At 71.0% G+C, this 42,473-nt stretch carries 39 protein-coding genes and 4 tRNA genes (1 of these 43 running past the window's edge); 22 read left to right on the forward strand and 21 right to left on the reverse strand.

The window, feature by feature from the left end:
* Both QSK36_RS30550 and QSK36_RS30555 read left to right on the forward strand, forming a co-directional pair.
* Positions 1-82: the 3' portion of a hypothetical protein gene (locus QSK36_RS30550; protein WP_285784754.1), read on the forward strand. It extends 98 nt beyond the left edge of the window; 82 of the gene's 180 nt are visible here — the last part of the coding sequence; its start codon lies off the left edge, out of view; it ends in the stop codon at positions 80-82.
* Entirely contained in the window at positions 55-636 is a 582-nt protein-coding gene (locus tag QSK36_RS30555; RefSeq protein ID WP_285784755.1) for a site-specific integrase, read from the forward strand. Before QSK36_RS30550 ends, QSK36_RS30555 begins: the two co-directional genes overlap by 28 nt.
* A 93-nt stretch (positions 637-729) precedes the next feature.
* On the opposite strand, the gene QSK36_RS30560 is transcribed toward QSK36_RS30555, so the two are convergent.
* A tRNA-Val gene (locus QSK36_RS30560) sits at positions 730-801 on the reverse strand.
* Positions 802-1,266: 465 nt separating this feature from the next.
* Between QSK36_RS30560 and QSK36_RS30565 the strand changes: the two genes are divergently transcribed.
* Positions 1,267-1,683 carry an SsgA family sporulation/cell division regulator gene (locus QSK36_RS30565; protein WP_139575157.1) on the forward strand — a complete coding sequence of 139 codons (417 nt, stop codon included), beginning with the start codon at positions 1,267-1,269 and terminating at the stop codon, positions 1,681-1,683.
* Between the two features lie 3 nt (positions 1,684-1,686).
* Here the strand turns inward: QSK36_RS30565 and QSK36_RS30570 are convergent, their stop codons facing one another.
* Complete coding sequence (locus tag QSK36_RS30570; RefSeq protein ID WP_285784756.1) at positions 1,687-2,295, reverse strand: DUF305 domain-containing protein; 609 nt, start codon at positions 2,293-2,295, stop codon at positions 1,687-1,689.
* An 83-nt stretch (positions 2,296-2,378) separates the two neighbouring features.
* On the opposite strand from QSK36_RS30570, the gene QSK36_RS30575 reads away from it, so the two are divergent.
* On the forward strand, positions 2,379-3,758 hold the full coding sequence (locus QSK36_RS30575; RefSeq protein ID WP_285784757.1) for an LVIVD repeat-containing protein: 1,380 nt from the start codon (positions 2,379-2,381) through the stop codon (positions 3,756-3,758).
* A gap of 4 nt (positions 3,759-3,762) precedes the next feature.
* Here the strand turns inward: QSK36_RS30575 and QSK36_RS30580 are convergent, their stop codons facing one another.
* From QSK36_RS30580 to QSK36_RS30590, 3 genes are read right to left on the reverse strand one after another with little or no spacing between them, the layout of a single operon-like run.
* A complete protein-coding gene (locus QSK36_RS30580; protein ID WP_139575160.1) occupies positions 3,763-4,593 on the reverse strand; it encodes an aminotransferase class IV in 831 nt (276 codons plus the stop codon).
* A 15-nt stretch (positions 4,594-4,608) separates the two neighbouring features.
* Positions 4,609-5,649: a chorismate-binding protein gene (locus QSK36_RS30585; protein WP_285784758.1), complete on the reverse strand. Its 1,041-nt coding sequence runs from the start codon at positions 5,647-5,649 to the stop codon at positions 4,609-4,611.
* 28 nt (positions 5,650-5,677) lie between these two features.
* Positions 5,678-6,565 carry a LysR family transcriptional regulator gene (locus QSK36_RS30590; protein ID WP_183536917.1) on the reverse strand — a complete coding sequence of 296 codons (888 nt, stop codon included), beginning with the start codon at positions 6,563-6,565 and terminating at the stop codon, positions 5,678-5,680.
* An 84-nt stretch (positions 6,566-6,649) separates the two neighbouring features.
* On the opposite strand from QSK36_RS30590, the gene QSK36_RS30595 reads away from it, so the two are divergent.
* A complete protein-coding gene (locus QSK36_RS30595) occupies positions 6,650-7,870 on the forward strand; it encodes an NAD(P)-binding domain-containing protein (protein WP_183536915.1) in 1,221 nt (406 codons plus the stop codon).
* Positions 7,871-7,874: 4 nt separating this feature from the next.
* On the opposite strand, the gene hutH is transcribed toward QSK36_RS30595, so the two are convergent.
* A complete protein-coding gene (gene hutH / locus QSK36_RS30600) occupies positions 7,875-9,422 on the reverse strand; it encodes a histidine ammonia-lyase (protein WP_183536913.1) in 1,548 nt (515 codons plus the stop codon).
* A 62-nt stretch (positions 9,423-9,484) separates the two neighbouring features.
* Positions 9,485-10,291 (reverse strand): ArsR/SmtB family transcription factor, encoded by an 807-nt coding sequence (locus tag QSK36_RS30605; protein WP_183536911.1) that lies wholly within the window; start codon positions 10,289-10,291, stop codon positions 9,485-9,487.
* Positions 10,292-10,440: 149 nt separating this feature from the next.
* Here QSK36_RS30605 and QSK36_RS30610 point away from each other — a divergent pair.
* The 3 genes from QSK36_RS30610 (at position 10,441) to QSK36_RS30620 (ending at position 10,700) form a co-directional block, all read left to right on the forward strand.
* A tRNA-Gly gene (locus tag QSK36_RS30610) sits at positions 10,441-10,512 on the forward strand.
* 28 nt (positions 10,513-10,540) lie between these two features.
* A tRNA-Cys gene (locus QSK36_RS30615) sits at positions 10,541-10,611 on the forward strand.
* Positions 10,612-10,625: 14 nt separating this feature from the next.
* Positions 10,626-10,700 (forward strand) — tRNA-Val (locus QSK36_RS30620).
* Between the two features lie 75 nt (positions 10,701-10,775).
* Here the strand turns inward: QSK36_RS30620 and QSK36_RS30625 are convergent.
* Positions 10,776-11,366 carry a DUF488 domain-containing protein gene (locus tag QSK36_RS30625; protein WP_221263665.1) on the reverse strand — a complete coding sequence of 197 codons (591 nt, stop codon included), beginning with the start codon at positions 11,364-11,366 and terminating at the stop codon, positions 10,776-10,778.
* Between the two features lie 394 nt (positions 11,367-11,760).
* Between QSK36_RS30625 and QSK36_RS30630 the strand changes: the two genes are divergently transcribed.
* Positions 11,761-13,227, forward strand: coding sequence for an MFS transporter (locus tag QSK36_RS30630; RefSeq protein ID WP_285784759.1), 1,467 nt, complete (start codon positions 11,761-11,763; stop codon positions 13,225-13,227).
* A gap of 11 nt (positions 13,228-13,238) precedes the next feature.
* On the forward strand, positions 13,239-13,592 hold the full coding sequence (locus tag QSK36_RS30635; RefSeq protein ID WP_285784760.1) for a hypothetical protein: 354 nt from the start codon (positions 13,239-13,241) through the stop codon (positions 13,590-13,592).
* Here QSK36_RS30635 and QSK36_RS30640 read toward each other — a convergent pair.
* Positions 13,533-15,509, reverse strand: coding sequence for an ATP-binding protein (locus QSK36_RS30640; protein WP_285784761.1), 1,977 nt, complete (start codon positions 15,507-15,509; stop codon positions 13,533-13,535). The genes QSK36_RS30635 and QSK36_RS30640 overlap by 60 nt on opposite strands.
* Complete coding sequence (locus tag QSK36_RS30645; protein ID WP_183536903.1) at positions 15,496-15,708, reverse strand: FxSxx-COOH-like cyclophane-containing RiPP peptide; 213 nt, start codon at positions 15,706-15,708, stop codon at positions 15,496-15,498. The genes QSK36_RS30640 and QSK36_RS30645 overlap by 14 nt, the downstream gene beginning before the upstream one ends.
* 231 nt (positions 15,709-15,939) lie before the next feature.
* Between QSK36_RS30645 and fxsT the strand changes: the two genes are divergently transcribed.
* Positions 15,940-18,459, forward strand: coding sequence for an FxSxx-COOH system tetratricopeptide repeat protein (fxsT, locus tag QSK36_RS30650; protein ID WP_285784762.1), 2,520 nt, complete (start codon positions 15,940-15,942; stop codon positions 18,457-18,459).
* A 57-nt stretch (positions 18,460-18,516) separates the two neighbouring features.
* Here the strand turns inward: fxsT and QSK36_RS30655 are convergent, their stop codons facing one another.
* The 6 genes from QSK36_RS30655 to QSK36_RS30680 form a co-directional block, all read right to left on the reverse strand.
* Positions 18,517-19,791 (reverse strand): HEXXH motif domain-containing protein, encoded by a 1,275-nt coding sequence (locus QSK36_RS30655; protein ID WP_285784763.1) that lies wholly within the window; start codon positions 19,789-19,791, stop codon positions 18,517-18,519.
* A 35-nt stretch (positions 19,792-19,826) separates the two neighbouring features.
* Positions 19,827-21,029 (reverse strand): FxsB family cyclophane-forming radical SAM/SPASM peptide maturase, encoded by a 1,203-nt coding sequence (locus QSK36_RS30660; protein WP_352241179.1) that lies wholly within the window; start codon positions 21,027-21,029, stop codon positions 19,827-19,829.
* A gap of 190 nt (positions 21,030-21,219) precedes the next feature.
* Positions 21,220-21,453, reverse strand: a complete 234-nt coding sequence (locus QSK36_RS30665) for a hypothetical protein (protein WP_183536898.1) — start codon at positions 21,451-21,453, stop codon at positions 21,220-21,222.
* A gap of 104 nt (positions 21,454-21,557) precedes the next feature.
* A complete protein-coding gene (locus QSK36_RS30670; RefSeq protein WP_285784765.1) occupies positions 21,558-21,764 on the reverse strand; it encodes a hypothetical protein in 207 nt (68 codons plus the stop codon).
* Positions 21,765-21,792: 28 nt separating this feature from the next.
* A complete protein-coding gene (locus QSK36_RS30675; protein WP_285784766.1) occupies positions 21,793-21,975 on the reverse strand; it encodes a DNA polymerase beta superfamily protein in 183 nt (60 codons plus the stop codon).
* A 53-nt stretch (positions 21,976-22,028) separates the two neighbouring features.
* Entirely contained in the window at positions 22,029-22,706 is a 678-nt protein-coding gene (locus tag QSK36_RS30680; RefSeq protein WP_285784767.1) for a nucleotidyltransferase domain-containing protein, read from the reverse strand.
* Between the two features lie 61 nt (positions 22,707-22,767).
* Here QSK36_RS30680 and QSK36_RS30685 point away from each other — a divergent pair, with 61 nt between their 5' ends.
* Together QSK36_RS30685 and QSK36_RS30690 are read left to right on the forward strand one after the other, a co-directional pair.
* Entirely contained in the window at positions 22,768-24,261 is a 1,494-nt protein-coding gene (locus QSK36_RS30685; protein ID WP_183536896.1) for an LLM class flavin-dependent oxidoreductase, read from the forward strand.
* Between the two features lie 171 nt (positions 24,262-24,432).
* On the forward strand, positions 24,433-25,689 hold the full coding sequence (locus tag QSK36_RS30690) for a hypothetical protein (RefSeq protein ID WP_285784768.1): 1,257 nt from the start codon (positions 24,433-24,435) through the stop codon (positions 25,687-25,689).
* An 84-nt stretch (positions 25,690-25,773) separates the two neighbouring features.
* Here QSK36_RS30690 and QSK36_RS30695 read toward each other — a convergent pair whose 3' ends face one another.
* Positions 25,774-26,973, reverse strand: coding sequence for an MFS transporter (locus tag QSK36_RS30695; RefSeq protein WP_285784769.1), 1,200 nt, complete (start codon positions 26,971-26,973; stop codon positions 25,774-25,776).
* Between the two features lie 55 nt (positions 26,974-27,028).
* Positions 27,029-28,000: an ArsR/SmtB family transcription factor gene (locus tag QSK36_RS30700; RefSeq protein ID WP_285784770.1), complete on the reverse strand. Its 972-nt coding sequence runs from the start codon at positions 27,998-28,000 to the stop codon at positions 27,029-27,031.
* A gap of 141 nt (positions 28,001-28,141) precedes the next feature.
* Between QSK36_RS30700 and QSK36_RS30705 the strand changes: the two genes are divergently transcribed.
* From QSK36_RS30705 to QSK36_RS30715, 3 genes are all read left to right on the forward strand, one after another.
* On the forward strand, positions 28,142-28,672 hold the full coding sequence (locus QSK36_RS30705) for a dihydrofolate reductase family protein (RefSeq protein ID WP_285784771.1): 531 nt from the start codon (positions 28,142-28,144) through the stop codon (positions 28,670-28,672).
* 280 nt (positions 28,673-28,952) lie between these two features.
* Positions 28,953-29,456, forward strand: a complete 504-nt coding sequence (locus tag QSK36_RS30710; protein ID WP_183536890.1) for an ATP-binding protein — start codon at positions 28,953-28,955, stop codon at positions 29,454-29,456.
* Between the two features lie 189 nt (positions 29,457-29,645).
* Entirely contained in the window at positions 29,646-30,692 is a 1,047-nt protein-coding gene (locus QSK36_RS30715) for a sulfotransferase family protein (RefSeq protein WP_285784772.1), read from the forward strand.
* Positions 30,693-30,803: 111 nt separating this feature from the next.
* On the opposite strand, the gene QSK36_RS30720 is transcribed toward QSK36_RS30715, so the two are convergent.
* Positions 30,804-31,679 (reverse strand): glycoside hydrolase family 32 protein, encoded by an 876-nt coding sequence (locus QSK36_RS30720; protein ID WP_285784773.1) that lies wholly within the window; start codon positions 31,677-31,679, stop codon positions 30,804-30,806.
* A 290-nt stretch (positions 31,680-31,969) separates the two neighbouring features.
* Here QSK36_RS30720 and QSK36_RS30725 point away from each other — a divergent pair, with 290 nt between their 5' ends.
* Together QSK36_RS30725 and gnd are read left to right on the forward strand one after the other, a co-directional pair.
* A complete protein-coding gene (locus QSK36_RS30725; RefSeq protein ID WP_285784774.1) occupies positions 31,970-33,217 on the forward strand; it encodes a TIGR03118 family protein in 1,248 nt (415 codons plus the stop codon).
* Between the two features lie 94 nt (positions 33,218-33,311).
* Entirely contained in the window at positions 33,312-34,733 is a 1,422-nt protein-coding gene (gnd, locus tag QSK36_RS30730) for an NADP-dependent phosphogluconate dehydrogenase (protein WP_285784775.1), read from the forward strand.
* A 68-nt stretch (positions 34,734-34,801) separates the two neighbouring features.
* Here the strand turns inward: gnd and QSK36_RS30735 are convergent, their stop codons facing one another.
* Positions 34,802-36,400, reverse strand: a complete 1,599-nt coding sequence (locus QSK36_RS30735) for an MDR family MFS transporter (RefSeq protein WP_183536885.1) — start codon at positions 36,398-36,400, stop codon at positions 34,802-34,804.
* A 105-nt stretch (positions 36,401-36,505) separates the two neighbouring features.
* Here QSK36_RS30735 and QSK36_RS30740 point away from each other — a divergent pair, with 105 nt between their 5' ends.
* From QSK36_RS30740 to QSK36_RS30750, 3 genes are all read left to right on the forward strand, one after another.
* Complete coding sequence (locus QSK36_RS30740) at positions 36,506-37,066, forward strand: TetR/AcrR family transcriptional regulator (protein WP_183536883.1); 561 nt, start codon at positions 36,506-36,508, stop codon at positions 37,064-37,066.
* A 28-nt stretch (positions 37,067-37,094) separates the two neighbouring features.
* Complete coding sequence (locus QSK36_RS30745) at positions 37,095-37,496, forward strand: nitroreductase family deazaflavin-dependent oxidoreductase (RefSeq protein ID WP_285784776.1); 402 nt, start codon at positions 37,095-37,097, stop codon at positions 37,494-37,496.
* A gap of 175 nt (positions 37,497-37,671) precedes the next feature.
* Positions 37,672-38,370: a rhomboid family intramembrane serine protease gene (locus QSK36_RS30750; protein WP_285784777.1), complete on the forward strand. Its 699-nt coding sequence runs from the start codon at positions 37,672-37,674 to the stop codon at positions 38,368-38,370.
* Positions 38,371-38,559: 189 nt separating this feature from the next.
* On the opposite strand, the gene QSK36_RS30755 is transcribed toward QSK36_RS30750, so the two are convergent.
* Positions 38,560-39,708 (reverse strand): sensor histidine kinase, encoded by a 1,149-nt coding sequence (locus tag QSK36_RS30755; protein ID WP_285784778.1) that lies wholly within the window; start codon positions 39,706-39,708, stop codon positions 38,560-38,562.
* A 138-nt stretch (positions 39,709-39,846) separates the two neighbouring features.
* Between QSK36_RS30755 and QSK36_RS30760 the strand changes: the two genes are divergently transcribed.
* Positions 39,847-42,351: a DEAD/DEAH box helicase gene (locus tag QSK36_RS30760; protein WP_183537488.1), complete on the forward strand. Its 2,505-nt coding sequence runs from the start codon at positions 39,847-39,849 to the stop codon at positions 42,349-42,351.
* Positions 42,352-42,473 lie beyond the last annotated feature (122 nt).

Raw genomic sequence — 42,473 nt, forward strand, 5'->3', positions numbered from 1 at the left:
GGGCCTGCGCTGGGACGCCGTCGACCTCGACGCCGAACCGTACGGGTGGAGCGGGTGGCCGTCGAGGTGCCGGGCACGGTGACGCACAAGCCCTATCCCAAGTCCAAGGCCGGACGGCGAGAGGTGCCCCTTCCACCCTTCGTGGTCGAGCTGCTCGCCGCGCACCGCGAGCGCTACCCGGCCGGACCGGTCGGAGAGGTGTTCACCAACGCGGCGGGCGGTCCTCTCCGCCGCACGCTCTTCCGGGCTCGGGACTGGCGCCCGTCCCTCGTCCGGGCCGGGCTGCTGGGCAAGGTGGTGGAGGCCGGGCCGAATGCCTTCCTCGGCGTCTGGCAGGACAAGGAGGGCCTGGAGCACCGCCAGGAGTTCCCGACCCACCGGGAGGCCGTAGCGCACGTCGCCAAGCACGCGGCCGAGGGGCTGCGGTTCCATGATCTGCACCACTGCTCCGCCACGTGGCTCGTCTCCGATGGCGTCCCCGTGAACGACGTGGCGCGCCTCAGACACGAGCAGATGTCAACCACGCTCAACCGTTCCACGTACTCCTCACGCGACCGCTACGGCAGGGCGCGGGCGGTCTGCGCTGACTCCTGCTCCGGACCGGCCCCAGGAGCTGGACGCAGTCAGCGCCGCTGATCTCGACGGCGAGGAGGACCAGAGCCAGTGCCAAAGCTTTGAACAGCGGAAAAGGCCCGTTGGAGAGGCGGTCTCCAACGGGCCTTGATCGTGTGGGCGATACTGGGATCGAACCAGTGACCTCTTCGGTGTGAACGAAGCGCTCTCCCGCTGAGCTAATCGCCCGGGATCATCCGCGCCTTGCGGCGCCGACGGGGAAAACCATACCGCACTCGAGGGGGTGATGGCGAAAGCACGGGCCGGTCGGCTCGATCGTCCCGCCTTCGTCAACACCTTCGAAAGGTTCGCCAGACCCTCCCCGGCGTGGGGGTGTGGTGTCATAGCATCGTGATGCTCCATGCTCGACCTATACGCACGACCTGAGATCATTCGCCCGCAATGGCATCGCCGGCGCGGCCCCGCCGACACGCAAAGCAGAGGTAAGGACAAGCCTGTTGGTGATGTTTGAGCTGGTAGATGACCGAATGTCAAGCTGTGATGTGCGTTACAGAAGGGCCTGGAGGCGGAATCTTTCCTACGGGTCTCTTCGTTCGTCTCGTAGCACGAGCGCCCGGCGAGGCCCGACCGCACAGTGAAGACGCAGTGAAAGCCCCTGACAGGGGACCCGACGACGAAAAGGTTTGGCTGACGATGAACAGCACCACCGTCTCTGCCGAGCTAGGCCTTCGGCTTGTGGTCCCCGACCGTACGACCGTCCCCCTGCTCGCCGGCCTTAGTTACACGGCTGAGGATCCGTACGCCATCCGGATGGCCTTCCACGTGGGGAATGACGAGCCGGTCGAGTGGATCTTCGCCCGCGAGCTGCTGACCGTGGGCATCGTGCGGCGCGTGGGAGACGGAGACGTCCAGGTGTGGCCGGCCCGTTCCGACGGCGAGCGGACGCTCAACATCAGTCTCACCTCGCCCTTCGGCCAGGCCCTGTTCGAGGTGCCCCTGGCCCCCCTCACCGAGTTCCTGCATCGGACCTACGAGCTCGTCTCCGCCGGCCGTGAGACCGACTTCATGGACCTGGACGAGGAGCTCACCAACATGCTCTGGAGCTCTTAGGGACTAGCCCAGCCTCCGCTGGATACCCCGCATCCGCGCGATCTCGATCTGCTGGCCGGAGACGACGTCCTGGGCCATCGCCCGCATGGCCCGGTCCCGTCCCCGGCGCAGTTCCTGCGCCGCCATGCCCACCGCGCCCTCGTGGTGCCGGATCATCAGCGTGAGGAACAGCGTGTCGAAGGCGCGCCCCCTGGCCGTACGCAGCCGGGTGAGCTCCTCCTCGCTCGCCATGCCGTAGCCGCTCATCCCGTGATCACCCGTGCCGTGGTCGTGCGCGGGCGGCGGGGTGCGGCCCAGGCTCCGCAGCCACGACTCCATCACGGCGATCTCCGGGCGCTGCCCGTCCGCCACACGGTCCGCCACCGCCGTCACCAGCGGATCGCCGGTCCGCGCCGCGGCCAGCCCCGCCATCTCCAGCGCCTGCCGGTGATGCGGGATCATCGCCTCGGCGAACCGTACGTCCGCGGCCACGGGCCCCGCCTCCGCCGGTGAGCGGGCCGGCGCGGAACCGGACTGCCCGGGGGCGCCGGGGACGATCACCGGGGCGTCGGCGCGCGCCGGTGGAGCGGCTTCGGGCGAGCAGGCGGCCAGCGCCGGCGCAACTGCCAGCACAACCGTTACCAATCCGGTCCGCACCGGCCGCGGGCTCGACATAACTTCCATAGTGGGCGATGATCCGCGGACATGGGGGCGACGTGAGCAGACCGAGGCTGAAGGCCGCGCTGATGGCGTCCGTCCTCCTCCTGGCCCCGGCCTGCGCCTCCGACGAGCCCGCGCCATCCCCGGCGGCCGCCCCGACCGGCATCCCCGCCCAGGACGAGATCAGGCACAGCCCCAACATGACGCTGGTCGCCAACGTCCCCCTGGCGGCGCCGTTCGACGGTCCGGACAACTGGGGCACCGACATGGCCTTCCAGGGCCGCTACGCGTTCGTGGGCAACTACGGGGGCTTCACGGTGCACGACATCGGCGACCCCGAGCACCCCAAGGCCGTCGCCCGGGTCGAGTGCCCAGGCGGGCAGAACGACGTCTCGGTCTCCGGCGACCTGCTGTTCCTGTCGGTGGACGAGCCCCGCACCGACGACACCTGCGCGAGCGACGCCGGAGACCCGGCGGCCGCGGGAGCGTGGGAGGGCATCCGCGTCTTCGACATCTCCGACAAGGCCCACCCGCGCTACCTGAAGTCCGTACGCACGGAGTGCGGCTCTCACACGCACGCCATCGTGCCGGGCAGGGACGCCGGGACGGTCTACCTGTACGTCTCCTCCCCCGGCCCGGAGCCGGACACGACGAACTGCCGGCCGCCCCACCAGAACATCTCGATCGTGGAGGTTCCCGTCGCCGATCCCGGGAAGGCGCGGGTCGTGGCCAAGCCCGAGCTGTTCGCGGGCAGGCCGGCGGGCGAGGAGGAGACTGGCGGCTGCCACGACATCACCGTCTACCCGGAGAAACACCTGGCCGCGGGCGCCTGCTTCGGCGACGGCGTCCTGCTCGACATCTCCGACCCGGTGCATCCCACGCTGCTGCAGACCGTGCGCGACGAGAAGAACTTCTCCATCTGGCACTCGGCCACGTTCGACAACGAGGGCACCAAGGTCGTCTTCAGCGACGAGATGGGCGGCGGGATGGCCGCCACCTGCCTGCCATCGGTCAGCGCGACCAAGGGCGCGGACGCGATCTACACGCTGACGCCGGAGCGCAGGCTCGTCCGGCAGGGCTACTTCAAGATCCCCCGGGTCCAGAGCGCCGAGGAGAACTGCGTGGCCCACAACGGCGCGCTGGTGCCCGTCCCGGGCCGCGACGTGATGGTGCAGGGGTGGTACATGGGCGGAGTCTCGGTCTGGGACTTCACCGACTCCGCCCATCCCCAGGAGATCGCCTACTTCGAGCGCGGGCCGCTGCCGCCGGATCTTCATCTCGGCGGCTCCTGGTCGGCCTACTACTACAACGGCTACATCTACTCCAGCGACATCACCAAGGGCCTCGACGTGCTGCGCCTGGACGACCGCCGCACCGATCCCGCCAAGGCCGTGCGCCTGGAGGAGCTCAACGCCCAGAGCCAGCACGCCTACTGACGGATCACGGGTCGAGGTCGGCCGCCGAACGCTCGGCGAAGACCTTCATGGCCTCCAGCGTGACCGGCCCGGGCGCCTGCGGCAGCACCTTCCCGTCCACGGCCCTGATCGGCTGGATGTCGCGGGTCGTGGAGGTGAGGAACGCCTCCTCGGCCTCGTACAGCGCCGAGATCGGCACGTCGGCCTCCTCGCCGCCGCACCATTCGAGGGTGAGCGCGCGGGTGACGCCGGCCAGGCAGCCGGAGGAGAGCGTCGGAGTGATCAGGCGCCCGCCGGTGACGATGAAGATGTTGCTCCCGGTGCCCTCGCACAGGTTTCCCGCGAGGTTCTCGAAGATCGCCTCGGCGCCGCCGCGCTCCTTGGCGTACGCCAGGGCCTTGGCGTTGTCGCCGTAGGAGGTGCTCTTGACGCCGGACAGCGCGCCGCGCTCGTTGCGGGGCCAGGGCACCACGACGACGTCGGCGGTGGCGGGGAACGGCGCCTGCTCGCCCACGATGGCGATCGCGTTCGTGCCGGCCGACCCCCGGTCGGAGCCGAGCGGTCCGGGGCCGCTGGTGTAGGTGATCCTGATGCGCGCCAGCGGCCACTTCGGCGCGGCCGCCAGGCAGCGGCGCACGCCGTCGGCGATCGCGGCGAGGTCGGGCTCGGGCAGGTCCATCCGCTTGGCCGACAGCGCCAGCCGGTCGAGGTGGCGGGTCAGCGCGAAGGACTCCCCGTTCACCGCCTTGACCGTCTCGAACACGCCGTCGCCGACCATCAGCCCGTGGTCGTACACCGAGACCACGGCCTTGTCGGGCTCGTACAGCTCTCCGTTCACCCAGATGGGTACAGACATCTCCTGCTCCGTTCGTTACCGATGTCGCGGCCCGCCCGCGGACGCGAGGCCGATGAGCCGGGCGGCCTTGAGCTCGGTCTCGTGCCATTCCCTCCGGGGGTCGGACCCCCAGGTGATGCCCGCTCCCGTACCGAACCGGATCGTGTCGTGCTCGATCCAGAAGGTGCGGATGCCGACCGCCAGCGCCCCCTCGCGCCGGTCGGCGTCGACCCAGCCCACGGCCCCACAGTACGGCCCGCGGGGCTCCGGTTCGAGCTCGTTGATGATCCGCAGCGCCGAGGACTTCGGCGCTCCGGTCACCGAACCCGGAGGGAAGGTGGCGGCGAAGAGCTCCGGCCAGCCGGCGCCGCCGGCCAGTCGCGCCCGCACCGTGGACACCAGGTGCACGAGCCCGGGGTGCTCCTCGACCGCGAACAGCGAGGGCACGGTCACAGAGCCTACCTCCGCCACGCGGCCGAGGTCGTTGCGAACGAGGTCGACGATCATGAGGTTCTCGGCGTAGTCCTTGTCGAGGAGATCGTCCGCCGTCACGCCCGTGCCCTTGATCGGCCGCGACTCGACCACCGCGCCGCTCCTGGACAGGTACAGCTCCGGCGAGGCCGACACGACCGTCAGTCCCGGCACGCCCACGACGGCCGCGTACGGCGCGGGGTTGCCCTCGGCCAGCCGTACGGCGAGGGCGAGGGGGTCCACGTCCGGCGAGGGCAGCGGCGCGGACAGGACGCGGCAGAGGTTGGCCTGGTAGACCTCTCCACGCTCGATGTAGCCCCTGATCCGCTGGACGCCCCGCTCGTATCCCTCCCGGTCGAGGGACGTGGCCCAGGCGTCGCGGGCGGGTCCCCGCCACGGGCCGCGCGGCGGGGGCAGCGGAGCGGGCCGCACCGTGTCGAACCGCGCGCAGACGACCTTCCCCTCGTACGACACGACCACCGCCCACCAGCCGGAGCCGTCGAGGGCGGCCAGGTCGGTGGTCACCTCCCGCAGGCCGGTGGCCAGATGCCCCCCGATGTGGGCGAAGGCGTCGTACACGTGTCCATTCTCGCGCCCCTGGGCCATCCCGTGGCTCCCCGGCCGAAGCCGCGACTCAGGCGGCCCGGCGCGCCAGCAGGCCGAGCAGCGCGCGGGCGGCGGGGAGCGGAGCCGTACGCGGCATGGCGGCGTACACGGTGCGGCGCGGCGCGAACTCGCCGAGCGACCGCAGCGCCACGTCCCCGCGTACGGCGGGCGCGGCCATGGCGGGCACCAGCGTCACCCCAAGCCCGGCGGCCACGTAGCCGAGCTTGCCGGTCCACTCCCCGATCCGCAGGTCGACCCTGGGGGCGAAGCCGGCCCGGGCGCAGGCGGCGCCGAGCATGGTCACGGTGCCGGGAGGGGCGCCCTCGATCCAGCTCTCGTCGCGCAGATCGCGTAGGTCCACCTTCTCGCATCCGGCCAGCGGGTGGTCGGCGGGAAGGGCGACGAGCAGCTCGTCCTCCATCAGGCGGGTGACCTCGACCTCGGGACCCGCCCCCAGCCCGGAGGGGTAGTCGCTCACCACCGCGATGTCGATCTCCGCGCGGCCGAGCCCGTCCATGAGCACGGTGCTCAGGCCCTCCACCATGCTGACCGCCACCTCCGGGCGGGAGGCCCGCAGCTCGCGCAGGGCGGCGGGGACCAGCACGGCGTTGGCCGTGGCGAACGCGCCGACCCGCAGCCGCCCGCCGCTGCCCTGGTGGATGGCGGCCAGCTCCTCCCCCGCCCGGCCGAGCCGCTCCAGCACCTCGCGGGCGTAGCGGTGCAGCGTACGGCCCGCCGGTGTCAGCCGCACCCCCCGGGGCAGCCGCGCGAACAGCGGGCCGCCCGCCTGGGCCTCCAGGGACGCGATGCGCCGGGACACGGCTGACTGGGTGTAGTTGAGCTGCATCGCGGCGGCCGTGAACGACCCCGTACGGGCCACGACGTCGAGCAGCACAAGCGCGTCGGTGTCGAACATGCTCCGATCCATGAGCGAGGGGAATGGACGCCATGCAATCTAGTCGCTGGTGGAATGGTTTCTCTCTCCAATAACGTCCAGGACATGATTGCTTTTCTTGGTTTGGGGCGTATGGGCCTTCCGATGGCCGGCCGCCTCGTCGCCGCCGGTCACAAGGTGGCCGTGTGGAACCGTACGCCACGGGACGTGCCGGGCGCGGAGGCGGCCCCCTCCCCCGCCGCGGCCGTCGCCGGAGCGGACGTCGTGATCACCATGTTGAGCGATCCGGACGCCGTGTCCGAGGTGGTGCGGGCGGCGCTGCCGGGGCTGCGGCCGGGGTCGGTGCTGGTGGAGATGTCCACGATCGGCCCCGACGCGGTGCGGCGGCTGCTCGGCCTGCTCCCCGAGAGCGCGGGCCTGGTCGATGCCCCCGTGCTGGGCAGCGTGGGCCCGGCCGCCGAGGGAAAGCTGGTCGTGCTCGCCGGGGGCCGCCGAGAGGACCTCGACCGCGTGTCGGACGTGCTGCGGGTCTTCGGGACGGTCCACGAGGCGGGCGGGCCGGGAGCGGGCGCCGCGACCAAGCTCGCCGTGATGAGCGCGCTGGTGACCGCACAGGTGGGGCTGGCGGAGACGCTGGCCTACGCGGACGACCTCGGGGTCGGCCGCACCGCCCTCCTGGACGTCCTCGGGGCGACGCCGCTGGCCGGGCTCGCGGAGCGGCTGCGGCCGGTGGTCGAGTCGGGCCCGGTCGAGACGAGGTACGCCCTCGGCCTGGCCGCCAAGGACCTGCGGCTGGCCACGGAGGGGCCGGGGAGCCGCCAGACGGTGACCGCCGCCGCCCGTGACCTGCTCGCGGGGGCGGTCGCGGCCGGGCTGGCGGGGCACGACCTCACCGCCGTCGTCCCGTTCGCGGCATCCCGGACGGCACGAACCCCCACGCCGAAGGAGGTGCGGGCGGTCAACCCGCCCTCCGTTCCGGCGACCAACGGGTACTACTCCCACGCCGTACGCTTCGGGGACCTGCTGTTCGTGTCCGGGCAGGTGGCGCTGGACGAGGACGGGAAGGTCCTCGGCGAGGGCGACATGACCCGGCAGTCCGAGGTCGTGATGGAGAACCTGGGGCGGATCCTGGCCGACCAGGGCTCGTCGCTCGACCGGATCCTGCACATCAGGACGTTCCTGACCGACATGGACCGGCTGCACGAGTACGGCGCGGTCCGCAGCCGGTTCATCACCGGCGAGCCGCCCGCCAGCACCACCGTGGAGGTCGAACGGCTGTTCCGGCCCGGACTGATGATCGAGGTCGAGGTGGTCGCCGCCCTCTGAGGCCTCAACCCAGGGGGCCGACGGCGGACTCGGCGGCGGCGACCACGGCGCCGGTCTCGACGAGCCGGACGACCGCCTCGATCTCCGGTGCGAGGAAGCGGTCCGGCCCCGGCCCCGCCACCGGCTCGCGCAGCGCCTCGACCACCGCGCCCGTCCCCGGCGCGGGCGCGTGCGGCCTGCGCAGGTCGAGCGCCCTGGCGGCGGTCAGCAGCTCGATCGCGAGCACGCGGGTGAGCCCGTCGACGGCGCGGCGCAGCTTGCGGCCCGCCGACCAGCCCATCGAGACGTGGTCCTCCTGCATGGCGGAGCTCGGGATCGAGTCCACGCTCGCCGGCACCGCCAGCCGCTTGAGCTCGGACACGATCGCCGCCTGGGTGTACTGCGCGATCATGTGGCCGGAGTCGACGCCCGGGTCGTCTGCGAGGAACGCCGGGAGGCCGTGGCTGCGCGCCACGTCCAGCATGCGGTCGGTGCGCCGTTCCGCGATCGACGCGAGGTCGGCCGCCGCGATGGCCAGGAAGTCCAGGACGTACGCCACCGGGGCGCCGTGGAAGTTGCCGTTGGACTCCACCCGCCCGTCGGCGAGCACGACGGGGTTGTCGATGGCGCTGGCGATCTCGCGGGCCGCGACGGCGGACGCGTGGGCGAGGGTGTCCCTGGCGGCGCCGGCGACCTGGGGGGCGCAGCGCAGGGAGTAGGCGTCCTGGACGCGGGTGCAGGAGCCGTCGCGGTGGGAGGCCATCACGCCCGAGCCGGCGAGCAGCGTCCGCATGTTGGCCGCCGCCAGGGCCTGGCCGGGATGGGGCCGCAGGGCCTGCAGGTCGGCCGCGAACACGTAGTCGGTACCGAGCAGCGCCTCCACGCTCATCGCGGCGCTGATGTCGGCGGTGGTGAGGAGCCGGGACAGGTCGTGCAGCGCGAGCACCAGCATGCCGAGCATGCCGTCGGTGCCGTTGATCAGCGCGAGCCCCTCCTTCGCGGCCAGTTCGACGGGCTCGACGCCGTGTTCCTTGAGCGCCTCCGCGGCGGGCCGCAGGCGCCCCTCGGCGTCCCTCACGACGCCCTCACCCATGATCGTCAGGGCGACGTGGGAGAGCGGGGCGAGGTCTCCCGAGCAGCCGAGGCTGCCGTACTCGTGGACGACCGGGGTGAGCCGGGCGTTCAGCAGGGACTCCAGCACCCGGGCCGTGGCCGGGCGCACACCGGTGTGCCCGGTGGCGAGCGTGCGCAGGCGCAGCAGCATCAAGGCCCGCACGACCTCGGTCTCCACCTCGGGCCCGGAGCCGGCCGCGTGTGAGCGGATGAGGCTGCGCTGGAGCTGGGCGCGCAGCGAGGGGTCGATGTGCCGGGTGGCGAGGGCGCCGAAACCGGTGGAGACGCCGTAGGCCGGGGTGTCGGCCTCCGCGAGCTCCTCGACCCGCCCCCGCGAGGCGGCCATCTCGGCGATCGCGTCGTCCGTCAGGCGGACCTGTGCGCCGTACCTCGCGACCCGGACCACGTCGTCGAATGCGAGCGGTCCGGGGCCGACGGCCACGACCTCGTTGTCGTGCATCGTCCCACTCTTTCACGTCGTACTGCTCGCGCCGTGCGCGCGTGGCGAGTAACCAGCGTATCTCAGGTTAGGTCCTTACATCCAAAGATCCTTTCCAATCCCTCCCGCCCCGCGCCGGTCAGCCGCAGGGCGCGCGGCACGGTGCCGCGCACCAGCCACTCCCGCGCCAGGAGCCGGTCCAGGACCGCGGCGCCGAGCGCCCCGCCCAGGTGCGGGCGGCGCTCCAGCCAGTCGAGGCAGTCGGGGGCGAACCTGCGGCGGGCGCGGCGCACCCGCTCCACGTCCACGCCGAGCTCCGTCAGCGCCTCCGCGCCGCTCTCGGTCAGCAGGCAGCCGCCGTCGGCCTCGATCAACCCCCCCTCGCGCACCAGCGCGTCGTACAGTTCGACCCCCACCCGGCCGGCCAGGTGGTCGTAGCAACTGCGGGCCTCCCGCAGCAGCCGCGCCTGCCGCGACTGCCGCAGGGACCGTACGGCGACGCGCCCGCTGATCCGGGCCAGCACCTCCAGGGTGCGGGCGACGTCGGGGCCGGCGAGGCGGTAGTAGCGATGCCGTCCCTGTTTGACCACGGTCACCAGGCCCCCGTCGAGGAGCCGGGCCAGGTGGGAGCTCGCGGTGGGGGCGCTCACACCCGCGATCCTGGCCAGCTCCCCCGCCGCCAGCGCCCTGCCGTCGAGCAGCGCGGTGAGCATGGCGGCGCGGGCGCCGTCGGCGATCAGGGCCGCGACCGGAGCGATGTCGGCGTCCCCCGCGATCTCGGCGTCCCCTCCGATCCCGGGACCCCCCGCGATCTCGGCCGTCCCGGGCTCCGGAGCGTCCCCGGCGGCGCCGGGGAGAGCGGCGTGCGTGCGGTCATGTGTCACGGACATGCTTCGACGCTAACGCGGGGACGGTTCGACGGAGCTGGAAGCATCGGCCGGAACTCGCGACGTGAGCAGGGAGAACGCCGCTGATTTGGGGAGTCGGCGGGAGATTCGATAAAGTCTTCCCGTGAGCCCGGCCGGACAGAGCCGGGGACGCGGAAGTGGCTCAGTGGTAGAGCATCACCTTGCCAAGGTGAGGGTCGCGGGTTCGAATCCCGTCTTCCGCTCGGAGCTTTACACTGTGCAGCTTGACACGGTGGAGTGGCCGAGAGGCGAGGCAGCGGCCTGCAAAGCCGCGTACACGGGTTCAAATCCCGTCTCCACCTCTTGGTTCGTCCAAGGGCGATTAGCTCAGCGGGAGAGCGCTTCCCTGACACGGAAGAGGTCACTGGTTCAATCCCAGTATCGCCCACCACGTAGTACGGCAGAGGCCGGGTCCCAAGGGGATCCGGCCTTTCGCTCGTCCGGCCTCCGGAGGCGCGGGCCTGCTTCACACCCGGTCGTAGACGAGGAGCCCGTCGTCGCGCAGGCGGGCGCCGGAGGTCGGCGCGTGTTCGGTGAGCCTTCCGTCGTGCGCCAGGTGCAGCACGCGCGCGCCCCGCACGAGGACGGCGAAGTCAGCGATGATCCGCCGATGGCAGCGCCACCACACGGCCTCCGCGCACATCACGGCGGTCCGGGCGGCGCACGCCTGCGCGAGCAGCTCGTCCATCGCCGCCAGGAAGTCCGGATGCCGGGAGTAGCCCGCGTATCCCCGGAACGAGGCGTTTTCCCAGAAGACGTCGAGTGAGTCGGGAGCCGCCCTGCGGAACCCGCCCAGGCGCCTGTCCCATCGATAGCCGATCCCCGCCTCGGGCAGCCAGCTCACCAGCGCCGCGCGGCCGGCGTCGGGGTTGCGCCTGCTGCCGGGAGCGGTCCGGACGTCGACCACCTCCCGCACACCGGCGGCGTGCAGCAGCGGGATCAGGTGCCCGCGCGGCGCGGTGCCGTGCCCGAACGTCAGCAGCGTGACGCGGGCATCGGCGGCCCCGGCCCCCGCCGGCGGACACGGGCGCGGGGCCGTTCCCGCGCAGAGCGGCACCAGCCCACCTCCGCTCCGGCTCCGGCTCGGGCTCCGGCGCGAGCGTCGGCACGTGTGGCCATCCGAACCGGCGCCGGATCCGGCGGGAGCGCGTCGTCTCTGCGAACCGCCCCGGTCCGGGCGAACCGAGAACGACCCGCACCCGGCCCGGACAAGCGAGATCCCCCGGTACGTACCCAATTCGGTCGGTCACACGCGATCGCGTCATTTGAGGAATTCTGCGGCACAATACCCCAACTTAGCCTGAGTGGGACATTTAAGGTTCCCTAAATAGCCAGCCGGTGAGGCACAAACGAGCTTTTGCCATGACCACGATCGCTACACTTCCCTAACTGGGTGGTCGTTCCGCGACATGCAGCCCACCTACATGAGAGTGAAGCGGTGGGATGCAGCAATGCACGGTGTAGCCCGGCGGCCTGGCCGTCCCAAGTTGGGGCGCAACTTCGGGCTCCTGTGGTCGGGGTCCGCCATATCGTTGGCCGGGACGGTCAACACCGCCGTCGCGGTGCCTCTTGTGGCGCTCATGCTCACCGGGTCCGCGTTCGACGCGGGTCTCGCCGGGTTCGCCGGGACCCTGCCACGCCTCGTCATGCACATTCCCGCCGGCTTCATCGCCGACCGGGTCGACCGCCGCACGGTGCTGGCCGTCGCTCAACTCGGGCGATTCGCGGTGGCTGTGACGCTCGGATTCCTCTTGCTGTCCGGAAAATGCACGATCGGGTGGCTGATCGTGGGTGTCATCCTCGAAGGTGCTTTCGCCGCCTTCTTCGAAATCGCGGAGATGTCGATGCTGTCCCAGGTCGTCCGCACGGACGATCTGAAAGAGGCCTCGGCGCGCAACGAGGGCCGCACCTTCGTGGCGACCCTCTCCGGGCGTCCCCTCGGCGGCTCGCTCACCGCGCTGAACGGAGGCTTGCCCTTCATCGCCGCGGCGGGGGCGTTGCTGGTTTCGGCGAGTCTCTTCCTCCGGCTCGGGCGGCGTGACCCGCTCGTTCCGCTCCCGCCGCGCGATCGGACCACCGGCTTCCGGGGTCAGGCGCTGATCGGCTTCAGCGTTCTCAGGCACGACCCATTGCTCCGCCGCACGGTGGTGATCTGCGCTCTCACCAACTTCCTGTTCCAGGTCGTCACCCTCGACATGATCGTCATGGCCAAGCAGGACGCGGTCTCGCCTGCCTTGGTGGGCGTCCTGCTCGCGGCCTCGGGGGTCGGCGGGCTGCTCGGCGCCTCGTTCGCGCCGTGGCTCCTCGGGCGGCTCGACCAGCCAGGCAGGGCCCTGAACGCGTGTGTGGTGACCTGGTCGGTGGCGTTGTGGATCTTCGCCCTTGTCCACCACCCGCTGGGGTGGCTGATCAGCTGGGCGGCGGTGGGATTCACCGGATCACAGATGAGCGTCCTGCGCGGCAGTTACCAGGCGACGGTCGTGCGGCCGGGATGGCTGGGCCTCGTGGGCGGCTTCACCCAGTTCCTGACCCAGGGCGCCGTCCTTCCCCTGGCGCACATCTTCAGCGGTGGTGCGATCGAGGAGCTCGGCCCGATCACGATCGCCGTGGCCACCGCCGTAGTCATGACCGCCCTGCTGGCGCTGGTGTACGCCCGGAACTGGCATGAGCTGCAGTGGAGCGACAAACGTCTGCACGAACCCGGGCAGGCACCATTGTGCCGCAATGATTCGGATGTGAGCATGGGCGGATGTCGGCGGTCTGGATCGGCGTTATCACGTCACTCATCACGGGAACGAGTGCTGTCCTGGCTGTTCTCGCGACCCAACTGGCTACGACACGTCGCGAAGCCGCCGCCAGAGAAAGAGATCGGCAGGACGCAGTCGATCGCGAGCGCAGGGAGTGCCACGAACGGCTGATCCAGGCCGCTATGAAGCTGCGTGCCCACCTGGAGTTCATCGGGAGATCACGCTGGCCGGACATGGACGCGCGACTCGCGCGGCTGGAGGAGCTGGCCACCGAGGTCTCCGTCGCATCGGGGATCATCGCCCGACTCGAAGACCCGGACACGATCAGAGCGGCGCGCGCCCTGTCGAAGGCCGCGGTCGAGCTGGCCGCCGACGTCGCCGCAGGTGTCGGTCCCGAGGGGGAGTTTCGCAACCGGATCATGTTCAAGCCGCTCGACGAACGGCTGGACGAGTTCCTCGCTCTGGGCGGCCGCGGCTCAGCGGTCGTGCCCGTAGCCGAGAAGGCGCCTCGCCGACTCCTTCTGCCGCGGGGATAGGGGCGGCCCGGTGGCGGCGATCGCCTGCCGGGCCAGCTCGGCCGCCTTGCCGAGGTCACCGCCGAGGGTCTCGACCCGGGCGGCGTAGAGGAGAGCGGGCCCGTTCGTCGACCCCTCGGCCACGATGGCGTCGACCTCGCGCTCCGCTTCCGCGGGAGCGAGCTGTTCGAGGGTGGCCAGGGCGAGCGCCCGGGCGGCGCGTGTCGCGGGCCAGGTGCGGCTGCTCACCCGCCGCAGGTCGCGCATGGCGTCCTCGGCCCTGCCCTGCTCGGCGTTGAACTCCCCCCGCGCCCGCAGGGCGGTCAGCTGGTCACCCTCGTCCCGCAGCACGCTGTCCAGCTCGGTCATCGCCCGGCTGCGGTGATCGGTCAACCAGAGCGCACGCGCCAGCTCGGTGCGCAGGGCGAGGTCCCGCGGCAGGAGGCTTTTGGCCTCCTCGAGATTGCGCACCGCCGAGGAAAGCTCGCCCATCTGGGCCATCACCTGCCCGATGGCGCTCAGCATCCGGCCCGCCGCCCCCGGCTCCGCCAGGTCGGCGTGGCACTGCAGCGCGAGCCGATACCAGGACAGCGCCTTGTTCATGTGCTGCCGGGCCTCTTCCTCCCGGTACGCGCGCTCTTCGGCGTTGTCTGCCTCTGCGAGGGCCGCCCGCGCGGCGCGGGAGCGCTCGATCTGGATGTCGCCGAGCAAAGTGTGGATCTCGGCTATCGATGCGACTTCGGCGGCTTCCAGGGCGTGGAACGCCTGCCGTTCCGCGCCGTCCAGGTCTCCCGCCGCCAGGGCGGTGACGGCGGATTCGAGACGTCGCCGGGGCCGGCCCCGGGAATCGACCGGGAGGGGGCGGCTGAGGGCGGCCCGGAAGTCGTCGTGCAGGAGCCGCATCCCGTCCCCCAGGACCGATCGCAGGAGATGCCGGTCCTCCAGGGCGTGCACGATTGGATTACTCATCCCCGCGGTCTCTGTCGTCCCCTGTTTCGCGGCGTGTCCGTCCGCGAAGGCCGAGACGGCCCATTCCCTTATCGAGACGGGATCCCGCCCGAAGGCGTCGGCCACCCGGGTGATGGCGGTGCTCACGAACCGCGCGAGAGCGGTGCCGCTGTCGGCGAGCCTGAAGACGTGCTCCGGATCGATGACCTGGACCGTCGGGGACAGTCTCGTCCAGAGCCACTGGCAGACGACCTGCAGGACGACCGGCTCGACGGCGTCGCCGCCCAGCCGGTCGAGGAGTTGAGCCGCGGCCTCCGGAGTGAACCTTCGTGTGGTGGCCTCGGCGGGGCGGCGGATCGCCTCGAACGCGGCCTCCGCGCTCAGGGGCCCGAGCGTCAGCCAATCCGCCCGGCTGACCAGCGCGCCGTAGTGCCCCAGGTCGTCGCGCCGGCTCTCCCGGACGACCAGGAGCAGCCGTAGCTCCGGGTTGCTGTCGAGCGCGTCGAGGAGCTCCTCGACGAAAGGCTCCCGGAACTGCGCCCGATAGGGGCCGCCCAGGAAGAACTCCTCGAACTGGTCGACGGCGACAAGCAGGGGGCCGGGCTCGCGGCGAAGCCGGCGCGAGACGTAGTCGGTCAAGCTCATGCCCGCGAGCGCACCGACGGGTTCCGTCGGCGCCAGGCTGGTGAGCAATGACAGCGTCCAGGGGTTGTGACCGGACGGAAGCGCCGCGACCGGACCGCCGACGAACCGGCCGACCCGTCCGACGCGACCGTGCGGCAGCCGCGGAAGCACACCGGCGTGCAGGAGCGAGGTCTTACCTGATCCGGTGTCCCCGCTCAGGATGCTCAGCGGACGTCCGGGCCAGAGCCGGGTCAGGCGGCTCGACTCCTCCGTTCGCCCGAAGAAGACCGCGGCATCGTCCGTACGGAACGGGGTGGCTCCGGGATAGGGATGCCGCTGCCCCCCAGGAGGGTCATGAGCGATCATCGGCCGGTTCGGCCCCATCACGCCGCGCCGAACCCGCGACGGAGTTGAAGCCGGAGACGGGCGCCGCCGATTTCGTGTCGGTGAGGAGTCGGTGCAACGCGTGGAACAGGGCGGAGTCGTCGCAGTTTTCCAACGTTTTCGGGTCGAGTTTCGGCAGGCCGATCAACCCGGGGTGCTGGAGAGCGGTCTGTTCGAGCATGGACGCCCACTCCCGACGAATTGATCCAACTGACGGGCCCCCGGATCGTGCGGACCCTGCTCAAAAACTATAGGCATCTTTCGCAGAGGTGTCGAGACGGGCATCCCTTGCACGTACCCCGATATGGCCGTCCTTTTCAAGGGATCCGCGAGGGCCGAAAATTCGGATCAGTGAGACCGTGCATCAAGCGTTGCATAATGAGTGGCAATAGTTCTTCTTCAGGACAGGAGGATGCTGGTGCCGGCGCTGCAGAATTATGGACCGGAGCCCCGCATCTGGGGAAGCCGCATTCCTCTTCGCAACGGAAACTTCACCGGTCGCGAGGCGACGCTTAGTAAGTTGCGCGCGCAGATGTCCGAGAGTCCGACTGCGATCCTCCCGCATACCCTGCGCGGCATGGGAGGCGTCGGGAAGACGCAGCTCGTTATCGAGTACGCGCACCGATTCAAGGGCGACTACGACGTCGTCTGGTGGATTTCCTCCGAGATTCCACTGCTCATCCCTGGTGCGCTGGGAGCGTTGGCGGAGAAGCTCGGCCTGCCCGCCGCCAAGGTCGTCGGCATCGACGAGGCATGCCGTTCCGTGCTTGACGCCCTGCGCAGGGGCGAGCCTTACAAGCGCTGGCTGCTGATCTTCGACAACGTCAACAAGGCCGAGGACATCATGGAGATGATCCCGGCGGGGCGGCCGGAGCAGGGGCACGTCCTGATCACCTCGCGCAATCCCCGATGGGAGGGCATCGCCAGCACCCTGGTGATCGACGTCTTCGATCGCGAGGAGAGCGTCGAGTTCCTCGGCAGGCGCGCCGGGGGAATGACCCAGGAGGAGGCGAGGCGGCTCGCCCACGAGCTCGGCGATCTCCCGCTGGCCCTGGAGCAGGCCGGGGCGCTGCAGGTCGAGACGGGCATGTCCACCGAGGAGTACCTGGAGCTGCTGCGCAGGCAGCCCCTTGAGGTGATGGACGAGAGCCAGCCGATGGAGTATCCCCGGTCGATGACCGCGGCATGGCGGCTGTCGATCGACGCCCTCGACGACCAGCTTCCCGAGGCCCTGCAACTGCTCAGGTGCACCGCGTTCTTCGGGCCGGAGCCGATTCCCATCGATCTCTTCCGCTGGGGCGGCGCCGGGGTGGGCCCGCTGCTCAGCCCCATCCTCGGGAATCCGATCCTCCGCACCCGGGCCCTCCGGGCGATCAACAACTTCGCGCTCGGGCGGATCGACGACCGCGCGATTCAGATCCACCGGCTGGTGCAACAGTTGCTCCGGGCAGACGTCGATTCCGACCGGAAGGAGGAGTACGAGCGCGAGGCCCAACTGCTACTGGCCGCCGCGAGACGGCTCCAGCCCGAGGACGAGACCAACTGGGACGTCTTCGACAGGTTCGTTCCTCATCTCGACGCCGTCGGCGCCGCCACGACCACGGACGCCCGGCTCCGCGACCTCGCTCTCAACGTCGTCCGCTACCTCTATCTGGTCGGTGACACCGAGTCGGCCCGGACCTTCGCGGCCAGGTTCCGGGAAAACTGGAGCCGCCTTTCCGGCCCGGACGACTACCACGTGCTTGCCGCCGAGCACCACCTTGGCAACAGCCTCCGGCAGGACGGGCGCTACGACGAATCCTTCACCCTGGTCGAGGGAACGCTGGCCCGGGCGCGGCGAGTACTCGGCGACGACCACGACCTCGTGCTGTTCCTCACCAACTCGTTCGGGGCCGACCTCCGCGCCAAGGGCATGTTCAGGGAGGCCGTCGTACACGACGAGGACTCACGGCGACGGCACGCGAAGAAGTACGGCGACACCGATCCCAGGACCCTCCGCACGATGAACAACCTGGCCCTCAGTTACGCACTGGTGAGCGACTACGCCAGGGCCGTCGAACTGCAGACCAGAGTGAACGAGGCGTGCAGCAGACCGGGCATCGGCACGAAGCTGGACCTGCTCATCTCCTGGGGCGGGCTGTGCCAGGCCGTACGGCTGAGCGGGGAGTACCAGGCGGCGCACGACCTGGGCGTCGACGGCCTGGACTACGGCAGGAGCGAAGTGGGCGTGGACCACCTGCGCACCCTGGCCGTCGCGGTCGACCTCGCGATCGCAATGCGGCGGCTGGGCCGCATCGAGGACGCGCTGAAGCTCGCCCGCGACACCTACAACCGTTACGAGTCGATCCTGACGCTCGCTCACCCGCAGTCGGTATCGGCTGCCATCTCCCTGGCCAACGCGCTCCGTACGGCCGGCCACGTCGACGAAGCCCTGGATCTCGCCGAAGAGATCGAGGAGAGGCTGCTGCAGATCTACGGGACCAACCATCCATTCACCCTGGGCGCACGTGGCAACCTCGCCCTCCTACGGCGCCTCAAAGGCGATCCGGCGGGGGCCAGAGCCCTCGATGAGGACGTGCTCGGCGGGTTCGACAAGGTCCTGGGCCGAAAGCACCACTACTCGTTGACGGTCGCCGTGAACCTCGCCAACGACCTGCACCAACTCGGCGAGCACGAGGCGGCCCTCGACCTCGACCGTCAGACGTACACGCAGATGCAGGACCTGCTGGGCACCGAGCACCCGATAACGCTTGGCTCGGCCGCCAACCTGGCCGGCAGCCTGAGGACGATCGGAAAGACCGAGGAGGCGGACGGCCTGCTTGCAGCCACCCTTGCCCGCTACGCCAGGACGCTGGGCACCCGGCATCCGGACACGGTCATGGCGCGGGCGGGCGACCGGCTGAGCTTCGACTTCGACCCTCCGCGCTTCTAAGCGGATCTTCCTGTAACAGATCTCGGGGCATGACCTGCTCTTCTCCCGGCTGGCTGCTCAGGCGAAGCCGGGATTGCGGGCCAGCCAGCTCCGCCGGTGTTCCTCGGACGTGCGGCGTACGGCTGCGGCCACCGGTGCGGGAACATGGTCAGCCGACCACGACTCCAGGGTCTTGAGCATCACGGAGACGAAGACCCGGCCTTCGGGGTTCAGGTCTCCGCTGTCCAGGAGTGTCGTCGCGACCAGCTCGGCGGCCTCCCGCCAGCGGGCGAACTCGAAATGCGCCGCCTCGGCCGCCTCCCCGGCCTGGAGGAAGCGCTGACGGCGCCAGAAGCGGGTGACCCCGAGGAACGCGTAGCTGCCCTGGAGCAGTCCCTCGACCGGCCGCGGGTCCTCGCGCCAGGGCGCGTAGTAGCGGGTGCCGCGATCGGGGCCGACGAGCCGGATGACGTCGAGGACCGCGCACAGCTTGACGTGCTGGATCTCGTGAATGAGCGTCAGCGCGGTCATGAGACGGTCCGGGGTGAGTGACAGCGCGACACAGCCGAACGTCTCCCGGGAGCTCGCGCTGCGCAGCCCGACGGGCACGGGCGTCAACGGGGTGATCGTACTTATCAGCGCCCGGACCTCCTCGGCCTGCGCCGGATGGTGCTCGGCCAGCAGCCTCCACGCGTCCTCCAGCGAACGGCGCCATTCGGTCACGGCGTCGTCGGGCAGCCGTTCCTCCAGGTCCTCGCCGGGCATCCGCGCCGGGTGCAGGTCGTCCAGGAGAAGGGAGACCCCCGTCTCGGGGTCCCCCAGCCCGAGGGTCCGCATGCCGAGCCAGCCGGGAGCGTCACGGGACGCGTCGGCGGGTATCCGGATCCGCTCCTCGCCCACCTCCACCGAGGCCCGGCCGTGCTCGACTGTGACCACGCCGATCTGGTCGGTCACCGCCGAGGCGGTGGAGCCCACCGCCGGGAGGAGAATCCGGCCCTCCGTCGTCGGGACCCGTATTCTGCAGGGCCATCCGGTTCGTACGGCTATCGCGGCGGCCACGGCGGCCAGTTGCCCGGGACGGGTGCCCGGCGCGCCGGCGCGCAGGTCCCGTACGGTGGCCAGCGCCCAGGCCGAGACGGCCGGATTGGAGATCACTTCGGCGGCGACGACGGGGTGACGGCGCTGGAAGAACGTCAGCAGGTCGTACGCCTGGGCCGTGATCACGGCATCCGGGTGATCGGCGCCGCGGGTGAGGCGCGCCACGCCCCATAGGAGGAGCGCCTGCTTGCTGCGCTGCGCCGCGACGAGCTCGCGCAGGATCTCCGGCGTGGAACTCCCCGTAGCGAGGTGCATCAGGGCGTCCTCTGACAGTTCGTGACAGGGAAGGCTCATCTCCACCTCTCCAGGTCGCGTTCCATCGTCCGCCGGATGTGCTCGATCAGGGCACGGAGGTCGGCGCAGTAGACGGACGGGTTCTTGAAGCCGGCGCCCGCGCGGTAGCGGTGCGCGTACAGGCCCGCGCCGCACACGTCCACGACAGGGCAGGCGAGGCACTCGGATGACAGGGCCGACCGTCCGATCTGGCGGGCGGCGAACCCTGGAAGGGAGAGCGCCCGGTCGAGGGGGTCGGTGCGGACGTGCAGACCGGTGACGGTGGCGCCGTCATACGCAACCTTGAGATAGTCGGACTGTTCGATGGAGCCGTCCGTCTCGATGACGAGGACTCCGACGGGCGAAAGCCCGATGCTTTCGATGGTGGACGCGCCGCCCAGGAGCAGGTGCATGATTTCGGCGAACAGCCGGATCGAGGTGCGCGGCCGCCGATACCAGTGGTCGAAGATCTCGATCAGCCAGTCGGCGTAGGGCGTGGACGCGTCGGGCGGCCGCCCCGGCGGCGGATCGGACCAGGTGCCGTGCGGCAGCAGGAAGTCGACGCTCGGCGGCTCGAACTCCAGCAGCGCCTCGTATGTGGCGAGCGGGTCGTTCCTGAGGTCGATCGTGCAGAGCAGGCCGGCGAACAGACGGCTGTGGGCGGCCGTGAGCCGCCGTAACGAGTCGACGACCCGATCGTGGCTCGACCGCCCATCTCTGAACAGCCGATGACGATCGGTGGCGGTGGCGTCGCCGTCCAGGCTCACCCCGATCCGGACGTTCAGCTCATCGAATACGGCAAGGTACTCGTCGGTGAGTCGCAGCCCGTTCGTCTGAACGCTGATGTGCGTCCGGCGGCCCACGCCCTTCCGCAGGATTTCGACCAGCGCCCTTATTCTTTCCGGCCGGGCCAGCAGCGGTTCTCCTCCGTGCAGCACGATCTCAACCGAGGAAAGCCCGTGCGCCCGGGCGTGCTCGCCAATCCGGTCCGCCGTGAGTTTGGCCACCGCCTCCGTCATGCCGATGGGCTGACCCCTCCAGCGGGAATCGTTGAGTTCATACATGTAGCAGTATCTGCAGGCGAGATCGCACCTGCTCTGGATCTTCAACACGAAGATCTGGAAGGGGGTGGGGCGCCAGCCCTCATCATGAAGTCCGGCAACGTCGAGAGTTGCTGGCCATTCCGCGCCCGTGGGGGATGCCGCGAGGTCCACTGCCACCTGTTCGCACGCGTCGGGTCGTCACGCCATGAAGTGCTCGATTTCGCTTCTAATAGTTTACGCCCGACCGCCGAATAAAACATCTTTTTGTTGTTGTGGCCGCATTACCGGGACGAGGCGGCGGTCCCCGGGCGCGGCCGTACGGCCGCCCGCCATGGTCTGGTCGGGCGGCCGCTGGTGGGCCTGTGGGTCAGTCGGCGCGGGCGGAGAGCTCGTCGAAGAGCTCCAGCGCCGCCTGACGAACGTCTGCGGGTGAAATGCCGTCTAGGGTGCTGCGGGCCTGAGCGGCGTCACGGGTCGTGGCGAAGGTGATCGCGACAGACTTGGCGGCGGCGTGACGCAGCGATCCGGTTGGCGCGCTGTCGGCCAGTGCCTCCGCGCTCGCGGCCAGGTCGAGGTTGTCTTTGCCGAACTTAGTGGTCAAAGCGTTCTCCTGGGATGATGGCGGCTTGGCCCATTATCCGCGATGGCCCCCGTGCGCGGTGCGGCACCCCGCGTTGTTCGCGTGTCCCCGTCCTTTTTCGCCGTTCACTCCCCCGATGGGCGTCCGGCGAGGCGGGTCCGTACGACGAGGTCGTGCAGGGCGTCGTGGGCCGACGGGGCGTCCGGCAGCGCGGAGGCGTCCCGGGCGTCCTCCAGGCGGGCGGTGAGCGCGTCGAGGTCGGCCTCGAGCCGTTCCCCGCCGGGCGCGCCGTCCGGCAGCCCGCCGTGCTCGGCCGCCCGCTTGGCCTCCACCAGGCCGGTCAGGTACGGCGGCCCGCCGTCAGGCAGCCCCGCGCGAGGGCGCGCATCTACTCGTGCAGCGGGGAGGCGTGCGCAGCCCGACGACCTCCTCGGCCGGCAGCACGTGCACGCCCCGCAGGTCCACGTCCGAGTCCACCGAGGGGAACCCGTACAGATGCGCGCCGCTCACGGTGGCGAACGCGAGCGGGTGCCGCTCTCCCACGGCCACCTCGGGCAGCCAGGACGGCGGTCACGGCGCCCCTCCTTCGATCATGGTCAAAGAGCCGACCTCCGCACGTCGATCAGGAACTCCTCGACGGCCGCCCGGTCCGGTCGTCCGGGCAGCGCGCTCCCGGGCCGCTCGTCCAGCTCGGCGAGCAGCCGCCCACGCCACTCCAGCACCTCGGGCCAGGGCGTCTCCCCCCGCCGTACGGCGAGCAGCCGGTCGCGGTGGGCGCCCGCCTCGATCAGCGGCTCCCCGTGCCCGGCCAGGTGGGCGGCGCACAGCAGCAGCCGGATCATGTGCATGGCCGTCTTCCAGCGCCTGACGTCGCCGCCCGGCCGGGGCGGGTCCTCCGGCCCGAGACGGCGGAACTGCCGGGCGGCCGATCCCGCGAACGCCCGCTCCGCCTTCCCCGACAGGAACGCGCGGCGCAGCGCCAGCAGCCGCTCGCCCACCGGGGTGACCAGCTCCACCAGTGGCGACCACAGGCACTCCAGCGCGGCCGGATTGCCCTCGAGCGCGAGCACGCAGAACCTCTCGACCTCCCACGAGAACTGCTCGGGCAGCGGCCCCTCCAGGTGGTCCGGCGGCTTGTCGAGCCGCCAGAACAACGGAGTGGGCGTCACGAACACGCCCCGCCTGTCGACGTCCGACTGCTCGGTCTCCAGCCCGTACGCGCGCGAGCCGATGACGACCGACAGGACGGTGCCGCCGGGGGCCGTCGGGGTCATGTCGCCGGATCTTGCCACGAAGGTAGGCTCCCGGTCCGGGACGCGGAAAGGTAGCGATTTAATGGCCGACTTCGGACATGAGCTGTGGTTCGGGGCGTTTCTCACGCCCGACGCGGCGGGGCATCACCGGATCGTCCGGCAGGCCGTGCTGGCCGACGAGATCGGGCTCGACATCATCGGCATCCAGGACCACCCCTACCTGCCGGCGTTCCTCGACACCTGGACGCTGCTGTCCACGCTCGCGGGGCGCACCGAGCGGGTGCGGCTGTTCCCCGACGTGGTGAACCTGCCGCTGCGGCCGCCGGCGGTGCTCGCCAGGGCCGCCGCGTCCCTCGACATCCTGAGCGGGGGCCGGGTCGAGCTGGGGCTCGGCTCCGGGGCGTTCTGGGACGGCATCGCGGCCATGGGCGGCCCGCGCCACAGCCCCGGCGAGGCCGTGGACGCGCTGGAGGAGGCCATCGCGGTCCTCCGCGCGCTGTGGACCCCGGGCGACGAGGGCGTACGGCTCGACGGCAGGCACTACCGGCTGGAGGGCGCGCGGCCGGGGCCGTTCCCCCCGCATCCGATCGGGCTGTGGCTCGGCGCGTACAAGCGGCGCATGCTGGAGCTGACCGGGCGGCTCGGCGACGGGTGGGTGCCCTCCTCCGGGTATGCCGCGCCCGGCGAGCTGGGCGCGATGAGCGCGATCCTGGACGCCGCCGCCGAACGGGCCGGGCGCGAGCCCGCCGGGATCCGCCGCGTCTACAACATCGAGGGCCGGTTCTCCGGCGTCGCCGGGAAGGGGTTCCTGGACGGGCCGCCGGCCCTGTGGGCCGAGCAGCTCACCGAACTCGCGCTCCGCCACGGCACGAGCGTGTTCGTGCTGGCCGTGGACGACGACAGGGACCTCAAGGTCTTCGCCGAAGAGGTCGCCCCCGCCGTACGCGAGGCGGTGTCGCGGGAGCGCGCCCGGGGCCCGCGGGAGGACGCCGACGGCCCGATCGAGCTGGCGAAGGCGACACCGGCGAGGGCGGTGCTCGACGAGGCCACCCGGCCGCGGCTGGCCAAGCGGGACATCGCCGCGCTCCCGCCGCGGCAGCAGGCGAACGGCCGGCGGCTCGTGCTCATCCACGACCACCTGCGCCGGGAGCTGACCCAGATCAGGGACGCCCTGGAGCAGGTCGCCGCGGGACGCTCCGACGCCGCCGCGCTCCGCTCGATGATCAACGAGCTCACCCTGCGGCAGAACTACTGGACGCTCGGCACGTTCTGCGCGTCGTACTGCCGCCTGCTGACCACCCACCACACGATCGAGGACGAGCACATGTTCCCGATGCTGGCGGCGGCGCAGGAGTCGCTGGCACCGGTCGTGGCCCGCCTGGAGCAGGAGCACGAGGTCATCGCCGGTGTGCTGACGGAGCTGGACGCCGCCCTCGTCGCGATGATTCAGGACCCGGACCGGCTCGAGGGCGTGCGCGACCAGGTGGACCTGCTGTCGGACGTGCTGCTGTCGCACCTGCGCTACGAGGAGGAGGAGCTCGTGGAGCCCATCGCCCGCCTCAACCTTGACATTTGAGAACCCAGGACATCTGAGAACTCGAGACAACTGAGAACCCCGGGACAACTGAGAACGGCTCCGAACCCCCGGCGACGGAGTGTTCACGGAGAGACGTGTTTGGCACCAAAGGACGACGCGGTTCTGGGATGATCTCGAGGAAAACCATCGGACGTCGAGAGACCGTGACTGATGCCCCCCATTGACCAAATAACCGCCTTCGCGTCGGCCCATACGGTCGAAACGATCCTCATCAGCGTCATCGCCCTGGTCTTGCTGGTCCTGGCCTTCTTCGCCCTGCGCGCCCTGATCCGCCTGTTCCGCCGCTGGGCGGCCGGCCGGCCCACCGAGGACATTCTGACCATCGTCGCCGCCAGCATCGCCACCGGCGTCTCCGCCCAGGGCATGTGGCGCTTCTCCGGCGACGTCCTCGGGTTCGACGGGCCGCTGCGGCTCCTTCTGTTCGCCTTCATCGAGGTCGCCGTCATCACCAGCGCCGTACGCGCGCGCCGCAACATGCGGGAGAACTACTCGGCCGGCATCGACGGCCTGGCCGTGTGGGTGCTGACGTCCCTGTCGGCCGTCCTGTCGAGCATGGACGCCCGCAGCGTCGCCGAGGCCGTCTTCCGTCTCGCCGCGCCGCTCGTGGCCGCCTGGCTGTGGGAGCGCGGCATGGCCATCGAGCGGGTCCGCATCACCGGCCGGGGCCGCATCAACTGGCGGCTCACCCCCGAGCGCGTGCTGGTCCGGATCGGCCTGGCCGAGGCGAGCGACCGTACGGCGAGCGAGGTGGACGCCCACCGCAGGCTGACCAGGGTGGCGCTGGCCGCCAAGCGGTTCCGCGCGCTGCGCGAGGCCGGGGCGTCCGACCGCAAGCTGCGCGCCGCGATGGCGAGGCTCGACAAGGCGATGGACCAGGCGGTGGAGTACACCGGCTTGGCCGTGGACGAGAAGCGGCAGGAGGCCCTGCTGTCCCAGATCGGCGCGCTCTACAACACCTCCGCGCTGATCGACCTCGCTCCGCCGGTCCCCTGGGCGCCCGAGCCCGTGCAGCCCGCTCCCCCGGCGCTGCCCGCCGCGGCCATCGCCGAGCTGATCGACGACGAGGAGGAGGACGTCCCGGCCGAGCCGGCGCCGCCCGTCGTCGACACCGCCCTGCGCGCGGCCCAGTTCCGGGCCGCCCGGCAGTACTGGGACCAGCAGATCGCGCGCAAGTACGTCCCCCGCGCCACCGACATCGCCCAGGAGGTGGGCATCCCGCTCCTCGCGGCGAAGGAGTGGCGAGCGCTGTGGAAGCTCGAACCCCAGGCGTACGCGCTGATCGAGGCGGCGTACCGGGAGCACGGGATCGTCGACACCGGCACGTTCCCGGCCATCGAGGTGCCCGAGCGCGAGCGTGTGCTCGTCGTGAACGGCTCCGCATCGGGAGCGGCCGCGCACGGCTCCTGACGGGGAGCCCGCCCGGCTTCACCGACGGGAACGGGGCGGCGGGACCGGACGGACCGGTCCCGCCGCCCTGTACGAGCCGGGATTTCACGTCGGCGACGCCATGGCCTGTTCACGACGCGCGACGGCCGGCATCAGGGTGAAGGCGAACACCGCGCACAGGATGCCTGTCGCGGCGCAGGCCCACCACAACATCCCAGCCTGGAACAGTACGGCGCCGACGGCCGGGCCGGCGAAGCGGGCGATGGCGGTGGTCCAGCCGTACAGGGCTTGGTAGGTGCCGTGGGCTCCCTCAGGTGTGAGGTCGGCGATCAGCGCCGCCTCGAAGCCCGCCATGCCGATCTCGCCCATCGACCACAGCACCACCGTGGCCACGTAGTGCCAGGGCTGGCTGGCCACGCCGGTCAGGGCCAGGCCGAGAGCCACCACGGTCATGGACAGGCCGAGGACCGGCAGCCTGGGCAGATGCGACAGCCATGAGACGAGCAGCGGCTGGAAGATCACCACGATGGCGCCGTTGACGGTGACGAGCAGCCCGTACAGGGTGGCCGGGAGCCCGTCGGCGGCCAGCGCCAGGGGCAGCGCGTAGGCGGCCTGGGCGTAAAGGATCAGGCCGATCAGCAGGAAGACGAGCGCTGCCGTCAGCACCCGATCACGTGCCGCGATCGCGTAGCCGTGGCGGGCGGGATGGGCGCTCGCGGTGTCGTGGCCGCGGGGGACACCGACGGCCACGATCACGGCGAAGGCGAGGCTGGTGGTCACGTCCAGAATGACCAGGAGCCAGAAGCCGTGGGCGAGCAGGAGTCCGGCGATGGCGCCCGCGGCGGCGGTGCCCACGTTGACCGCCCAGTGCATGAGCCCGAACGCCTTCGGCCGCAGGTGCGGCGGAGTGGTCTCGGCGACCAGCGCCGAGGCGGCGGGCCGGTAGACGTCGCCGGCCAGTCCCATGGTCAGGGCGGCGGTCATCAGCCAGGGCAGGTCGCCGGCCGCCGCGATGAGGATCACGCAGGTCGCGGTGGCGACCAGGCCGCCGATCAGGGTGGCGCGGCGGCCGAAGCGGTCGGCCAGGTAGCCGCCCAGTGGCTGCCCGCCCAGACCACCCAGCCCGTAGGCGGAGACGACGGCGGCGATCTGGGCGGCCGCGTAGCCTCGGCCGGTCAGGTACGACACCAGGAACGGCAGCACGACCCCGCCGAACCTGTTGACCAACTGACCGGAGAACAGCAGCCAGAACACCTTGGGCAGCCCCTGGAACACGGTGGGGCGGGCGGGAGCCGTGATCGTCATGAGGGCATGGTGTGGTGACGCGGGCCGCCCGGCGAGACATTCGGCCTGCGCCGAATCAATCGCCCAGCAGGGCGTTGGCGCGGGGTGTGCGGACGTAGAGGACGGCCCGGCCGACGCGGTGCTTGGTCACCAGACCGGCCGACAGCAGCAGGGTGAGCTGTTCTGAGACGCTCGCGGGGGCCAGGCCGGTGCGGCGGGACAGGTCGGTGGTGGAGGCGGGGGCGTCGAGCTCACCGAGCAGCAGTGCGCGGGACCGGCCGATGACGGCGGCCAGCGCGTCGGGGGCGGGCGCGGCGCCGCGTTCCCACAGGGTGGCGATGGCACGCACCGGATAGGTGATGGCCGCCTGGCCGGGGGAGTCGGTGCGGTAGAGCAGTTTGGGCCAGACGAAGACGGACGGGGCCAGCAGCAGGCCCTCGCCGTTCAGCGTGCGGGACAGCTCCTCCGGACGCTCCCCCAGGTAGAGAGTGCGATCTTCCCAGCGGATGGCCGGGTGCATGTCCGCGAACACCCCGGCAGGGCCGCGTTCGGCGAACTGCCGGGCGCGGTAGAGCAGGTCGCCTTCGAGCAGGTTGCGCATGCGCGCCCAGTGCGGTGCCATGGCGAGCCGCCAGTAGGCCTCGATGGCGCGCACCAGCCGGTCGAGGCCTGGGGCCGGATCCCGGTACAGCTCCACGGCACAGCCGGTCAGCGAGCCGGGAGTCTCGTCGGCCATGCGGCCGAGGTCCGTGCGGATGACCTCGTGGGGGGTGGCGCGCAGGACCGCCAGTTCGCCGGCCAGGTCCGGGGTCGGGCTGGTGGGGACGGGGCACAGGAAGTCGGGGATGTACGGGCCGCCGGGGACGAGGTCGAGCAGGGGGGCCAGATCATCGCCGAGTTGGGGGCGGACCTGCTTGAACCACGGCAGATGCAGGACGCGCCCGGCGGGGGTGCGCAGCGCGTGGATGCCGGTGGAGACCTCCCTGAGCGGGGAGTACGCGAACCTGATCGAGGTCAGGTCGTAGGCGGAGAACGCCACGGTGAGCATGCCGCCAGGGACTCCTTGGATTCGGCTGCGGCCGAATGTATCGCAGGGGCCTGCGATCAGGCCACACCATGGAGCCCGCAACGACGTGCCCGACCGTAGGAGCTCTCGATGCGCCACTCGACCGACCACTAGGAGAACACCATGCGCAAGGTCGTGCTCTACCACCTGATGTCGCTCGACGGCGTCGCCTACGAAGACGGCGACTGGCTCGCCGACGACGGCCCCCAGCTGGTCGCCTACCTCAGCCGGGTCATCGCCACCCAGGACGACGTCCTGCTGGGACGCGGGACCTACGACTACTGGGCCGGGCACTGGCCCAAGTCGGACTTCCAGCCGTTCGCCGACTTCGTCAACGGCACCCGCAAGCACGTGGTCACCTCCAGCGCGCCCACCCAGGAATGGGCGAACTCCACCCTGGTCACCACCCCCGCGCACGACTACGTGACCGACCTGAAGCAGGGATCCGGCGGCGACATCGGCATCCACGGCAGCATCGAACTGGCCCGCTCACTGCTGCGGGCCGGGCTCGTCGACGAACTACGGCTGGTCGTCGCGCCGTCGGTGGTCGGCCGCGGCAGGCGGGTGTTCGAGGGCGACGACGTCCAGTCGTGGAAGCTGCTCGAGGTCGGACGGGGCAAGAACGGCACGTTGTTCCTGGACTACAGCCGCTGAGACATCGTCCACGGACCACCATGACCCCGGAACGCCGTCATTGCCGTGCACACGCTGTGGGGGCGACACCGTTCCCGACCGGGTCGTCTGCCCCCTGTGCCGGGCCTTCCCATGGTTCCAGCGCGGCCGGCTTCTGGTCGCCGCCCGGAGGACGAGGGTGGCGGGGTCGCTTTCCCGGCATAGCGGGGCAAGGACACTCCTACTTTCCCGTGACATCGCGGGCGCGGGGGCGGACGTCCTCTCCTGCGGCGGCCACACCGTCACGCGTTGGGAGGAGCTCATGGAGATCTCGGGGGACGGCGCGGGAAACCGCGTGGCCCGGCTCGCGGGTGGGCGGGACCAGGTGGGGCGGGCGCGCAGGCTCGTGTCGGCCGCGCTCGGGCGCGGCCATCCCCGGCATGACGACTGCGTACTGCTGACCAGCGAGATCGCGACGAACGCGGTCGTCCACTCCCGTTCCGGGGACGGCGGCACCTTCACCGTCACCGTCTCGTGCCTGCCCGACCGCGTGCGGGTCTGCGTGGAGGACGACGGCTCCGCCGGGCCGCCGTGCGCCGGTCATCCGCTCCCCAACGGGTCGAGCCAGGGCGGTCGCGGCCTGCCGCTGCTGGACCTGCTGGCCGACCGGTGGGGGCTGGTCCGCGAGGCCGGCCGCAACGCGGTGTGGTTCGAGTTCTGGTCCGATGGCGACCGGCGGGCCGCCGCGCTCGCCCGTCGCCGACCGGCCGCATGGGTGGGGCCGGCGGTCGCGGCGCGCGGCTCGGCCGGCGCGACCTCCGGCTGACCCGATCCTCCCGGGCCTCCCGGCCGGGGGCGGCCCTCCGGACGCCGGGCGGGGAGCCGTGGCGCCCAGATACGGGCCGCGATACGGCATCGGTGCCTGTTTCGGTGGTACTACACCGACGTCGGGTGATTCTGAAGGCAAGGAAGGGGCAAAACCAACTTAATAAATCGGGAAAGTAGGAGGACTCCCATGGCCCTGCCCGACTTCCTGGTCATCGGGGCGCCGAAGGCCGGCACCACTGCCCTGCACGCTGCGCTGGCCCGCCATCCGCGGCTGTTCATGTCTCCCGTCAAGGAGCCGAAGTTCTTCCTCACCGACGGCCCGCCTCCGGCGAAGGGCGGGCCGGGGGACGCGGAGACCTACCGCGAGCACGTGTGGCGGCGCGCCGACTACGAGGCGCTGTTCGCGGACGCGGCGCCCGGGGCGCTGCGCGGCGAGTCCACCCCCTTCTACCTGTACGACCGCGCGGCCCAGCGGCGGATCCGGGAGGCGATCCCGGACGCGAAGCTCATCGTCTCGCTGCGCGACCCCGTGGAGCGCGCGCACTCCAACTGGACCCACCTGTGGTCGGCCGGCCTGGAGCCGATCGGCGACGTCATCGAGGCGTGCGCGGCCGAGAAGCGGCGGATCGCCGAGGGCTGGTCGCCGTTCTGGCACTACGTCGGCCTCGGCCGGTACGGCGAGCAGCTCGCGCACCTGTTCGCCTTGTTCCCCCGCGAGCAGGTGCTGGTCTTCCGCTACCGGGACCTCGTGGACCGCCCCGCCGCCACGCTCGATCGCATCTGCGCGTTCCTCGGGGTGGAGCAGGGGCTGGTCGGCGAGGTGCCCAGGGAGAACGTCACGGCCCATCCACGGCACAGCCGCGGGCACCGGATCCTGGCCCGGCTCGCCCGGCTCGGCGATCCGGTGCTGGGCCAGCGGCTCACCGCACCGCTGGAACGGGTGCTACAGCGCGACGGGCAGCCCCGGCGGCCGCTCACCTGGGCACAGCGCCAGGAGCTGCTCGCCTACTTCGCCGCCGACATCGCGCTGCTGCGCGACCTGCTCGGCAGCGACTCCTTCGGCGAGGACTTCGGCGACTGGCTGCGCCCCCGGGAGCGGTCGGGCGGCCTGGTCGGAGCCCGGCCGTCCGGCCAGCGGCAGGCCCGCAACGGCCGCGCCAGAAGCGCCTCCGACCCGGCCGCCCGGCCGCCGGGCATGGACGGCCCTCCGGGAGGCGATCCCATCGGGGCGTGACCTCCCACTCGGGCCCCGCCCGCCGCCGCCTGTGCCACCCGGCTCCCGCTCTGCCACCGCGGATGTTCACGGCGATGTCCACTCCTGGCGCCGGAATCGCTCCCGGGGCGGTCAGCGCAGCTCGGTGCGCAACTCGTGGCCCCCGTCGGCGCGGGTCAGCTCGTAGTACAGGCGGTGGCCCCCCGCCACGGGCACGATCGACAGGTAGCGCAGTCCTCCCCCGGCGTGCTCCGACTGGGCGACGGGGGCGGTTCCGGTGGCGGTGAGCGTGGACGGGTCGGGGCCGATGGCCACGCCGGTGCGCTCCTCGTAGTTCTCCTCCGCCGACGCGCGGCCGTCGTAGTACGCGATGACGGTCTCGCCGCTGAACGTGACCGCGCTCACCCGCACGCCACGCGAGTCCCACTCGCCCGGCCGCCGGTCGAGCGCGGTCCCCTGCCAGGTCCACTCGACGCCGTCGGTGCTGGTGGCGTAGTCGGTCACCATCTGGTCGGCCTCGTCGGGGTCCTCCAGGGGGTGGCAGGACGCCCACAGGTGCCACACTCCGCCGTGATGGAGGATCACGGGGTCCTTGACGCCGGTCTTGAGGTCGCCGGGCAGCACCACCCGCGCGTCGGCGGGGTCGAACTCCGCCGGCCCGGCGGCCTCGATCATCTCGACCCGCCAGTGCTTGGTGCCGTACGTGGCGCAGCTCAGGTACAGGCGCCACCTGCCCTCCGGCGTCACCACGAGCGTCGGGCGCTCCAGCGACTCGGTCTTCATCTCCTCCTTGGTGATCGTGAGGATCTTCTCGAACCGCTCGCCGTCGGCGGAGCGGGCGATCTCCACGGCGTACCCGCGCCCATCACCGAGCGGCCGGCGCAGCCGGTAGGCCAGGTAGATCCATCCGTCCCTGCTCACGGCGCTGGGCGCGCCCGCCCAGAATCCGGGCCCGTCTCCGGGCGGAGGAACCGCGACGACTGACCGTTCCGGCTTCGGTGCGAACACGTCTCTTCTCCGTAGTGAGCGACGACGGTGGGCGGGGCCGGCTCAGCACCGGCCCCTCTTGGCTGTAGTGAATTACCAGCGGCCCGGCGGGAGGCCAAGTGTCCTCGCCATCGGACGACCATGTCTATACAAAACCCGCTTGCTTTGCGGGTTTTGTCAGGATAGGGCAGACCTGCTCCTGCCCGCGCCCCCTACCTGCGCGAAAGTCGGGTGAACCCGGAACGGGGCGGCGGCGTATCTCCGGGCGTAAGGGCATGCCGACACAGTTCTGACCACTCTCAGGAGGCCCCATGCGGGCACGTATCGTCACGCTCTGCGCCGCGCCGCTCGCGCTGGCGCTGGTCGGAGCGGCACCGGCCCATCCCGCTTCGTCCCCCTACGCCTCCCGCTCCGGGCAGGGCTCCGGCCCCCAGGTGCACCCGGCCGCGAACCGGTCCGCGAACACGGCGCACACGCCCGCCCGGTTCGCCGAGGTCGACCTGGTCTCCGACGTGGCGGGCAGGGCGGCCCTCACCGATCCCGAACTGGTCAACGCCTGGGGGCTCGCGATGGGCGCCGCCCTCTGGGTGTCCGACGCGGGGACCGGCACGGCGACCGTCTACACCGGAGGCGCGGGGACGGCCAGGAAGGCCCCCACCACCGTGACGATCCCCGGCGGCACCCCGACCGGCCAGGTGGCGTACACGGGCGACGCCTTCACGATCAAGGGAAAGGCCGGCGCCGCGCCCGCCTCGTTCATCTTCTCCAGCCCGAGCGGCGCCATCACCGCCTGGAGCGCCAAGGCCGATCCGCGCAACGCGGTCATCGCCGCGTTCACCCGCGGCGCCGACTACAAGGGCCTGGCGCTGATGAACACCGACCGGGGCACGTTCCTGCTCGCGCCGTCCTTCTCCCACGGCGCCGTCCACGTCTTCGACGACGACTTCCGGCGGGTGCGGTTGTCGCTCCGCCAGTTCCGCGACCCGTTCCTGCCCGCGCACTACTCCCCCTTCAACGTCGAGATCGCCGGAACCTCGGTTCTCGTCGCGTACGCCAAGCGGGACCCCGAGACCGGCAGGCCGGTGGCGGGCCGGGGCAACGGATTCGTCAGCCGCTTCACCCCGAGCGGCCGCTTCGTGCGGCGCCTCGCCTCCCGCGGCCCGCTGAACGCGCCGTGGGCGATGACGCTCGCCCCCGCCGGGTTCGGCGCGTACGCCGGTGCGCTGCTGGTGGGCAACTTCGGCGACGGATGGATCAACGCGTACAACCCGAGGACGGGTCGCTACCTCGGCCCGCTGCGCGGGGCGGACGGCAGGGCGATCGCCGTCGAGGGGCTGTGGGACCTCGAACCCGGCACGGCGGGCAACGGCGGCACCGACGCGGTGTGGTTCTCGGCCGGCATCTCAGGCGCGCGGCACGGCCTGCTCGGCCTGATCCGCCCGGCCACGGCCGCGGGCACCGCCTCGCCCACTCCGACGTCCACGCCGTCGTCCACGGCCACGACTTCGGCCAGACCGGCGCCGTCACACTCCCACTCGTCCGGCGGCTACGGCTACTGATCGGCTATTGATACGTGCAGCTCACCGCGATCGGCCGCGGGACACGCCCACCCGAGGCCGGTCGCCCCTACCTGGGAACGGTATGACTGTAGTCATGGACAAGGCAGACATCGGAGTGACGGGCCTGGCGACCATGGGTCGCAACCTCGCCCGGAACTTCGCCCACCACGGTCACGTGGTCGCGGTGCACAACCGCACGGAGAGCCGTACGACCCGGTTCATGGAGGAGCACCGCGACGAGGGCGCGTTCCTTCCGGCCGGCACGATCGAGGAGTTCGTGGCCTCCCTCGAACGGCCCCGCAAAGCGATCATCATGGTCAAGGCCGGGGCGCCCACCGACGCCGTGATCGAGGAGCTCGCCGCCGTCATGGAGCCGGGCGACATGATCATCGACGGCGGCAACGCCCACTACATGGACACCCGCCGCCGGGAGGCCGCGCTGCGCGAGCGGGGCATCCACTTCGTCGGCACCGGCATCTCGGGCGGCGAGGAGGGCGCGCTCAACGGCCCGAGCATCATGCCCGGCGGCGACGCCGAGGCGTACAAGACCCTCGGCCCCCTGCTCGAGGACATCGCGGCGAAGGTCGACGGGGTGCCGTGCTGCGTGCACGTGGGCCCCGACGGCGCCGGCCACTTCGTCAAGATGGTGCACAACGGCATCGAGTACGCCGACATGCAGCTCATCGCGGAGTCGTACGACCTGCTCCGGCAGGCCCTCGGGCTGACCCCGCAGGAGCTGTCCGACGTCTTCCGCGAGTGGAACCGGGGCGACCTGGAGTCGTACCTCATCGAGATCACCGCCGAGGTGCTCGGCCACACCGACCCCGCCACGGGCAAGCCGTTCGTGGACGTCGTGCAGGACCAGGCCGAGCAGAAGGGCACCGGCCGCTGGACCGTGCAGAGCGCCCTCGACCTCGGCGTCCCGGTCACGGGCATCGCCGAGGCGGTGTTCGCCCGGGCGTTGTCGGGTCACCCCGAGCAGCGGGCCGCCGCCCGCTCGCTCACCGGCCCCTCGGGCATGGCCGGCGACTCCGGCCTCGTCGAGGACGTGCGGCGGGCGCTGTACGCCTCCAAGATCGTGGCGTACGCCCAGGGGTTCGACCAGATGGCCGCCGCGAGCGCGGAGTACGGCTGGAACCTGAACCTGGGCGCGATGGCCACGATCTGGCGCGGCGGCTGCATCATCAGGGCGCGCTTCCTCGACCGGATCCGGGCGGCGTACGACGCGGACCCGAACCTGCCGACGCTGCTGGTGGACCCGACGTTCGCCCAGGCGCTGGAGGAGGCCCAGGAGTCGTGGCGGCGGGTCGTGGCGACGGCGGCGACGATCGGGGTGCCGACGCCCGGCTTCTCCTCGGCGCTCGCCTACTACGACGGGCTGCGCCGCGACCGGCTGCCTGCGGCGCTGCTGCAGGGGTTGCGCGACTTCTTCGGCGCGCACACCTACCGCCGGGTCGACCGGGAGGGCTCCTTCCACACCGACTGGTCGGCTGACCGGGCCGAGCGGCCCGCCTGACCGGCCCGGAAAACGCGGTACGGCGCACGCCCGCGCGGGGGCGTGCGCCGTACCGGCTCCGAATCAGGTCACTCGAAGGCGGCGGCCGCCAACGGCTCCGCCTTCTCGCCGTCGGCGGCGCCGGGAGCGCCGCTGCGCAGCGGGACGTGCTTGATGAAGGCGGCGATCACCGGGACCAACGCGGCGAACAGGACCGACCACAGGAAGACCGTGCCGATCGTGCTGGCGAGCGCCTCCAGGAAGCCCGTCTTGACCGGCGGCGGAAGCTGCTCGAGGACCTTCCGGTCGATCTGACCGCCACCGGAGCCGAGCAGGGTGGCCGCCTTGGCGCCGAACCTGGTGGTGATCTCGTCGGCCAACCGGTTGTTGAAGATGGCGCCGAACAGCGAGATGCCGAACGAACCGCCGATGGAGCGGAAGAACGTGGAGGCGCTGCTGGCCACGCCGATGTCCTTCTGCTCGACGCTGTTCTGTGCGATCAGCATGGTCGTCTGCATCAGGAAGCCCATGCCCAGGCCGAGGACGGCGATGTAGACGCCGGTCCGCCAGGCGGGGGTGTGGACGTCCTGCGTCGACAGCAGCCACACGCCGATGGCCATGACCACGCCGCCGATCACCGGGAAGCTCTTGTACTTCCCGGTCTTCGTGATCGCCCTGCCGACGAACAGCGACACGACCATGGACGAGGCCATCATCGGGAGCAGGAGCAGCCCGGAGTTGGTGGCCGTGGAGCCCTGCACGATCTGCTGGAACATCGGCAGGAAGGTGATCGCGCCGAACATCGCGAAGCCGAGCAGGAAGCCGAGCACGTTGATCAGCGTGAAGTTGCGGTTGGCGAACACGTGCAGCGGCAGGATCGGCTCGGCCGCCCGCCGTTCGATGGGGATGAACACGGCCAGCGCGACGACCGCCAGAGCGGCCAGTCCCAGGATCTGCCACGAGCCCCACGGGTATCCGTGCTTCTGGCCGCCCCACGAGGTGATCAGCACGATCGCGGTGATCGCCACGGTGAGGATGGCCGCGCCGAGCCAGTCGATGCGGTGCTCGGTGCGGTGCCTGGGCAGGTGCAGCTTGAGGATCAGCCAGATCAGCGCCACGCCGCCGAGCGGGAGGTTCACGTAGAAGGCCCAGCGCCAGTTCAGGTTGTCGGTGATGAAACCGCCGACGAGAGGCCCCGCGATCATGGCGAGCGACATGATGGCCGCCATGATGCCCTGGTACTGACCACGCTCACGGGGCGGGACCAGGTCCCCGATGATCGACATCACCCCGACGATGAGCCCGCCGGCGCCGAGGCCCTGCAGCGCGCGGAAGGCGATCAGCTCGATCATGCCGTCGCCGGTGCCGCCGAACAGCGACGAGCCGGCCATGCCGCACAGCGCGGAGCCGACCAGGAAGATGGCGATCGAGCTCAGGAAGATGTTCTTGCGGCCGTACAGGTCGCCGAGCTTGCCCCAGATCGGCGTCGAGACCGTGGTGCCCAGCACGTACGCGGTGGTGACCCAGGTGAAGTAGTCCAGGCCCTGAAGCTCCCCGACGATCCTCGGCATCGCCGTGCCGACGATCATGTTGTCCAGCATCGCCAGCATCATCGCCAGCATGAGACCGGGTAAGACGATCATCACTTCCCGGGACCGGCCGGGCGCGGCCGCGGTCTCCGTGGTCATGGGTGCCCCCTTGAAACGAATTTACTTACTTGCCGACAGGCTAGTGCCCGAGGCACGGTATTGTCCTTACTTGCCGGCCGTCAAGTTATTTGGGGACAGCAGGGAATGGGTGCTCATACCGACACACGCAGCCGCATCCAGGAGGTCGCGATCAGGCTCTTCACCGAGCAGGGGTACGAGGCGACGTCGCTCCGGGAGATAGCCGAGGCCCTCGGCGTGACCAAAGCGGCACTCTACTACCACTTCCGCACCAAGGAGGACATCGTCGCCAGCCTGATCGAAGACCGCGTCAAGGCACTGGACGAGCTGATCGCGTGGGCGAACGGGCACCCCCGCACCGCGGAGACCCGCGGGGAGGTCATCCGCCGCTATTCCGCCCAGATGACCAGCGGACGCCACCACGAGGTCATGCAGTTCATGGACCGCAACAAGACGGCGCTGCAGGGCCATGCCAAGGTCGACCTGATGCGCGAGCGCATGGGCGAGCTGATGCAGACGCTGTGTGAGCCGGAGGACCCGCTGCCGGTCAGGCTGAGGCGCTCGATGGCGCTGTTCGCGATGCACGCGGCCTGGTTCTTCATCCGCGACGAGTCGGCGACCGAGGAGGAGCGGGCCGCGGCGGGACTGCAGGTCGCCCTGGAATTGGCCGAGGGCTCGGACGGTTGATCCCCCTCTGATGGGAAGGTGAACGACCATGCTTTTCGGACAGGAACACGTCAAGCGCTACATCGAGACCGACGGCGAGGAAGGCCACGACTGGGAGGGCACCACGGTGGCCATCCTCACCACCAAGGGCCGTAAGTCGGGCCGGCCCCGCAGCACCCCGCTGATCTACCAGCCGTACGGCGACGCCTACCTGGTGGTCGCCTCCAAGGGCGGGGCCGACGAGCACCCGCTGTGGTACCTCAACCTCCAGGCCGAGCCCGAGGTGGAGTTCCAGATCAAGGGGGACAGGTTCAAGGCGCGCGCCCGTACGGCGACCTCCGAGGAACGACCGGACATGTGGCGGACGATGGCCGCGACCTGGCCCGCGTACGACGAGTACGCCACCAAGACCGATCGGGAGATCCCGGTCGTCGTCATCGAACGCGTGTAGGAACACGGGGGGCGCGCCGGGCACGGGCGGTCAGGAACCCGCCGGCCCCCGGCTCGCCCCGTCGTCCGCACGCGGCGCTTCGTCGGCGGCGTCCGCGGCAGCCGGACCGTCTGGGCGGCCCGCCGCCCCCAGCGAACCCAGTGACTCGTGCGGCCGTCGGCGGTATCTTTCCCGCATGATCCTCAGTGACGGGGGAGGCTCTGTGAGCGACGGCCGCACCGCCGAAATCATGATCGCCGAGGCCCGGAAGGCCTTGTGGGTCATGGTCGGCTTCCTGGCGCTGATCTGGGTCGTGCAGGTGGCCAACTGGGCCTCGGGCTACTCGCTCAGCTACAGCTACGGCATCAGGCCCTGGGACGTCGAGCGGCTGCCCGGGATCGTCTCCGCGCCGCTCCTTCACTGGAGCTGGGAGCACATCGAGGGCAACTCCGGGCCGCTGTTCATCTTCGGGTTCCTCGCGGCCTACCGGGGCGTACGGCGCTTCCTCGGGGTGACCGGGCTGATCGCCGTCGCCAGCGGGCTCGGCTCGTGGTTCACCGCCGACTCCTCCACGGTCGGCGCGGGCGCGAGCGGGCTGGTGTTCGGCTACTTCGGGTACGTGCTCGTGCGCGGAGCCTTCGACCGGCACCTGATCGACATCGTCATCGGCCTGGTCATGGGCCTGTGCTTCGCCTACCAGTTCGCCGGGCTGCTGCCGGCCGAGGGCATCGGCTGGCAGGCCCACGTCTTCGGCTTCGCGGGCGGCATCCTCGGCGGCTACCTGTTCCGCGACCGGCGGGCCAAGGGCACGGCCGGGAGTGCGCCTCCCGGCAGTGCCGCTCCGCCCGATTCCCGGTCCGCCCTGCTCAAGGAGATCGAGGACCTCGGCCTGTAGGCCCCATGCCTGTGCGCGGTTCGCAGGTCACCCGCGGGGAGATTCCTGCTTCGATCGCGGGCCGGGACCTGCTCTCCGTGGGGGCATCGCGGAGAGCGGTGTCGTCTCCCCGGAGGACTTGATCGCCTATACCCGGAGCAACGTCTGCTGATCGGGCCGCTGTGCGTGTCTGTCCGCAACGGCACGTAATCAGGGCTCGGGATGCTCGGGCGGGTGGCAGGGGATGCTGGCGGTGAGCGCGAACCCGCCCTCGGCGGTCGGGCCGAACGTGAGCCGCCCGCCCACCAGGGCGACGCGTTCGCGCAGGCCGGGCAGTCCGTAGCCGCCCCCCGCGTCGGCGGGCACCCGGACCGGCACGGCCCGGCTCTTGCCGCTGTTGACCACCGACACGTTCAGCACGCCGCCGTGGGCCTCGCAGACCACCTGCACGTCGGCCCCCGGCGCGTGTTTGCGCACGTTGTTGAGGCCCTCCTGGACGACGCGGTAGCAGGCGTGGCCGGCCTGCCTCGACAGCGTCTCCTCCGGCACGTCGTAGTGCAGGGCGACGCGCAGGCCGGTGGCCCTGCTCTCCTCGACCAGGCGCGGTATCCCCTCGACGCTCTCCGCCGAGGGCGGCAGGTCCCTTCGCCGCAGCGCCGTGAGCAGCTCGCGCAGCTCGGTCAGCGCCCGCACGCCCTTGTCCTCGATGTTCCTGGCCAGTTTGCGGATCTCGTCGAGCTCGTCGGCGTCCTGGATGAGGCCGGCGTTCAGGACCATCACGGTGACCGCGTGCGTCACCGTGTCGTGCAGCTCACCGGCGATGCGGCGGCGTTCCTGAGCGGCGGCGCGCTCCTCGCGCGCCCGCACGCCCGCCCGCAGCTCCCGGATCATCGAGCGGTAGCGCCACACCCACGTGCCCACCAGCGCGGGCAGGAAGATCAGCGTGACCGCCCGCACCGTCACGGCGACGGGCAGCCGATCGGTGTAGGGGCTCGCGTAGTCGGCCAGCGCGTAGACGCCCGCGAGCGCGGCGGTCACCCACGGCCATCGGCGCACCGTGTTCTGCGCCGTCATCGAGTACGCCGCCAGCATCAGCGGCATCGTCTGGCCCGCGAGCAGGGCGCAGGCGACGGTGGCCACGATCATCGGCCAGGCCGCACTGCGCCGGACCAGCATGGACGCGGCCGCCGCGCCGACCGCGGCGATCTGCGCCCACCACGGCACGGCGAGGAACGGCAGGGCCGGGAAGGAGCGGCCGAACATCACCGCCGGCACCGCGAAGGCGAGGACGGCGACGGCGAGCAGCACGTCGGCCGCCGCTTCCCGGCGCGCCGCGAGCCCGGCCCACTTCTCCCCCATACCGCTAGTTTGTGGGTTTGACCTGCGGATTCGTGCAGCGCCACGCCCCTTTGACGTAGCTGTGCCACACCTTGCCGTACGTCGGGCCGGTCGAAACAGTCGTGCGTCTTGGGCAGGATAAGAGGCGTGAGCGAAAGCATGAGCCTCCTCCGCCGTCTTCCGTCCGGCTCAGCATCCGGCGCCGACCCGGACGCGCTGTTCGACGCGTTCGTGTCGTGGAACGCCGATCGCGGGCTCACGCTCTACCCCGCGCAGGAGGAGGCGCTGATCGAGGTCGTCTCCGGCAACAACGTGATCGTGGCCACGCCCACGGGCTCGGGCAAGAGCCTGATCGCCGCCGGGGCGCACTTCGCGGCGCTGGCCCGGGACGAGATCAGCTTCTACACCGCGCCGATCAAGGCGCTGGTGTCGGAGAAGTTCTTCGACCTGTGCGCGCTGTTCGGCACCGAGAACGTCGGCATGATGACCGGCGACGCCACCGTGAACGCCGACGCGCCCGTCATCTGCTGCACCGCCGAGATCCTCGCCCAGATCGCGCTGCGCGACGGCGCGGACGCCGACGTCGGCACCGTGATCATGGACGAGTTCCACTTCTACGCCGAGCCCGACCGCGGCTGGGCCTGGCAGGTGCCGCTGCTTGAGCTGCCGCAGGCGCAGTTCGTGCTGATGTCGGCCACGCTCGGCGACGTCGAGCGCTTCCAGACCGACCTCACCCGCCGCACCGGCCGCCCCACCAGCGTGGTCAAGCACGCCGAGCGCCCGGTGCCGCTGATCTACTCCTACCGGACCACTCCCCTGCACGAGACGCTGGAGGAGCTGCTGTCCACCCAGCAGGCCCCGGTTTACGTCGTGCACTTCACGCAGGCCGCGGCGATGGAGCGCGCCCAGGCGCTCATGAGCATCAACATGTGCACCAAGGCCGAGAAGGAACAGATCGCCGCCCTGATCGGCAACTTCCGGTTCACCACCCGGTTCGGCCGGGCCCTGTCCCGGCTCGTACGGCACGGCATCGGCGTGCACCACGCGGGCATGCTGCCGAAGTACCGCCGCCTGGTGGAGCGCCTCGCGCAGGCGGGGCTGCTGAAGGTCATCTGCGGCACCGACACGCTCGGCGTGGGGGTCAACGTCCCGATCCGCACCGTGTTGTTCACCGCGCTGTCGAAGTTCGACGGCACGAAGGTGCGGCGGCTGCGGGCGCGGGAGTTCCACCAGATCGCCGGGCGGGCCGGCCGGGCGGGCTTCGACACGGTCGGCTACGTCGTCTGCCAGGCCCCCGACCACGTCATCGAGAACGAGCGGGCACTGGCGAAGATCGGCGACGATCCCAAGCGGCGCCGCGGCTACGCGCGCAAGAAGCCGCCGGAGGGGTTCGTCGGCTGGAGCGAGGACACGTTCGAGAAGCTCCAGACGGCCGAGCCCGAACCGCTGACCTCCCGCTTCAAGGTCAGCAACGCCATGCTGCTGTCGATCATCAATCGTCCCGGCGACTGCTTCCAGGCGATGAAGCGTCTGCTGACCGACAACCACGAGGACCGCAAGGCGCAGCGCCGCCACATCAGCCACGCCATCGCGATCTACCGCTCGCTGCTGGCCGGCGGCATCGTGGAGAAGCTCACCGAGCCCGACGAGCACGGCCGGATGGCCCGGCTCACCGTTGACCTGCAGGAGGACTTCGCGCTCAACCAGGCGCTGGCCACGTTCGCGCTGGCGAGCTTCGAGCTGCTCGACCGCGAGTCCCCGACGTACGCGCTGGACCTGGTCTCCATCGTCGAGTCGACGCTGGACGACCCCCGGCAGATCCTGCACGCCCAGCTCAACAAGGCCAGGGCCGAGGCGGTCGCGCAGATGAAGGCCGACGGCATCGAGTACGAGGAGCGGATGGAGCGCCTCGCGGAGATCACCCACCCGATGCCGCTGGCCGACCTGCTCTTCGGCGCGTACGAGACCTACCGGCGCGGGCACCCCTGGGTCGGCGACCACGTCGTGAGCCCCAAGACGATCGTGCGCGACATGTACGAGAGGGCGATGACCTTCACCGAGTACATCCAGTTCTACGAGCTGGCCCGCTCGGAGGGCACGGTGCTGCGCTACCTGGCCGACGCGTACCGCACGCTGTCGAAGACGGTGCCCGAGCACCTGAAGACCGACGACCTCGTGGACCTCATCGAATGGCTGGGCGAACTGGTGCGCCAGGTCGACTCCAGCCTCATCGACGAGTGGGAGAAGCTGGCCAACCCGGCCGAGGCGCTGGCCGCCGGGCAGGAGCAGCTGGAGACCCGGACCCGCCCGGTCACCGCCAACGCCCGCGCCTTCCGGGTGCTGGTCCGCAACGCGATGTTCCGGATGGTGGAGCTCGCCGCGCTGGACCGCGAGGAGGAGCTGGTCGAGCTCTACCCGGACGTCGACTGGGGCGCGGGCCTGGACGCCTACTACGAGGAGCACGACGAGATCCTCACCGGCCCGGCCGCCCGCGGCCCGGCCCTCCTGCTCATCGAGGAGGAGAAGGAGCTGTGGCGGGTGCGTCAGATCATCGACGACCCGGCCGGCAACCACGACTGGGGCATCGGCGCCGAGGTGGACCTGGCCGCCTCCGACGAGGAGGGCCACGCCGTCCTCCACGTCACCGGCCTCACCCGCCTCTAGATGATTGATTCCAAGGGCTGAGGTTCGCGAACTGCCTGCGGACATGAAGCGAGGGTGTCCAAGATCGATTTGTGACGAAAGACCTAGACACCCTCGCCACCGCACTGTACGTGAAGATCGAC

Source organism: Microbispora sp. NBRC 16548 (assembly GCF_030268985.1).
GTDB lineage: Bacteria > Actinomycetota > Actinomycetes > Streptosporangiales > Streptosporangiaceae > Microbispora > Microbispora catharanthi.

Bases quoted from the DNA above. Each gene is read 5' to 3' on its own strand.
- QSK36_RS30565 (WP_139575157.1), top strand. From the start codon at position 1,267: ATGAACAGCACCACCGTCTCTGCCGAGCTAGGCCTTCGGCTTGTGGTC.
- QSK36_RS30580 (WP_139575160.1), bottom strand. From the start codon at position 4,593: ATGTCTGTACCCATCTGGGTGAACGGAGAGCTGTACGAGCCCGACAAG.
- QSK36_RS30585 (WP_285784758.1), bottom strand. From the start codon at position 5,649: ATGGCCCAGGGGCGCGAGAATGGACACGTGTACGACGCCTTCGCCCAC.
- QSK36_RS30590 (WP_183536917.1), bottom strand. From the start codon at position 6,565: ATGTTCGACACCGACGCGCTTGTGCTGCTCGACGTCGTGGCCCGTACG.
- QSK36_RS30595 (WP_183536915.1), top strand. From the start codon at position 6,650: ATGATTGCTTTTCTTGGTTTGGGGCGTATGGGCCTTCCGATGGCCGGC.
- hutH (WP_183536913.1), bottom strand. From the start codon at position 9,422: ATGCACGACAACGAGGTCGTGGCCGTCGGCCCCGGACCGCTCGCATTC.
- QSK36_RS30605 (WP_183536911.1), bottom strand. From the start codon at position 10,291: ATGTCCGTGACACATGACCGCACGCACGCCGCTCTCCCCGGCGCCGCC.
- QSK36_RS30630 (WP_285784759.1), top strand. From the start codon at position 11,761: ATGCACGGTGTAGCCCGGCGGCCTGGCCGTCCCAAGTTGGGGCGCAAC.
- QSK36_RS30635 (WP_285784760.1), top strand. From the start codon at position 13,239: ATGAAGCTGCGTGCCCACCTGGAGTTCATCGGGAGATCACGCTGGCCG.
- QSK36_RS30640 (WP_285784761.1), bottom strand. From the start codon at position 15,509: ATGATCGCTCATGACCCTCCTGGGGGGCAGCGGCATCCCTATCCCGGA.
- QSK36_RS30645 (WP_183536903.1), bottom strand. From the start codon at position 15,708: ATGCTCGAACAGACCGCTCTCCAGCACCCCGGGTTGATCGGCCTGCCG.
- fxsT (WP_285784762.1), top strand. From the start codon at position 15,940: ATGCTGGTGCCGGCGCTGCAGAATTATGGACCGGAGCCCCGCATCTGG.
- QSK36_RS30655 (WP_285784763.1), bottom strand. From the start codon at position 19,791: ATGCACCTCGCTACGGGGAGTTCCACGCCGGAGATCCTGCGCGAGCTC.
- QSK36_RS30680 (WP_285784767.1), bottom strand. From the start codon at position 22,706: ATGACCCCGACGGCCCCCGGCGGCACCGTCCTGTCGGTCGTCATCGGC.
- QSK36_RS30685 (WP_183536896.1), top strand. From the start codon at position 22,768: ATGGCCGACTTCGGACATGAGCTGTGGTTCGGGGCGTTTCTCACGCCC.
- QSK36_RS30690 (WP_285784768.1), top strand. From the start codon at position 24,433: ATGCCCCCCATTGACCAAATAACCGCCTTCGCGTCGGCCCATACGGTC.
- QSK36_RS30695 (WP_285784769.1), bottom strand. From the start codon at position 26,973: ATGACGATCACGGCTCCCGCCCGCCCCACCGTGTTCCAGGGGCTGCCC.
- QSK36_RS30700 (WP_285784770.1), bottom strand. From the start codon at position 28,000: ATGCTCACCGTGGCGTTCTCCGCCTACGACCTGACCTCGATCAGGTTC.
- QSK36_RS30705 (WP_285784771.1), top strand. From the start codon at position 28,142: ATGCGCAAGGTCGTGCTCTACCACCTGATGTCGCTCGACGGCGTCGCC.
- QSK36_RS30710 (WP_183536890.1), top strand. From the start codon at position 28,953: ATGGAGATCTCGGGGGACGGCGCGGGAAACCGCGTGGCCCGGCTCGCG.
- QSK36_RS30715 (WP_285784772.1), top strand. From the start codon at position 29,646: ATGGCCCTGCCCGACTTCCTGGTCATCGGGGCGCCGAAGGCCGGCACC.
- QSK36_RS30725 (WP_285784774.1), top strand. From the start codon at position 31,970: ATGCGGGCACGTATCGTCACGCTCTGCGCCGCGCCGCTCGCGCTGGCG.
- gnd (WP_285784775.1), top strand. From the start codon at position 33,312: ATGGACAAGGCAGACATCGGAGTGACGGGCCTGGCGACCATGGGTCGC.
- QSK36_RS30735 (WP_183536885.1), bottom strand. From the start codon at position 36,400: ATGACCACGGAGACCGCGGCCGCGCCCGGCCGGTCCCGGGAAGTGATG.
- QSK36_RS30740 (WP_183536883.1), top strand. From the start codon at position 36,506: ATGGGTGCTCATACCGACACACGCAGCCGCATCCAGGAGGTCGCGATC.
- QSK36_RS30745 (WP_285784776.1), top strand. From the start codon at position 37,095: ATGCTTTTCGGACAGGAACACGTCAAGCGCTACATCGAGACCGACGGC.
- QSK36_RS30750 (WP_285784777.1), top strand. From the start codon at position 37,672: ATGATCCTCAGTGACGGGGGAGGCTCTGTGAGCGACGGCCGCACCGCC.
- QSK36_RS30755 (WP_285784778.1), bottom strand. From the start codon at position 39,708: ATGGGGGAGAAGTGGGCCGGGCTCGCGGCGCGCCGGGAAGCGGCGGCC.
- QSK36_RS30760 (WP_183537488.1), top strand. From the start codon at position 39,847: ATGAGCCTCCTCCGCCGTCTTCCGTCCGGCTCAGCATCCGGCGCCGAC.